We start from the raw sequence: 56532 nt of genomic DNA, 5'->3' as shown, positions 1-56532 counted from the left end.
GGAAAGCGGGAAACCGTCGGATAAAAGAGGGGCCCGTTCCGACGATTTCCCGAAGTCGGCTTCGCCGGCCGACCGCGACGCTAGACTGTCCCCGGCAACGCGCTCGACACGAGCACCGCCGCGGCCATCAGCACGCCGGCAAGCACGACCGCCTCGATCCGCAGCACCGTGCCGAACCGGCGCAACGCGATCGCAGGCACCGCCGCCGCCGGATCCTTCAGCGCGGCCAGTAGTTTCGACATCCCGAAGAACCGGTTGTGTCCGCCGAGCGCCGCCGCGATCAGCACGAGCGCGAGCTTGAGCAGCAGGATCTGTCCATACGTCGACGCGAGCAGGTTGTCCGGCGTGTCGACACCGCGCCACCCGTTGTATGCGCCGGTCGCGAACAGCACGGCCAGCGCAACCGTCGACACGTCGGACAGCGCCTGCACGAACGACGCGCCGGTCGTGCGTTCGTCCGCCGGCATCGCGACAAGCCGCGGCATCACGCCGAATGCCGTCACCAGCACGAGTCCGACCCACGCGCTGATCGCGAGCAGATGCAACCAGTCGACCCACACCGGCACGCTGAACAGCCCGGCGTCGACCGGATGCCCGCCGTTGCTGCGCGCCAGCGCGACGCACGCGAGCGCCGCCCACATCGCAAACGGAACGCGCTGATCGCCCGCCTGCCGCACGAACGACAGGATCGCGACCGCGAGCATGAACGCGGCGCCGGCCAGCCACGCATGGCCGAACCCCGTGCCGGCAAGCATCGCACGCACGGCCGGCCCCGCTTCGAGCAGCGGCGCTTCGCTCATCAACGCGCAGTGCGCCCAGAACGCGGTGACGCTCGCGAGCAGCGACACGACGGATGCACCGCGCAACGTCGCGACGAACCGCCGTGCGATGTCGCGCTGCCACGCCGACGCGCCGCACGCGAGCCACTGGCTGCCGAGCAGCGTGCCGACGACGACGGCGAACCCGGCGTTCTGGATCGCGACCGCCGCCAGCCGCAGCATGCCGACGAAGCCTTCGTTCACCCTTTCACCTTGAACGTATAGGTGCCCTTGGTGCGATGCGCGTCGGCCGTCATCGCCACCCACTGCACGGTGTACGCGCCCGGTGCGAGCTTCGGCATCGCGACGGTCATCGCGCGCGGTGCCGATGGGTCGACCCTCGCCTTCTCGTGTGCGACGGGACTGCCGTTCGCGTCCGACACCTTCACCGAACTGAACGCGGGTTCGAGATCTTCGTTGAAGGTGAGGCGCAACGTGTCGGGCGCGGTGTCGACCGTGCTGCCGGTCGCGGGCGTCGCGCTTTCGAGCTTGCCGTGCGCCAAGGCGGCAACCGGCGCGGCGGCGATCAGCGCGCCAGTCGCGACGCAACGGACGAACCGCGTGAGCCTCGTGATCTTCGTGTGCATGGTCTGCCCCGCCATCACGGCTTCTTCAATTCGACGACGGTCAACGCGCCGTCCACGTCCTCGGCGACGAAGTCGATCTTGTCGCCTGACTTGACCTGCGACAGCATCGCCGGATCCCTGACCTTGAACACCATCGTCATCGCCTCCATCCCGAGGTTCTCCAGCGGGCCGTGCTTGATCGTCAGCTTGCCCGCGGCCGTGTCGACCTTGCGGATCTCGCCGTGCGACATCTCGCGCCGTGCATCGGCGCCCTGCTTCGCGGTGCCGCTCATGTCCATGCCTGCCATGTCGCCGGCCGCGTACGACGCGGCCGAGAACATCAGCGCGCAACCCGTTGCAATCGAAACCAATGCCTTCTTCATCGTGCCTGCTCCATCCAGAGTGAGTGAAATCGAACCGGCGGCCATATCGTCGCGGCCGCCGCATGCTGCCTGCGGCTCAACCGTCCGTCAGTTCGCCGGTGTATTCGTACGCGACGGTGCCCTTCGGATGCCGGAACCAGCCCGGATCGCGGTAGTCGTTGCGGCCGAGCCCCTGCCGCACCTTCAGTACCGTGAACATGCCGCCCATTTCCAGCGGCCCGAACGGGCCGGTGCCCGTCATCATCGGCAGCGTGTTGTCGGGCAGCGGCATCTCCATGCCGCCCATCGCGCCGCCGGTGCTGCCCATCGCCATGTAGTCGGGCACGAGCTTGCCGATGCGCTTCGCGAGATCCTTCTGCGGCACGCCGATCAGGTTCGGCACCTGGTGGCCCATCGCATTCATCGTGTGATGCGACTTGTGGCAATGGAACGCCCAGTCGCCGGGACGATCGGCAGTGAACTCGATCGCGCGCATCTGGCCGACCGCGACGTCGGCCGTCACCTCCGGCCAGCGCGCCGCCGGCGGAATCCAGCCGCCGTCGGTGCCGGCGACCTCGAAGCTGTAGCCATGCAGGTGGATCGGATGATTCGTCATCGTCAGGTTGCCGAAACGAATCCGCACGCGATCGCCGGCGCGCACCGGCAGCGGGTCGATGCCCGGAAACACGCGCGAGTTGAAGGTCCACATGTTGAAGTCCGTCATCTCGTTCACGCGCGGCGTGTAGCTGCCGGGATCGATGTCGTACGCCGCGAGCAGGAACACGAAGTCGCGATCGACCGGCATCGTCGCGCGACTCCTCGGGTGCACGATGAACATGCCCATCATTCCCATCGCCATCTGCACCATCTCGTCGGCGTGCGGGTGATACATGAATGTACCGTGCGCCTCCAGCTGGAACTCGTAGACGAAGGTCTTGCCGGGCGGAATGTGCGGCTGCGTGAGGCCGCCGACGCCGTCCATCCCGTTCGGCAGCCGCAACCCGTGCCAGTGGATCGTCGTGTGCTCGGGCAGCCGGTTGGTCACGAAAATGCGGACCTTGTCGCCTTCGACCGCCTCGATGGTCGGGCCCGGCGACTGGCCGTTGTAGCCCCACAGGTTCGCGTTCATGCCGGGCGCCATCTCGCGCACGACGGGTTCGGCCGTCAGGTGGAACTCCTTCCAGCCGTTCTTCATCCGCCACGGCAGCGTCCAGCCGTTCAGCGTCGCGACCGGCGTGTACGGGCGGCCGTTGGACGGCACGAGCGGCGGTTGCGTGCCGGCTCGCGCCATCGTGGGCGCTTCGGGCAGCGACGCGGCGCCGGCCTTGCTGACCATCGCCGCACCGAGCAGCGCGGCACCCGAGCCGCTGAGAAATTGTCGACGGGACACCATGTCAATCCCCTTCGGAATGCGTGGCGGGCGCCGGTTGCGCCGCGGGAGAGGAAGCCGGCTGCGGCGCAGCGTCGGGCGGGGATGCGGCGGGAGCAGCCGCGGGCTGCATGGGCTGCATGGGCTGCATGGGCTGCATGGGCTGCATGGTCGGTAGCCGGCCGCCGACGGCCATCTGCAGATCGGTTTCGGCGAGCCAGTAGTCCTTCAACGCATCGATGTAACCATTGACCGCACCGGCCTGCTCGCGCGCATCGGTTAGCAGTTCGAACACGCTCGCGAGCATCCCGTTGTACCGCAGCAGCAATTCGTCGGCGATCGTCTTGCGCAGCGGCACGACTTCGTCGCGATAGTGTTTCGCGACGTCGTAGCTCGTCACGTACGCCGCGTACGATGCGCGCACGTCGGAGCGCGCGTCGATCGCCGTCTGCGCGAGCCGGTTCGCCGACTGCATGTAGATGGCCTCGGCCCGTGCGACCTTCGCGCCGCCCCAGTCGAACAGCGGGATCTCGACACTGATCTCGTAACCACGCTCGCGCCCCTTGTCGGTCTCGTAGTTGTTCACGTAGCCGAGATCGACCGCGTTGACGAAGCGCGTCGCCTTGCTGAGCCCGAGCGAGGCCGCGACGCCCTGCGTCTGCAGCTTCGCGGCCTGGATGTCGAGGCGGTTGCCCATCGCGTAGCGTTCCAGATCGGGCAGGTCGGGGCGCGCCTTCGGCAGGTCGGGCAGGCGCTCGGGCAACGCGTACCGCGCGCGCTCGCCCCACAGCCCCATCGCACGCGTGAGCTTCTCGCGCGCGGCCACGGCCTGGTGATCCGCCTTCGCCTGCTGTGCGACCGCATCCGCATGGAACGCCTGTTCGCGTGCGTAATCGAGCCGGCTGAAGTTGCCGGCCTGCCGCATGCGCAGCGCGAGCTCGGCGGCGGCGCTCGCGGCGTCGCGCACCTGCCGCGCATAGTTCGCGGCCTGTTCCGCGGCGACGGCCTCGACATATGCGCGTCGCGCGTCGGCCGCGACCTTCAGCATCGCATCGGCGGTTTCGAGCCTGGTCTGCTCGAAGCGGCGGCGTTCGATGTTCGTCGCGAGCGGCAGCGTCAGCAGCGCGAAGACATTGGCCGAGAACGTGCGGCCGAGGCCCAGCTCGCCGTCGCCGGCGCGCGTGCGGCTGAACGAGAAGCGCGGGTTCGGCAGCCGGCCGGCCTGCACGAGGTCGGCCTCCGACAGCCCGAGTTCGGCATACGACGCCTGCAGGCCGCGGTTGTTCAGCAGCGCGAGCTGCACCGCGTCGTCCATCGACAGCGGTTTCGCGAGCAGTTCCTTCGTCCGCGTGTCCACGGCTTCGCGGTCGGCGTCGGTCCTGACGATGACGGCGTCCTTCCCGATGCGCTCCGATGCGGCGGACGACACGGCGTCGAAGCCGCCGTTCCGCGAGAACGTCGTGCAGCCGGCGAGGAAGGCCAGCACGAGCGCGGCCGCGCCGATTCGCGGTGACATCGCAAGCCTCGTCATTGCGCGCCCCCGCCGTGTATCGAATGGGCTGCGCCGCCCGCCGCGCTTCCGGGCATCGCGTGTCCGGACTTCGCGCTTCCGGTCGCCCACCCCTTCGCGGGCCGTTCCATCACGTCCCGGTTCAGTTGTTTCCAGCCCGGGCCGGCATCGTCCCGATACGACGCGTAGCCGTCGAACGCGGACGTCACGGTGACGTCCGGCACCGGCGCGGCGGCATCGGCCGGATCGGGAAAGTTCGCTTGCGCGGGCGCGAGCGACGGCACGAGCGCCGCCGCGCCAAGCAGCGCCGCAATGATCAATCGCATGGGTGTTTCTCGTCGTGAGTCGCGCGGCGCACGTCGAATGCGCGCCGGCACGGTTTGCGGAGACCGGATGAACGGGAGCGACGCCGCGACGGCGCGCTCGGGACACAGGACGGCCGCAGCTTATCGCCACCGGCGTGACGACGACATGGTCGAAACATGACCGGATTTTCACGAAACGCCGGCGCTGCATCGCCGGCATGCCGGATGACAATTCCGTCATCCGCCGGTCATCTTTCGCGCACGCGCGGCGCCGTAAGCTCACGCGTTACACTGACCGGCTGGAATCACGAACGGCCTGCTCCACCATGCGGATACTGATAGTCGAAGACGAACCCAAGATGGCGTCGTACCTCCGCAAGGGGCTGACGGAGGCGAGCTACACGGTCGACGTGGCCGAGAACGGCAAGGACGGGCTGTTCCTCGCGCTGCACGAGGATTTCGATCTCGTCGTGCTCGACGTGATGCTGCCCGAGCTGGACGGCTTCGAGGTGCTCCGGCGGCTGCGCGCGCAGAAGCAGACGCCCGTGCTGCTGCTCACGGCCCGCGAGGCGGTCGAGGACAAGGTCGCCGGGCTCGAACTCGGCGCCGACGATTATCTGCTCAAGCCGTTCGCGTATGCGGAATTCCTCGCCCGCATCCGCTCGCTGCTGCGACGCGCGCCGCGCAGCGCGCGCGAGATCCTGCAGGTCGCCGATCTCGAGGTCGACCTGATCAAGCGCCGTGTACGGCGCGCCGAGCACCGCATCGACCTCACCGCGCAGGAGTTCGCGCTGCTGCAACTGCTCGCGGAACGCGAGGGCGAGGTGCTCACGCGCACCTTCATCACGTCGCAGATCTGGGACATGAATTTCGACAGCGACACGAACGTCGTCGATGCGGCGATCAAGCGCTTGCGTGCGAAGCTCGACAACGCGTACGAGAAGAAGCTGATCCATACGATTCGCGGCATGGGCTACGTGCTCGAGGATCGCGCGTGAGCGGCGGCCCCGCGCCGTATTCGCTGCTCCGGCGCCTGACCCTCGCGTTCGCCGCCGTCGCCGCGCTCGTGTTCGCGCTGACCGGCGCCTACCTGTATCGCTCGCTGTCCGCCGAGCTGATCCGGCGCGACGACATCGAGATCGCCGGCAAGCTCAACCAGTTCCTGCAGCTCGCGCACGCGAGCGGCTCGACGGCTGCGTTGCGCGCCGATCCGGCCGTGTTCCATGAAGTGCTGCTGTCGCATCCCGGCGTCTATCTCGGCATCTACGACGGCGCGAATCGCCCGCTCGTCGAACACACCGACGAAACCGGCAACACGCTCGCGTCGGTAATCGCGAAGCCGCAGCCGGCCGCCGTCGCGGGCGCCAGCCCGTTCACCTGCTCGCCGCCCGGCATCGGCACGTCGCGCTGCGTGCGTGCGCGCGCCACGCTGCCGTCGGGCGAAACCATCCAGGTCGCGCTGGCGCGTACGGCGACCGATCGCCAGTCGCTGCTGGAAAGCTATCGCGTGGACATCTGGCTCGCGGCCGCCCTCGGCGCGCTGCTGGTCGGCGCGCTCGGCTACGCGGTCGCATCGCGGGGGCTGCGTCCGGTCGAAAGCCTCGGCCGGCAGACGTCGCGCATCGAGGCGCACAACCTGNTGCGCGGGGCGGCCCGGTCGAACTGCATGAGCTCGCCACGTCGGTGAACCGGATGCTCGACCGGCTCGAGCGCGCGTTCGTGCGGCTGTCGCAGTTCTCGTCCGATCTCGCGCACGACATGCGCACGCCGCTCGCGAACGTGATCAGCTCGTCGCAGGTCACGCTGTCGCGCGCCCGCACCACCGACGAATACGAAGCGCTGATCGATTCGAACATCGAGGAATGCGAGCGACTGCAGCGGATGATCGAGAACATGCTGTTTCTCGCGCGCACCGACAATGCGCGGCAACACCTGAAGACCGCCGAACTCGACGCGGGCAACGAGCTGCGCCGGCTCGCGTCGTATTTCCAGGCGCTGGCCGACGAAGCCGGCGTGCATCTCGCCGTGCACGGCGACGCGCCGGTCATCGCGGACGCGATGCTGTTCCGGCGCGCCGTCAGCAACCTCGCGTCGAACGCGCTCCAACACGCGGAAGCCGGATCGACGATCGAGCTGGCCGTGTCGGCGCACGCCGGCGACACGGTCGTCGAAGTCACGAATCGCGGCGCGGCGATTCCGCCCGAGCAGATCGAGCGGATCTTCGAGCGCTTCTACCGGATCGATTCGTCGCGACACGGCGCCGCGCGCAATGCCGGGCTCGGGCTCGCGATCGTCAAGTCGATCGTCGAACTGCACCGCGGCAAGATCGAGGTCACGAGCCGCGACGGCCGCACGACCTTCGCGCTGTCCTTCCCGACCCATGCTCCGTGACATGGAGATGACGCCGCCGCGCACGCCGATTGCTTCCCGGTCCGACATGCCCGTTCGGGGCAACGCATCATTCCTTTCCGGATGAAAGGGTTTGACCGCACAAGCTTGCCGAAAGCCGCCGGCTCGGCTAGACTGCCCTTCGTCTTTGGGGAGTAGCCTGCTTTCCTGCCCCGGAAAGCGAACGCGTCAACACACTCGGCCTGCGGCCGTGGCGCGTTCGGCCGAATCGGTCTGGCGAGACCATGGACGCATCGCGCCGTTCCAGGTCGGACGTCGGCAGATGCGTCATGGTTCGTCCACGTCCGACCACGGAGCCCCCATGTTCCTCCTTGCCTTCCCTTCGCGTTTCATCCGTTTCACTACCGCGCGCAAGCCCGCCTGCGGAGGTGCCGCATGACGTTCATGCTCGTCGAACTGGCGTTCATGCTGATCGTCATCCTGATCGCCGCCGAGCTCTTCACCAATGCGCTCGAACATCTCGGCGAACGATTGAAGATTTCCGAAGGCGTCACCGGTTCGCTGTTCGCGGCCGTCGGCACCGCACTCCCCGAAACGATGGTGCCGCTGCTCGCGCTCGCGGGCGGCACGTCGAATGCGGCCGTGAACGAGGAGATCGGCGTCGGCGCGATTCTCGGCGCGCCGCTGATGCTCGCGACGCTGACCACCTTCCTGATGACGCTCGCCGTGATCCGCTCGCGCGGCCTGACCGGCACGATCGCGCCCGAACGAACCGGCTTCGTGCGCGACCTGAACTACTTCCTCGCCGCATTCGCGCTCGCCACCGTCGCGATGTTCGTCCCGCATCACGTGTGGGCGGTCCGCGCGCTGCTCGCCGCGATGCTGGTCGGCATCTACGTGCTGTATGTCGTGATGACGTTCCGCGCGTCGACGCAGCTCGTCGATGCCGGACACGGTACCGAAGCGCCGCATGCGATGTTCCTGTCGCGCGTCGGGCTGCCGACCAATCTCGCGACCATCGCGCTGCAACTCGCGCTCGGCGTCGCGCTGCTCGTCGGCGGCGCGAAGGGCTTCATTCACGGCGTCGAAGGCGTGTCGCACCTGCTCGGCATTTCCGCGCTGCTGCTGTCGCTGATCATCGTGCCGATCGCGACGGAGCTGCCGGAGAAGGTCAACAGCGTGCTGTGGATCCGCCGCCAGAAGGACACGCTCGCGTTCGGCAACATCACCGGCGCGATGGTGTTCCAGGGCACGCTGCTGCCGGCGATCGGCATCATGCTGACGCCGTGGGAGCCGCGCCCCGAAGTGCTGACGGGCGTGATCATCACGCTCGCGGCGGCGGCCTGGCTGCGCGTCAATGCGCGTGCGCGCGGGCTCGCGATCTGGGCATTGCTTGCGAACGGGGCCGGGTATGCCGGCTATCTGTTCGTGACGTTGACGCGCTGAATGCTCGGGATGCGCCGAGTGTGCTGAACCTGCCGGCTTCGTGCGGAAGCCCTGCGCGACTGAAACGCAAGCCGGCCCGCCCGCCCCGATACCCCCCCACCCCATCGAGAGAAACAACATGGAACTACACGCCACCGTCGGCGCGGCCACGTCCGACATCGACGACGATGAAACCTTCGCGAACATCTATTGCCACGACGCGGCGCAAAACTATTGCTTCTCGCTGCTGCGCTTTCCGGAGGAACCGACGATCGAGGTGATGGTGCTCGACCAGCTCACCGCGAACGTCAAGGATCTGACGGTGCGCCTCACGGGCGACACGCTCGACGTCGAACTCGACGAGCGTACCGCCGCGCGGCTCGACGGCCATACGCATTACGTGATCCATCTCACGCCGGGCGAACATGACCCCGTCGTGCTGCGCGCCGCGCTGAAGGAAATCTTCGACGGCAAGAACGGGTATCGCGACGACAGCGCCAGCGCGTAATCCGGTCGCCACGCTTCCCACATATTGAGCGCGCGACATCCCGTCAATAGGGACGGCGCGGACTTCTCGCGCGCGATCACGTATATCGCCGCGATGGCGCTCGCGGGCAGCCTGTCGCGCGGGCTGCTGGTCGGCAAGGTCGAGCGCATCGACGCGTGAGCGTCCCGCAGGCGGCCTGCGCTACGCCGCCAGCGCGTCCGTCTTGACGTTGAACGCGCGCAGCAAGTCCTCGCGGAACGCATCGACGATCGGCTTGCCGCTCGCGTTGCGCTTCATCGCCAGATGCAGCGGCACGTCGAAGCTGAACGTCGCGCGACCGACGGCCTTCACGAGCCCGCGCTGCTCGAACGGCTCCGCGTAATGCGCGGGCAGATAGCCGAGATGGCCGCCCGACAGGATCAGGATCGTCGCGGCCTCGATGCTGTCCGCGCTCGCGGTCACGCGCCGCTCCGGCAGCGGATACTGTTCCTCCGGCACCGGATACGTGCGCCACACCCAGTCGTGCGCCTGCAGGTCGTCCACCGACACCGGCTGCGACGCATGGAACAGCGGATGGCCGCGGCCGCAGTAGATCACCTGTTCCTCGGTAAACAACGGCGTGTAGTCGAGCCCCGGCACGCGATGCCAGAAATACCCGATCGCGCAATCGAGCCGGTTGTTGACGAGCCCTTCCTCGAGTGCCTGCGGCGACGCGACCTTCATCGAGAACGTGACGGCCTGGTCGCGCTTGCGGAACGCGCCGATCGCGTCGGCAACGCGTGCGTTCTCGACCAGCGGCGCCTGCCCGATCAGTCCGATCGACAGCGTGCCGACCAGCTTGCGGTCGATGTCGCGCACGCGCGCGACGAACTCCGACGTCGCCGCGACCAGCGTGCGCGCGGTGGCCGCGAAGCGTTCGCCCTTCGACGTCAGCCGAAAGCCGCCGCGGCCGCGGTCGCACAGCTTGAAGCCGACGCGCGCTTCCAGCGCGGAAAGCTGCGTGCTGATCGTCGACTGCCGCACGCCGAGCGAGGCCTCGGCGGCCGTGATGCCGCGCGCATCGACGACGGCCAGAAAGACCCGGATGAGCCGGAGATCGAGATCGGTGGTATTCGAAAACATGCGTCAAGCCGCTGCGCGTTCGCCGATGGAGTTGACCGGACGCGCGCCGTCATCGGCAGCGGCGCGCGCCATACCCGTCGTTCGTCCTCGCCCTGCGCTTACATCGGGAAGCCCATCGCCTTGATCCCGTTGATCCATGCGCGCTTCCAGCCGCCTTCGGCATCCGCGCCGTCGAACGCATGGAACGTGATCTTCGCGGCGACCCAGCGCATCGGCTCGGGCGGGATGTAGCTCGGGCCCTGATTCGCGATGTCGAGCGTGCGCTCGGGGCTGTCGCGATCGAACAGGATGTTCAACCCCATGAACGCGCCGAACCGGCTTGCCGCGACGCCGAAGCCCGTATAGCCGGCGACGAATACGGCCTTGTCGCCGAGATAGCGCTTCGCGAACACCGAGCCGCGCGAGCAATAGTCGATCGGCCCGCCCCATGCGTGCGAGAACCGCACGTCGCCCAGTTGCGGGAAGGTCCGGTAGAACGCCTGCGCGAGCCGCGTGTAGGTGTCGCGCTGGCCGTCCTGGTGCGGTTCGGGATCGCCGTCGAAGTGATAGCTGACCAGCCCGCCGAAGATGATGTTGTTGTGCTTCGTCAGCCGGAAATAGTTGAGCTGCGTACGCGTGTCGTACACGCCCTGGCGATTCTTCCAGCCGATCCGCGCGAGCTGTTCGTCGGTGAGCGGCTCGGTCGCGAGCACGTGGTCGCGCACCTGCATCACGCGGCGGTTGATGTCGGCGATGCCGACCTTCGCGGTGCCGCTGCCGAACACGACACGCGGCGCGCGCACGCTGCCCTTCGGCGTCTTCGCGTAGACCGTGCTGCCTTCGTCGGTCACGGTCGTGAGCGGCGTGTGCTCGTACAGCGTCACGCCGAGCCGCAGCGCCGCGCGCTTGAGCCCCCATGCGAGCTTCGCCGGATGCACGATGCCGCTGCGGTTGCGCGACCACAGCGCGCCCGCGAACAGCGGCGAATTCAGTTGCGCGAGCGTTTCGTCGCGGTCGAGCAGCACGACGTCGTGCCCGTATTCGCGATGCAGGTCGTAGTCGCCCGTCAGGCGCGCGAGGTGCCCGGGGTCCACCGCGACCGTCATCTCGCCGTTCCATTCGATGTCGGCGTCGATGTCGTAGCGCTTCAGCGTTTCCTCGAAACCGTCGAGGTTGTGATGGCCGAATGCCTCGAGCTGTGCGATGTCGTTCGGGAACACGCGTACCGCGTTCGGCAGGCCGTGCATCACCGACGTCGAGATGATCCCGCCCGCGCGACCCGACGCGCCGTGCGCGACCTTGCCGGCCTCGATCAGCACCACGTTCAGATGCGGCATCTGTTCCTTCGCCTGCACGGCCGCCCACAGCCCGGTGAAGCCGCCGCCGACGATCAACAGGTCGGCCGTCACGTCGCCGATGAGTTCCGGCTCCGCCGCCGGCGCGGCCGGATTGTCGAGCCAGTACGGGAACAGCTTCGTATGCTCGAGCGCCTCGGCGGCGCTCAGTGCGACCGGCGCGCGACGCGCGGCGTGCGCGTTGGCCGGTGCGGCGTGTGTTGCTTCGTTGCGTTCCATGTCCATGACCCCAGCCATCCCGCGTGATTCCGGCCCACGCATCCAGTGCGTGCGCGGCGTGCCGAATTCGCTGAATTCGCCGAATTCACCGACCGCGACGGTCGGCGCCGGCACCGCGAGCCGCGATGCGTCCCGCCAGCCGACACGCGACGCGCGTCGCGTACGGGCGCTCGACAACGTCACCGCCGGCAGGCGCGCGTCAGCCTGACGGCGACGCGCCGGCGGCGGCGGCGGCGGCGGCGGCTCACCTTACGACTTCTCGAGCAGCACGTAGAACTTCTTTGCGTCCTCGAGCGTCTCCCAGCGGCCCGCGAAGCCGGCCGGCAGCAGGTAGCCCTGGCCCGGCGCGAATTCCTTGCGGTTGCCTTCGACGTCGGTCAGCGCGATCCGGCCCTCGACGAGCCACACCGCTTCGTCCGCCGCGGTTGCCGGGAACTCCACCGCGCCAACCCTGCCCTCCCACCAGCCGATGAGGTAGTTGCCGCTCTTGCCTTCGGCCGCGCGCCAGTCGCTTTCGTCCATCCCGAAGTCGAGCTTCGTGAATTCGCCGATGCCTGCGCCGAGCGGCACGATGTCCTTGATCAGTTTGGTCATTGAATCGTTCGTCTCTCGATTGAAAAAAGCAGAGACAAAGTTACGCATTTACACTGCCCCGGTATGCCCCCCTTCGGGGGGGACAAGCCGCGTTTTCCGGGGCAAACAGGTCGGCAGGACACCCGCCGGTATTTCCCCCTAAAGACGGTTTCAGCTGCAACCGCTAGAATCGCGGCCGATTTTCACCGGGGAACCGCATGCTGCTCAACGTGAACCCCTTCCAGCGCGACACCGACCGCTTCAACGTGTCGTTCAAGGCCCTGGGCGAGCTGATCGAGACAGTCGGCACGCCGCACTTCGTGCCGCGCCTCACGCAATTGCTGAACGACGTCGTCCCGCTCGACGTCGCGCACGTCGAACGCTCGCGCGTCGACGGCTCGATGCCCACGGGCTATCGCTGCGAATGGATCGGCAGCAGCGGCATCGGCACCGAGACCGCCGACATCTCCGACGTGATGACGCTCTACTACGAGCGCTTTCTCGACAGCGATCCGCTGTTCGCGGGGCTGCGCGGCAAGACGGGCACGATGCTCGTCGTGCGCGACATCGCGGCGATTCCGCCCGGCGAATTCCGCCAACGGCTGTTCGACGACGTGCATATCGGCCACGAATGCGTGCTCGCGCGCGGCACCCGTTATGCGCAGCATTCGATCGCGCTGGAACGCGGCCGCGATCGCCCGCCGTTCACGCTCGCCGAAATGAACCGCTTTCGCAGCATCAGCGACGTGCTGTTCCCGCTGCTCGAGCTGCACGCGTCGACCACCGCCGCGCGACGCGTCGCGCATCCGACGCCCGACGTGCATCCGCTCGCGCAGTTCGATGCGCGGATCACGGCCGACGGCGTGAAGCTGTCGAAGCGCGAATACGAAACCTGCAAGCACCTGATCTCCGGCAAGACCGTGCCGGAAACCGCCGGCATTCTCGGCGTGCGCGTCGCGACGGCCGAGTCGTACGTGAAGCGCGCGTTCCGGAAGCTCGGCGTGCGCACGAAGCGCGAGCTCGCCGCGTGGGGCGCGGCCGCACCGGCGTTTCCTGCCGCCGCGACGCACGACGTCGCCGGCTGATCCGGCCGCGCGCAGGCGGTTGCACCCCGTCGATGCAGCGGCGCCACTCGCATCGAGCCTCGTCGATGTAAACGTTGCGACTTCGAAATCTTCCCGCTCACGTTCTCCTCTACCATCGGCCGATCGTTTTTCACCAGAAAGAGGAGACGGCCCCATGCACCGCGAACTGAACCAGCCGATGGGCGGCATCGCTCGAGATGCCCTGCGTGATGCCGGGCGTCGCCTACCGCTCATCCACTAATCCACCAATCCGCTGATCCGATCGACAGGAAAACCGTCATGTCCACCGCTGAGCTTGCCGCCTCCGCAGCGACGTTCGCGCTGCCCGCCGCGCACATCGCCGGCCAGCCCGTACACACGCATTCCGACCACGCCGGCGCGCCGATCTTCAATGCATCGACCGGCGAGACGATTGGCTGGCAGGCGTTCGCGACGACCGCGCACGTCGACGCCGCGGTCCGTGCCGCGCGCGATGCGTTCGCCGGCTGGCGCGATACGCCGCCCGCCGAGCGCGGCCGCCTGCTCGCGACGATCGCCGAGCGCGTCGAAACCAATCGCGCGCACCTCGCGGCGCTGCAGATGCGGGTCAGCGGCAAACCGCCGGTCGAAGCCGATGCCGACGTCGGCGACGTCGTCGCGACCTTCGCCTATTACGCGCAGCTATGCGAAAACCCGGCCCTGTTCGCGGCCGAACCGGTCGCGCTGCCGAGCGACGCCGTCGCGGCCGAGCGCTTCCACGACGCGGTCGGCGTCGCCGCGCTGATCATGCCGTGGAACTTCCCGATGGTCACGACCGCGTGGAAGCTCGCGCCCGCGCTCGCGGCCGGCTGCACGGTCGTGATGAAGCCGTCCGAGCTGACGTCGCCGGCCGAGCATGCGCTACTCGAGCTGATCGCCGAAGCCGGCGTGCCCGACGGCGTCGTCAACGTCGTGAACGGCGGCGCCGAAGTCGGTGCGGCGCTGACCGCCCATCCGCTGATCGACAAGATTTCGTTTACCGGCAGCACGGCGGCCGGCCGCCAGGTGATGCAGACGGCCGCCCAGGACATGAAGCGCGTGACGCTCGAACTCGGCGGCAAGTCGTCGCTGATCGTGCGCGACGACGCCGATCTCGATGCCGCGGTATCGCTCGCGGTGGCGGGCGCGTTCACGAACGCGGGCCAGATGTGCTCGGCCACCGCGCGCATCCTCGTGCACGACAGCGTCTACCGCAGCTTCATGGCCGCGTTCGAAACGGCCGTGCGCGCGCTCGTCGTCGCGCCGCCGGGCACCGGCCAGGTCGCGATGGGGCCGATGATTTCGGCCGCGCAGCGCACGCGCGTCGAGGCGCTGCTCGAACACGGCATCGTGGCGGGTGCGCATGTCGCGTTCAGCGGGCGCGTCGCCGACGCTTGCGGCGACGGCTTCTTCATGGCGCCGGTCGTGGTCGCGGAACCGGCCGCCGACAATCTGCTGTGGACCGACGAGGTGTTCGGCCCGATCGCGTGCGTGAAGTCGTTCCGCACCGACGACGAGGCGATCGCGCTCGCGAACGACACGCGCTACGGGCTCGTCGCGACCGTCGTGACGCGTGATGCGGAAGTCGCGAAGCAGTTCCAGGCACGCGTGCGTGCCGGGCTCGTATGGATCAACGCACCGCAGCTCATCTACCCGCAGGTGTGCTGGGGCGGCTTCGGGCTCAGCGGGATCGGTCGCGAACTCGGCGTGACGGGCCTGCGCAGCTACCAGGAACTGCGGCACTCGATGCGCGCGATCGATTGACCAGGGCTGTTCAGGATACCGGAAGGAATCGGGGGATACGCGACCGCTTCCTTGATCGATCGATGTCGCGCGACTGCCTGCGCAGTGAAGCCATCCGTCGGCCTCGCGATTGCGTTGGCCATCCCCCGTTCCGCTTCAGCTTTGTCTGCTAGCCGAACCTGTAAAGCTTCGCCGGATTGGTGACGAATATCCGTTGCTGCCAGTCGGCGCGGCCGATCCAGCCGGCAATGACGTCCAGCATGCTCGCATCATCCGGCTTGTCGGTCTTCTGCGTCGGATGAGGCCAATCGGTTCCCCATAGCATGCGTTCCGGCGCCATGTCGATCAGCGCCTTCGCGACCGGTTCGACATCGTCGTACGCTGGTGCCCCCGTCCTGCTGTCGACATAAGGGCCTGACAGGGTGACCCACGTATTGCCCTTTCCGACAAGACGTTGCGCGGCACGAAACGCGTCTGACGAAAGACCGCCGGGCTGCGGAACGTGCGCGATATGGTCGATCACAAGCGGACAAGGCAGCGCCGAAAGATGATGCTCCAGCGCGGGCAGCCGCGCCCCCTGAACGACCAGCTCGATATGCCAGCCGAGGTTCGCAATCCGTGCAGCGAGCGGTGCCAGCATGTCGAGCGTCGTCGCGCCCGGGTAGCTCAGGTTGAAACGGATCGCGCGGATACCGCCGCGATCGAGCGTCCGAAGTTCACTGTCGCTCACGGCGCTATCGACGACCGCAACGCCGCGTGCGCTGTCGCCGAATTGCCTGATGGCATCCAGCGTGCAGCGATTGTCCGTGCCGTACGTCGACGGCGTCACGACCACGTTCCGCGTCACACCGAGCCGCGCCTGCAGGCTGCGGCATTGCGCGACCGTCGCATTCGGCGGACGCAGCGTCGTGCCCGCCGCAACGGGAAACCGGTCGTCGTAGATGTGCATGTGACAGTCGATCGCGCCTGCCGGCAGCGTGAACGCCGGCCGCTCGATGCCGCTCGACCAGGTTTCGTCGGCACTGGCCGGCTTCGGCAATGCAGCCGAAGCCAGCGCGGCGCCGGCGAGCCGGAGGAACGCACGTCTCGCAATGCGCGGCATGGTCAGATGGTCTCCGTCTTGCCGACCAGCGTGCCGGCCGCGCCGTTGCGCGTGAGCAGCAGCAGCGTCGCGACGCTCACGAGCGTGAGGATGGCCAGCGGCATCAGCGCCAGCGCGTAGCTGCCCGTCGCCGACTTCACCCATCCGTAGACGTTCACCATCAGCCCGCCGCCGAGCAGGTTCGCGATCGCATTGACCGTTGCGAGCCCTGCCGCCACGGCGCTGTTGGACAGCATGTCGGTGGCGAGCGCCCAGAACGGCCCCTTGAACGAGTACGCACCGACCAGCACCGCGCACAGCATGCAGACCGTCGGCAGCAGCGAGCCGCTCAGCGACGTCGCGAACAGGCCCACGCCGATCAGCAGCATCGGCACGACCGTGTGCCAGCGACGTTCGCCGAGACGGTCGGAGCGTCGGCCCCAGTAAACCATCAGGACCGAGGCGACCGCGTACGGAACGGCGTTCAGCAGGCCGGTCTGCATGACGGACAGGCCGAACGACTTCAGCAGTTGCGGCTGCCACACGGACAGCGTGCTGCCCGCGGCAGACGCGCACGTGTCGACGAGTGCGAGGCACAACACGTAGCGGTTGCGGAACAGTTGCGTGAGCGGCAGCGACGGCACCTTCTTTCGCGCCTTGTGCCCGGCGGCAAGCGCGCCCTGCAGCCACGTCCGCTCTTCATCGTCAAGCCATCGGGCGTTTTCCGGCTTGTTCGTCAGCATGAACAGGCACGCGATGCCGAGCAGCACGGTCGGAACGCCTTCGAGGATGAACAGCCAATGCCACCCGCGCAGGCCCCAGAAGCCGTCCATCTGCAACAGCAGCGCGGAGATCGGCGAGCCGATGAAGCTCGCGGCGGGAATCGCCACCATGAACGTCGCGACGATACGCGCACGATACTGCACAGGAATCCAGTACGACAGATAGAGCAGCACGCCCGGGAAGAAGCCAGCCTCGGCGGCACCCAGCAGGAAACGAACGACATAGAACGTCGTCGCATTGTGCACGAGCGCGGTCGCCGCGGACACGATGCCCCATGTGATCATGATGCGGGCAATCCAGATCCGCGCGCCGTACTTCTGCAGCGCAAGGTTGCTCGGCACTTCGCAAAAGAAGTATGAAATGAAGAAAAGGCTGCTCCCGAAGCCGAAGACCTTCGCCGACATCCCGAGGTCCTGGTTCATCTGCAGCGACGCCATTCCGACGTTGCCGCGGTCGATGAAGGCAAGCAGGTAGCAGATCATCAAAAAGGGAATGAGTCGCCAGACGACCTTTCGTACGGTCCGGCGCTCGATCGCGGACGCTTCCATGAAACCGGTTTGCATGTCGTTGTCTCCGTTTATTGTGCGCCCAAGCGCGAACCCGTGAATCGTTGCCACGCGATGACTGCAATGACGCCGCAAGCCAGCACGACGGCCATTGCCGCGAATGTGTGTCGCACGCCGAGCGCCTCGGACGCGCTTCCGACGAGCAGATAGCCGAACGGCATCGTGCCGTTGTAGGCCATGCCGTACATCCCGACGAGCCCGCCGCGCACGTGTTCGGGACACTGGCGCTGGATGGTCGCGTTGGTCGACGTGGCGGCAAAAGTCAGGCTGAAGCCGAGCGCATAGAAGGCCGGAATCGATCCCGCCATATCGGTCGTCGCCGCGAGCACGGCCAGCGCGCCGACCGCGGTCCACGGCGCATAGGCGATGAAGCGACGCGACGCGCGCGGCCCGAGCGCCGACGACAGCAGCACCGCCGCGCTCAACGAGCCGGCGCCGGCGCATGCGAAGAACACGCCGGTAAAGCGTGCCGCGTCGTGGAAGCCCTTGTCCGCGAGCAGCGGCACGAGCGTCTGGTAGCTGCCGGCGAACAGGCCGATGCACGCGAGAATCGGCAGATAGCGGGCCGAGAACGCATCGGACAGCACATAGCCGACTGCGTCGCGCAGGCTGCTCTCCGCGCGCGACGGCCGGTTCACCGATGCGGTCCCGATCGAACGCACGCACGTCGCCATGAAGCACAGCGCGAGTGCATAGATCGCGAACGACGTCCTGGGCCCAAGCGTCGGATAGACGAATCCCGCGATGGTCGGGCCGACCATGCGCCCGACGTTGTAGACCATCGTGTTCATCGCAACTGCGTTGGAGGTGTGCGCCGCATCCCGCAGGCTCGTGAGCAACAGCACCTGGCGCGCGGGCGTTTCCACCGCGCTCGACACGCCAATCGCCAGCGCATGCGCGAGGATCAGCTTCACGCCGAGCAAGCCGAACATCGACAGCGTGAAGAGACTGGCCGTCAGCAGCAGCGACGTCATCAGCACGCACAACGTCGCGCGGCGCGCGTTGGCCGAGCTGATGCGCGAGCCGGCCACCGGCGCGACGATCAACTGCGGCCCGTACAGCAGGAAGTTGAGCAGCGCGAGAATCGCCGCCGAACCGGACAGGTGATAGATCAGCAGATTGAGCGTGACGTTCTGCGTCCAGCTGCCGAGCACGGACGCGACCTGCCCGCTCAGATAGCGCCGCAACGATGCCTCCGAGATCGCCGGAAACAACCGGCTCACCCACCCTGCTTGCGTTGCGACGCTCATGACAGTGCCTTCCCGCGCGTTTCAGGCGCAAACAGCACGACCACGGCCGCGGCGACGAATGCGACGATGGTCGTCGCCAGTCCGAGCACGAAACCGCCCGACGTCGACGCCAGCGCGCCGATGACCAACGGCGCGATGAAGCCCCCGAGCCGCCCGCCGTTGTATGCGAGCCCCATGAGGAACCCGCGCGATGCCGTATTGCCGATGATCTCCGCGAGGAACGGCCCCGCGCCCGCGAAGATGCCGTTCACGCTGAAGCCGGTCAGGAAGATCGCGATCATCAGCAGCAGCGGATCCGCCGAGAAGATGTACACGCCGACCGCCATCGCACCGACCAGCAGGTAAGCCAGAAACATCGGACGCCGGCCGATCCGGTCGACCCACGCCGAGAACAGCAGAAACCCCGTGATCGCGCCGAACTGCAGCGCAAGCACGAACTTCAGGCTATGCACGAAGTCCAGGTGCTTCACCGTGACGAGGAACGTCGGCGTCCAAGTGAATACGCCCCAGTAGAGGTACTGCAGAAAGAAGATGAAGCAGAACGCGGTAAGCAAGCCGCGCACGTTGAGCTTCTCGTTGCTTGCCGTGTCGCGCTGTCGTGCCTGCGCGTTCGCGTGCCTGCGTTCGAGCCAGATCGGCGATTCGGGCGTCTTGCGCGCGACCCAGAACAGGATGAAGACGGGCGACGCACCGATCAGGAACAACAGACGCCAGCCATCGCCGGCCAACCCGCCGTGCGCGCCGCTGACCAGGCCCGAGATCGTGATCGCGAGAATCGCGCCGATCGGCAAGCCCATCTGCATCAGCGCGCCGCCCTTGCCGCGCCGGCTCGCATGCCACGTCTCCGCGACGAGTGCGGCGCCGGCCGTCCAGGTGCCGCCCATGCCCAGCGCCCCGAAAAAGCGCAAGGCGGCAAACCAGTGTGCGTTGGGCGCGAATGCGATCAGGCCGGAGAACAGCGAGTAGATGGCCACGCAAAGCAGCGCGGTGCGCACGCGTCCGATCCGGTCCGACACGAAGCCGAACAGAATGCCGCCGACGATCTGCCCTGCCGCCGTGACGCTCGTGAAGATCCCGAGCTGCGCCTTGGTCAGCCCGAACTGCAACGCGAGCGTGGGCAGCAGCAGCGAAAGCAGGAACGAGTCGTAGCTCTCGAACGTCCAGCCCAGCCCGGCGAGCGAAAGCGAACGCCACTCGATGCCGGTAATGCTCCTGAACCCGTTGCCCGCGGTCGCGGGCTCCAGGTCCTGCGTCGCCACGGTTGCACTCGTCTTCATGTGTTGTCTCCTGGAATCGCGAGGCGATAGGTCGATGCGGCCGTCCGGCTGAACAGCGCAGCCTTTTCATCGGCGGACATCGCGGACGCGAGTCGTTTGAAGGCGTTCCAAAGCACGCGATAGCTGAACATCCCCTTGTCGACGGGAAAGTTGCTTTCGAACATGCAGCGATTCACGCCGAAGAGTTCGACGCAGGTTTCGACATACGGCAGCCAGGCCGCAGCCAGCACCTGCGACGACGGCGGCAGGTCGTGCGCGGCGAAGTCGAAACCAAACACGCTCATGCCCGCACCGCCCAGCTTCATGCGCGTGTTGGGCAGGCCGGCAAGACGCGCGAGTTGCCGCTTCCATTGCGCATGGACTTCCGCACGCCGCCCTGCATGCGGCCCCACCGCCAGCGGGCCGCCGAAATGGTCAATGACGACGGTGACGTCCTCGGCTGCGCGCGCGAGTTCGTACAGGTCGTCGAGTTGCGTGTGATAGACCCACGCGTCGAGCGACAGGCCGAAGCGGCCGAGCGCCCTCACGCCCTGGCGGAACGCCGGCGTCGACATCCGGTCGCACGGCGGCGTGATCGGGCTCGAACGCACGTCGGCGCTCGGATGCCACGCGAGCGGATTGCGGATGCCGCGCAGGCGTCCGCCGGACACCTGCAGCATCGTGTCGAGCACGGCATCGAGCTCGCCGCCCAGCGACAGGTCGGCGCCGCCGACAATCGCCTCGCAGCAGCGCGCGGTGCCGTATGCGCCGCTGTCGAACATCGCGGCGATGCCGTTCGCGAATTCCACTTCGCCGACCGGCTTCAGCGCATCCGGCCCGTGCTCGCGCAACATCGAGCGACACTGCACGTAGACCGTCGACACGACCCGATGCCCGTCGCGCACATCCGCGCCGAACTCGTCCGCGAGGTAGCGTCCGGTCTGGCGATCCCACAGGTGGTGATGCGCATCGACGATGGCCAGCGCCGGTTCGAGCACCGGCTCGTCGCGTAATGCGAGCCACTCGGGCCGGACGGGCAAATGGGGCGCGTGAACGGTCTGCATGACATTCGCCCTCAGAACTTCTGGCGCATGCCGATCACCACGCCCGTCTGGTTGTGGTCGGGCGCGACCGTGCCGTAGCCGTTCACCCCCAGCGCGGAGCCGCCCTTGTTGCGGGCGAAACCGGCCGTCGCGTAGATGTCGGTACGCTTCGACAGCAGATAGTCCGCGCAGAGCACGGCGAGCCACGGGTCGGCGCTGCTCGCATGCACATCCTGGTAATAGGCCGTCGCGGTGAGCACGAACGCCGGCGAGACCGTGTATTGCGCACCGGCCCAGTAGAGATTGGCCACGCTGGCTTCGGCGCCGTTTGCGACGCGGATCGGGTTCGCCGGCAGGAACGCATTCGACGCATGGAGATAGCGATAGCCGGCGAACCCCTTCACCGGCCCGAGCGCGTACGACGCAGCGGCCGTCGCGCGACGCTCGGTGCCCGTGTTCGTCGCGACGGTATTGCTGTTGCGCTGCTCGTAGGACACGCTTGCCGCGAACGGTCCTTGCGCGAAACTCAGTGCGCCGCTGAAGAAACGGCCGGTCAGCTGCGCCCCCGGCACTTCCGCGCCGTACCCGGTGTCGTAGCGCGTGCTGTACATCGCCTGCGCCGTCAGCGGACCGAACACGCCGGTGTACTTCGCCGAATTGTCGATGCGCGCAGCCGCGGCGTAATCGAGCGACAGCACCGAGTATCGCGACGACGCCCCCATCGGGTCGAACGCGACAGCCTGTTCGTAGAACAGCGAGTTCTGGCGGCCGAAGGTCAGTCGCTGACCTTGGTACGACAGCCCGACCCAGGCTTGCCGGCCGAACATTCGCGAGGTCGTGGCCGCATTCGCGCCCAGGCCCTTCGTCGACTGCGCGGTCGTGCCGTCATTGATGTTGAAGCCGCTTTCCAGCTGGAAAATGGCCTTCATGCCGCCGCCGATGTCTTCAACGCCCTTCAGTCCCCAGCGCGAACCGGACAGGTTGCCCGACGCTTCGCGTGTCTGCCCGCCGCCGGCACTCGTATTGTTGATGTGCTCGATGCCGACGTCGGCGATGCCGTACAGCGTGACGCTGCCCTGCGCATGCGCCGCGGCGCACGGCAGGCTCATGCTCGCGACGGCAACGGCGCCGAGCATGAGGCGGGATTTCTGGTTTGCATTCTGAATGGCCTTGTTCGACAACATGGAGTCTCCAAACTTGTTTTATGGGTAGGTTTGACGAAGTGAAATTCACGGCTCGCGGGCTGCCGACGCTTCGCCTGCGTCCGCGCCCGGATCGCCGAGCCATGCGATGGTCAACGCGCCGATCAGCAACACACCCGACACGGCGACGAGCGGCGCGGTGAAGCCGCCGGACCATTGCTTGAGCGCACCGATCATCGACGGCCCGACGAAGCCGCCCAGATTGCCCACCGACACGATCAGCGCGAGTCCACCCGCGGCGGCCCGGCCGGTGAGGAATCCTGACGGGATGGCCCAGTACGTCGCCTGGAACGCGAGGATGCCGCTCACGGTGAAGCACAGTGCGATCAGCTTGAAAACCGGCGCGTCGATGAACGTGCTCGCGCACAGCGCGATAGCGGCCACGGCCAGTGCGCCGGCGACATACGGGATGCGGTTGGACGAACGATTGGCGATACGCGCCCACCCGAGCATCACGCCGGCGCCGACCGCATAGGGAATGGCGGTCAGCCAGCCGACCACCGCGTGTTCGACGCCGAATTGCTTGATGATCTGCGGCATCCACAACCCGACGCCGAGCGAGCCCACGATCCCGCAGAAGTTGATGAACGCGAGCACGAACACGCGCCAGTTGGTCATTGCGTCGCGCAGGCTGCTGCCGTGCTTCGCGCCGATGTCGCGCTGTTCGTAGGCAAGGCGCTTCGCGAGCGACGCCTTCTCGTCGTCACTGAGCCACGCTGCCTTCTCGGGACGGTCGGCCAGCACGAACAGGCACGCGATGCCGAGCAACACCGCGGGCACGCCTTCGATCAGCAGCAGCCACTGCCAGCTGCGCAGGCCATGCAGGCCGCCGAGTTCGAGCAGCGTGCCGGAAACCGGCGAGCCGATCATGTTGGCGACGGGAATGCCGACGAGGAACGCGGCCGTCACCTTCGCGCGCCACTTGCCCGGGAACCAGTGCGTGAAATACAGGTAGATGCCGGGGGTGAATCCGGCCTCAGCGAGCCCGAGCAGGAAGCGCGCCGCCGCAAAGCTCTTCGGTCCGACGACAAACGCCGTCGCCATCGAGAACAGCCCCCACGTGATCATGATGCGCGCGATCCATACGCGCGCCCCGACCTTCTGCATGATCAGGTTGCTCGGAATCTCGAACAGAAAATAGCCGACGAAGAACAGGCCCGCACCGAAGCCGAACTGCTCGGACGTGAGGCCGAGATCCTTGTTCATGGTGAGCGCGGCAAACCCGACATTGGTTCTGTCGAGATAACTGATCACGTAGCAGATGAAGATGAACGGCAGAATCCGCCGGAACGCCTTGGCCAGCGTGCGTTCGCTGGCTGCGTAATCGGCGTCGGCAATGCGCTCCGCGCGTTGCGCGTCGGCGCGCCGTGCGTCGTCGCCGGCGCGCAGGGCATGCGAAATGGTCATGCTTGTCTCCTCCATCGCGCGGCTTGCGGCGCGATTTCTCGGCATACGGACCAGGAGCCGACCGAGCGGCATCCCGGCAAATGGATCTCAGTCTTGCTTCGTGGCCTGCCTGGGCAGCGGGCCGGCAATGGCCATTTCCGCCTTCAGGACGGAACCGGAAGTCGATTCGGTGATGAACAGCGTCTTCATGTCCGGGCCGCCGAAGCAGACGCTCGTGAGCGACGCCCCTTTCGGCCCGGTCAGGATCTCGACAGGCTCCGCGCAGTGATTGAGCACCCACACGCGGCCAAGCCCCGGATTGGCCACGAACAGACGGCCTTCGAGATCGACCGTGAGGCCGTCGGGCCCGCTCGGTCCGTATGACGTGAAGAACTGGCTGACCTTGCTGACCGAGCCATCCGCCTGAAGCGGTATGCGCCAGACGCTGTTGCCGCGCGTCATCGCAACGAACAGCACTTTCCCGTCAGGTGACAGGACGAGTCCGTTCGGACTCGGGCATGTGCCGAGCAGCATGTCGAGCTTTCCGTCGGGCGACAGCCGATAGACGCGGCCCGTCGGATCATGCAGCCCGGTCTGCCCCTGGTCGGTGAAATAGAGGTTGCCGGCCGAGTCGAACGTCAGGTCGTTCACGCCCTTGAAGCGCTCGGTGTTGCGGCGCTCGAGATAAGGACGGACTTCGCCGCGCTTGATGTCGAGCAGCATCAGGCCGTTCCGGTAGTCGGTGATGATCAGGTGCGATTCATCGAAACGCTTCATCCCGTTCGGTTCACCGTCGTATTGCACGACGAGGTCCCACTCGCCGGACGGCGAAATGCGGAAGACGCGGCCGTACGGAATGTCGGTGACGAACAGATAACCGTCCGGATCCCAGACCGGCCCCTCGAGAAAGGAATCCGTGACCATTCCGCCGCGATTCGCGCGCGCCCATTCCGTACGGACGTCGGGCTTGCGGAACTTCTCCGGCATGCGCGTGAAAACTGCAGCCTCGCGCACGTCGGGATTCGTGAGATAAAACATGCCCACCTCGATGTTCAGGTTTCAGACCGCGCTGTGCGCGCGCTCGTCGAGCGCCGCGAGGAGGTTGGCGGCAGCGCCCTTCCCCATGTTCACGTACGCGGCATCGCTCACGCCGCCGATGTGCGGCGACAGGATCAGGTTGGGAATCCGCTGGAACGGGTGCGGCGCCGTCATCGGCTCCACGCCGAAGCTGTCGAGCCCGGCCGAGTGCAGCTGGCCGCTGGCCAGCGCGTCGGCCAGCGCGGCTTCGTCGATCAATCCGCCACGCGCGGTATTGACCAGAATCGCCCCGCGCTTGAAGCGCGCGAGCGTGTCGCGGTTGAGCATCTGGCGGTTATCTGCCGTCAACGGGCAATGCATCGATACGACATCCGACTCGGCGTACAGCGTGTCGAGCGTCACCCGCTTCACGCCGGCCGGCGCTTCCGTCGCAAACGGATCGAACGCGATGACGTTCATGCCGAACGCCGCGCCGATCGCGGCCACGCGCCGGCCGATCGCGCCGAGGCCGACCAGGCCGAGCGTGCGCCCGTCGAGTTCGACGGACTTGTGGGTGGCCTTGTCCCAATGCCCGTCACGCATGCGGATATCGAGCTGCGGAACGGACTTCGCGCACGCGAGAATCAGCGCCCACGCGTGCTCCGCCACGGCGGCCGCGTTCGCGCCGACAGCGGCGCGCACCGCGATGCCGCGCGCGGCGGCCGCCTCCTGGTCGATGACATCGATGCCGCTGCCGTGCTTCGAAATCACCTGGAGGTTCTCGGCGGCGTCCATGATGCGGGCGTTGACCTTGCCGTACCGGACGACGATCGCGACCGGCTTGTGCGCGACGCACAGCGCCACGATGTCGTCTTCGGTCGGTTGCTTGCCCGCGAACACGACGTCGAACTGCGTCAGCATGTCGAGCGCTTGCGGTGCAAGATCAGCGGCGGTCACGAGGACCACGGGCTTATGCGAAGTGGTCTGCATTACAGTGCCTCGCCTTCGGCCAGCATGCCCGCGGCGCGCAGTTCCTTCTCGATCCAGCCCGGACGCACGTCACCCTTGTGGATGGCCGCGATGCGCGCCGTCTCGGCGTCGAGCTTCTTCTGCGCGAGTTCGACGATACGCGCGACGTCACCGCGCGGAATGACCACGACGCCGTCGGCATCGCCGACCACCAGGTCGCCCGGATTGACGGCCGTGCCGCCCACGGAGATCGGCGCGTTCACGAGTCCCGCGACGCTTTTGGTCGGGCCGCACGGATTGAGGCCGGCCGCGAAGATCGGATAGTCGCCGTTGGCAAGTTCGTGTGCGTCGCGCACCGCCCCGTCGATGACGATGCCGGCGATGCCGCTCGCCTTGGCCTGCGTCGCCATGATTTCGCCGAGCAGCGCGCACGAGATGTCGCCCTTGCCGTCGACGACGATGACGTCGCCGGGCTTCGCGACGGCAAGCGCCGCATGGAGCGCGAGGTTGTCGCCCGGACGCACTTCAACCGTGATCGCGGGACCGGCGACCTTCATCTTCGGCGACAGCGGACGCACGCGGCCATGCACCGTGCCCCGGCGGCCCGCCACGTCGGCGAGGATCGCCGCCTGATAAACCGCGGCCGCCTGGACGAGTTCGGGCGACACGCGTTCGATGTCGCGATTGATCGGAGAAGTGCTTGCGGATGTCTGGCTCATGATTCGACCTCGGGTTGTTCGTTGTACTCTGTACAACACTGGTGTACTCAATGAAATCACTATAACCAGACGAGCTGCCCGACGGCACTGGCGTTTACCCTTTTACGTGGTAAACCATCGTTTTACTGTGTACAATCTCTCGTGACGGATGACCGGAGAGGAAGAATGGGAAATGACGGGGTAGTTGCCGTGGAGAAAGCGCTTTCGCTGCTGGACTGCTTCAAGCCCGGCGCCGAATCACAATCGCTCGCGATGCTCTCGCAAGCGTCCGGCATGCACAAGACGACGGTCTATCGCCTCATGAACTCACTGGAGCGGATGGGGTATGTCGTGCGGTCGCAGGCGGGGAACTACTCGCTCGGGCATCGCGTACTGTATCTGGGCAAACTGTTCGAGCAGTCGTTCCATCTGTCGTCGGTAGTCGAGCCCGCATTGCATGCGCTGGCTGCGCTGACGAAGGAAAGCGCATCGTACTATGTTCTCGATAACGGTCAGCGGCTTTGCCTGTTCCGCGCGGAACCATCGGAAGGGCTCCGGGAAACGCGCGTCGCCGGGACGACCCTCCCGCTCGACGACACGGCCATCAGCCAGGTGATCCGTTACTGGGGACTCGGTGAATTGATCCATGACGCACCGCCCGCGCTGCCGCTCTTCACCGCCGGTGCGCGCGATGTTCATACCGCGGCGTTCGCGATCCCGATCTTCGGTGCCGGCGACAAGTTCATGGCAGCCCTCACGCTTTCAGGAGCGGCCTCGCGCCTCAGTGCCGCGCACGAGACCGGTGCACTCGATCGCGTACAAATCGAGGCGGCGGCCGATCTATCCCGGCGACTGGGTGCCAGCGCGGCCTTCTGCGAGACGTTCTACGGCGTGTGACGGGCTATCGAAGCCCGGCATGTCGGACCGCGCTATCGCAGCGCCGTCATGTCCTGGACTCCGACACGAACGGCCCTTGCAGCCGGCAGATCCGACCTCGGGCTGTCTGACTGACGCAAATTCCGGAAGCAGGGACTCGAAAGCGCACAGGATCGAAGCGTGAAATTCGCCAGCGTGACGTCGCTTTTTCGTTATCGTTATATCCGGTAAGATACATCGACATCTGCACCACCGGAGACACACCATGCCCCGCACGCCGACGTCTCGCGCCCCGCTGCACGTCGCACGCGCCCAAACGTTGACGCTGACACCGACGCGCAAGATCAGCGCGCTGCGGCCGTTACCGAGCGACGATCGTGCGCAGCAGGTCACCGATGTCGTCGACGCATACCGGCGGCTGCGCGGCAGCGTGATGCGCTTCATCCGCGTGTTCTCCGCCGCGAGCGACGATACGCTGTCCACGCTGAGCCTGCGCGACCTGCTCGCGATGCTCGAACATGACGCGCGCGCCGCCCGCTTCACGCGGCTGGCCGACCTCGATCGTGCGATCGGGCTGGCCCGCGGCCTCGAACGCACGCGCGACGACGTGTTCTCCGATGCCTTCAGCAACGACCCGGCCGCAATGCACGACGCGGTGGCCGCGCTCGAGCGCGCCGACGTGCTGCTGGTCGGGCTGTGCGTCGAACACGTGATCGAGCGTCACACGCCCGCATCGCGCTCCGAATCCGCTGCCCTCTGTTAAGCAGCGAATCGGGCGTTTCACCGGCATTTCCACCGTTATATTCCGTGGAATATTCTGCGAATCTTTCACGCATCCGTCTCCGGCCCGTCGGGTCCGGATCGAGGTCCACCACGCGGCCGCCGAGTTCGCGATCGAGGGCACGGCCGCCGGCACCGGGCAACCACGCAACCGCACAAGCGTCAGCGGCGCACCATCCTGGTCAGTGCGCCGATTTCGTCGGCGCAGGCCGCGTACGCGCGTTCCTCGATCTCGCGATAAAGCCGGATGATTTCCTCGCCGACCGGCGTGAGCACGCTGCCGCCGCCGCTCTGGCCGCCATGTTCGGACACCATCGCCGGCGACTTCAGCGACCGGTTCAGTTCGTCCATCAGCAACCACGCGCGCCGGTACGACATCTCCAGGCTGCGCGCCGCCGCCGAAATCGACCCGTGCTCGCGCACGGCCTCGAGCAGCGCGACCTTGCCCGGCCCGAGCGCGATCGTGCCGGCCTGCTGGATCCGCATTCTGAACCGCACCTCTGGCTTGGGGTGTGCCGCAGTCTTCATGTTGTTTGCCGGTTGAACGATGCGGGCAAGCATACACGATGGATGGCGCGGCGCAGGTTCGGATTTCCAGCACGCGCGCGACGATCACACGCTCGCCGACGGGCGTGTTGAACAGTTCATGCCAGGAAAACGTGACCGCATAGCCGTCGTGCGCATACGCGATGAACACCATGCGCTTGAAATCGCCCGGCATGTCGCTGCGCAGGCCGGCTGCTCCGATCCGATCCTTCAGCAGCCCACCGCGATACGGTCGAATCGCGCGCGCCGCCGGTTTGCGTCACGACAGCACGATGTGCTTGATGGCTTTCTTGAGGCTCTTGTAGCTGTCGACCGATTCCGCCTTCTGGTCCGTCACGAGCGTGCCGATCCGCGCGGGTTCGCAAAAACCGATCCGGCTGTTCGTGCCGAGCTTGCTGAAGTCGGCCAGGATCGCGACGTCCGCCGCGTTGGCCACCATCGCGCGCGCGACTTCCGTTTCCATCCGGTCGTAGTTCGTCGCGCCGCGCACATGGTCGACGCCGACCGGCGACAGCAGCGCGAGATCCGCGCGATAGCGGAAGATCTCGGCGACCGTCCCGTCACCCACCGTCGCGGCCGCGCGGCTGCCGATCATCCCGCCGAGCAGGATCGTCTCGTTCTTCGCCTGCCCGGGGTCGCTCGAGCGCATCTTCAGCGCGACGTCGATCGAGTTCGTGACGATCGTCAGGCCGGACAGCTTCGCCAGTTCCTCGGCCAGCAGCGTCGTGGTGGTGCCCGCGTCGATGAAGAGCGTCTGCGAGCCCGAGACGAGCCGCGCCGCGGCGCGCGCGATCGCCAGCTTCGCCTTCACGTGCGTCTGCGCACGCTCGGCGATCGGCGCTTCGTCACCCACCTGCACCGCGCCACCGTGCACGCGCTTCAGCTCCCCCATCGCCTCGAGATCGACGAGATCGCGACGCACGGTTTCCCGCGACACGTTCAGGTCGGCCATGATCCGGTCGGTCGAGACGCGCTGCATCTTCGATAACAGAAGCCGGATCCTCTGATATCGCTCTTCTTGCCACATGAAATGTCCTCGGAAATGAACGCCAATGGTATTCGAACCGCGTCTACGCGGCGCTCTCCTCCATCTTTTTGATGCCGACGAGGGTCTGCAGGGATTGACGGACCGCCTGGAATTCGCGGCTCGTCATCTTCGAGAACACCACGTGGATCCGGTCGTCGCCGGGCGCCGCGTCGTCCTGCTCGATGACGAACTGGACGATCCGCGCGTGGTCGATTCCCGGTATCGCCTGCAGCGACGTCAGCTTCACCGCGCCGCGGCTCGCGAGGATGCGCACGCCCCAGCGCTGCCGCGCGGCGAAGAAGCGCTTCTCGATCGGCTTCAGGCCAGCGAGGATCGTCAGCACGATCGCCGTCGCGGCGATCGCGGCCACGTACATGCCGCCGCCCACCGCGAGCCCGACCGCCGCCACCACCCACAGGCTCGCCGCCGTCGTCAGCCCGCGGATGATCTCGCCGCGCAGCATGATCGACCCGGCACCGAGAAAGCCGATGCCCGACACGACCTGCGCGGCGACCCGCGACGGATCGAGCGACACGTTCTTCGCGTTCTGGATGTCCGCGAAGCCGAACGCGGACACGACCATCACGAGCGCCGCGCCGACCGCCACCAGCATGTGGGTGCGCAACCCGGCCGCCCACGACAGCCGCTCGCGCTCGATGCCGATGATGCTGCCAAGCAATGCGGCCAGCAACAGGCGGGAAATGATTTCCATCTGACTGATCATGCGAGGTCTCCTTCCGTTAACCGACTTGATGAAACGCGGCCCGCCCGGACCGCCGCCCGAGTTCGTCTGCTTTCGAATTCCTGACGAATCACACACACCGCAAGTTGTATTTTTGTGTGAACTTGCGATTTTGTGCGTTCTAATATACGTTACGAAAAACGCCACAGCTAGACCCAAGTTCGTTCGTTTCATCCGATCAATACGATCCACTCGTCGGACCATTCACCCAACCCGATCCGGAACACTTGCTTAGGAGACCAACATGAAGAAGATGGCATGGATGATGGCTGCAACGCTGCTCGCGTCGATCGCGACGGCGCCCGTTCACGCATCCGAAGGCGACGTCTGCAAGAAGGTGACGCTCGGCGATGTCGGCTGGAGCGACATCGCGGCCACCACCGGCGTCGCGATGATGCTGCTCGACGGGCTCGGCTACGAAGCCAGCAAGACGATCGCGTCGCCGCCGATCGTGCTGGCCGGTGTGAAGAAGGCGCAGATCGACGCGTTCCTCGGCTACTGGGATCCGAGCATGACGTCGACGGTGAAGCCGTTCGTCGACGCCGGCGCCGTGCATCTGCTGCCGCAGCCGAACCTGGTCGGCGCACGCTACACGCTGGCCGTGCCGCAATACACGGCGGACAAGGGTCTCAAGAGCTTCGCCGACATCGCCAGGTTCCGCGACCAGCTCGACGGCAAGATCTACGGGATCGGCGCCGGCAACAACGGCAACGCGCTGATCCAGCGGATGATCGACAAGAACGAGTTCGGGCTCGGCGGCTTCAAGCTCGTCGAATCGAGCGAGGCCGGGATGCTGGTGCAGGTGACGCGCGCGGTGCAGGAACATCGAATGATCGTGTTCCTGGCGTGGGAGCCGCATCCGATGAACATCAACTACAAGATTTCGTACCTCGAGGGCGGCGACAGCGTGTTCGGCCCGAACTACGGGTCGGCGAAGGTCTACACGCTCGTCACGCCCGGCTATCTCGAACGCTGCCCGAACGTGGGCCGCCTGCTGACCAACCTGAAATTCACGACCGACGAAGAAAACCAGCTGATGGTGCCGATCATGAACCACGCGGATCCGGTCGCGGTCGCCAGGGAGTGGGCGAAGAAGAACCCGGGCGTGCTGTCGAAGTGGCTCGACGGCGTCACCACCATCGACGGGAAGAACGCGAAGGACGCGATCGACAAGCTGATCGGCGCATAAACGAGCAAGCGCGCAAGCAGACAGGCGCGCCCTACAACGCAAGGACTTTTACATGCACAAGAATCTCGCGCTGTTCGACCTCGATCACACGCTGCTGCCGCTCGACAGCGACCAGGCCTGGGGCCGCTTCATCACCCGGGTCGGTTCGCTGGAAAGCGACGAGCACGCGGCGCTGATCGACGAGCACTACGGCCACTATGCGGCCGGCACGCTCGACATGGACGCGTATCTCGCCGTCACGCTGGCGCCGCTCACCCGCTATCCGCGGGCACAGCTCGAACGCTGGCACGCGCAGTTCATGGACGAGGTGATCCGGCCGGCCATCACGCCGCAAGCGCGCGCGCTGGTCGACAACCATCGCGAGAACGGCGATCTCTGTTGCATCGTCACCGCAACCAACGTATTCGTGACGGGGTCGATCGCCGCCGAGTTTGGCGTCGAGCATCTGCTCGGTATCGAACTCGATACCGACGACGGCACGCCGGCCGGACAGTTCACCGGACGCAGCGTCGGCGTGCCGAGCTTTCGCGAAGGCAAAGTCGTGCGCACGAACGCATGGCTCGCTGCGCTCGGCTACACACCGTCGGATTTCGAGCGGACCTACTTCTACAGCGACTCGATCAATGACGTGCCGTTGCTGGAGGCCGTCACGCATCCGGTCGCGACCAATCCCGATGCACGGCTGTCGCAGGTTGCCGGCGCGCGCGGCTGGCCTGTCATCAAGTTGTTCTGATTCGGGCGAGGCGCTCCGATGGCGCGCCCGCCGTTCGGACGTCGCCCGCTTCGGCAACGTCCGTGCTGCCCGTCGCTCAAACCGTCAGAACTTGTGACGCAGGCCGATGCGCGTGACGAACTGCGTGTTCGCGCCCGCGCTGCCGATGAACGACGGCGACGAACCGATTTCCGCTTGCACCGGCACCACGCGGCCGTCGACCGTGTTGCTGCCCGACGCCTTCTGATAGGCCGCGCTCACGTACACGTCCGTGCGCTTCGACAGCACATAGTCGAGCGCGGCGTTGACCTGGTGCCATTTGCCTTCGACGTGGTCGTCGAGCTTCGAGAACGTGTAGCCGAGGCCCGCGCTCAGTGCCGGCGTGAACGCGTAGCGGCCGCCGATTTCATAGTTGTTCAGCTTCGACGATTCTCCCGACAGCGGTTCGAACCGCGTATGCGTCCAGTTCGCCCACACGAGGCCCGCCGCGATCGCATAGCGTGCGCCGACACCGAACGTCTCGAGGTCGCGCAGGCCGAGTGTGTTGAGGTTCGCGATGCTTACGCCGAACGCGGGCGATGCACCGTTCGGGAAGCGGACGTTCGTGTATGCGGCACCAATGCCGAACGGCCCTTGTGCATAGTTCGCACCGAAGCTGTACGCACTCGACGCGCCCTGTGCACCGGTCGTCGGCGGCGTGCCCGCGAACTGCGTCGAATTCGAGAAGCCGTACATCGCGCCGAACGTCAGCCCCGCAAAATTCGCGCTCTGGAACTTCACTGCGTTGTTGATGCGGCCCGACGTCAGTTGATCGAGGTCGTTGATGTGATAAGCGTAATTGCCGGCCGGCGTCTGGCTGCCCATCGTGTAGTTGCCGCCGATGTAGTCGGTCGAGAAGGAGTACTGGCGGCCAAAGGTCAGCGCGCCGACGCCGTTCTTCGACAACCCGACGAACGCCTGACGGCGGAAGATCGCACCATCCTGGCCGATCGTGCCGTCGCCGCTGCTGAAGCCGCTTTCCAGCAGGAACAGCGCCTTCAGCCCGCCGCCGAGATCCTCGGTGCCGCGGATGCCCCAGCGGCTGCCCGCCGCGACGCCTGCCGGCGTCACGGCCTTCGATATATCTTGCGGAATATATCGAGTTGTCATCGAACCGTAAACGATTATTCGGCTTCCTGGCGCCTTTCATCGACCCGTGCGCGCAGCTTCCGTGAGCCATGTCAATCCGACGCGAGAACTCAAAACGCGACGAGGCCCGTGCCGATATCCCGCATAATCGGGCGTTCAACGGCGCAGCCCGGGGAAGCATCGTCCGAGCGCAACAATTCGCAACAGGAACGGACGCGATCCGGCTCGCCGCACCGGGCGAATCCCAGCCCATCCCGCTGAACGCTGAAGACAGGACATCGACACATGGACCGAGCCGAGCACATCAGCATCGAACAGGCGGTCGAGCTTCCCGCCGACGAACTCGCCGGATGCGACTTCTCGTTCGAGATCGCGTGGGAGTTGAATGCGCCGTATCAGGATCTGCTGGATTTGCGCGCGCGGCCCGCGCGGCGCAAGGACTACGGCTTCGACCCGATCGGCTGGATGCGCGACGCGTCCGGCGCCATCGCGCTGTTCCGCGCGAGCGCGGGCGGACGTCTCGCGGGATTCGTCGCGATCAACGAAAGCCGGAACGGGATGGCCGAGATCGCGGAATTCGCGGTCGATCGCACGTGCCGGCGGCAAGGCATCGGCCAGCTCCTGCTGGCGGCCGCGGAAGCGTGGGCGCGCAGCCGCGGATTCCGCTTCATGCGGCTCGAAACGCAGGCGAACAACGTCGCGGCCTGCTGCACCTATGCACGTGCGGGCTTCGTCGCGGGCGGGCACGACCGCTTGCTGTACGCCGACGGCGCGAACGACGGCGAAGTCGCGCTGTTCTGGTACAAGGATCTGCGCGACGGGCAGACCGCGAAGAGCCGGACGGTGGATCCGGCATCGATGCGGCCGCGCGCCTGACGCGCGACGGTCGGCCGCCTCGACATCGGTCCTGCTTGCGCGCGACGCCGGGGCGGTGACGTCAGTCAGCTTCGCTCAAAGGAGCTTGACCATGAACACGCGTGCCGCCCCTTCCGGTTGCGACAGCAGCGTACCGCAGCGCCTGCGTGACGCTGAATCGACGCGAGACGATCCCGCGTCAGTTGTACCCGAGAATCGCGACCGACGCGACATCCGGCCGATCGATCGTGCCGCCGACGAGCGACGTCATCGGTTCCTGCATCGCCGCCTGATACGAGCTCACGTGCACCTCTTTCGGCGCGCCGGACTCGTCCCACACCGGCTCGTCGAATGCGTCGATGCCACTGAAAAACCTGGGTTGCGTTTGCATATGATTCATCTCCACTCCTCTTTTGATATGTCGTCAATGTTCTAACTTGCCTGTTTCAACGCCGCTACCGACACGGCCGGCACGGGCGCGCCGTCATGTACGGCCTCCGACCTGGCGAGCTGCGCGCGCGTGCGCCGCGTGATGTGAATCACCGCGAACACGACCGGTGCGATCAGCAGGCCTTCCGCCAGTTCGGGATCGACCGGCAGGTTCATCACGTGCAGCGCCTTGAACGCCGCGGTTGCGAGCGACAGCACGTAGTACGAAATAGCGGCCACCGACAGCCCTTCGACCGCATGCTGCAGATGAAGCTGGTTGCGCGCGGTGCGCTCCATGCCGGCCAGCAGGCGCGTCACGTCCTTTTCCTGCGCGAGATTCACGCGCGTGCGCAGCAAGTCGACTGCACGGGCAATCCGCGCGGCGATCTGCTCGTGACGCGCCCATACGCTGCGGCAGGTTTCCATCGCCGGCGCGAAGCGCCGCTCCATGAATTCCGCGATCGTCGGCATCCCCTCGATGCGCTCCTCGCGCAATTCGTGAATGCGCGCCAGCACGAGCTTTTCGTACGCACGCGATGCGCTGAAGCGACCGCCGGACCCCGACAGCGCCTCGACCCGCACGGCGAGATGCGTCAGCTTCACGAGCAGGGCCGCGTCGTCGCCAGCGGCGCCGCTCGCGTCCATCCGCTGCATCAGGGCATGCAACGCCGCATGGATCTCGTCGAGTTCGCGGCTCATCCGCCGCGCGACCGGCAGCGCGAGCAGCGCCATCATCCGGTACGTCTCGATTTCATACAGGCGCTGCAGCAGGCGGCCGCCCTGCTCCTCGCGGAAATCCTCGTCGACGACGAGAAAGCGCATGAAGCCGTCGTCGCGCACATGCCAGTCGCAGAACACCTTGCCGCCGCCGAGCACGTTGCTGCCGACGAGCGCGGGCCCGTCGATCCAGCGTCGCAAGTCGCCGCACACGAGCCGCGCGGCATCGCCCGACAGCAACTCCATGCGCACCGCGACGAAGCGGATGCCCGCAAGCCGCGCGAACCATGCGGCCGGGATGCCTTCGATTGCCAGATCGTCGAAATAGCCGGTGTCGCGGCGCGGCGCGACGAACGTGAAGGTCGAGAATTCGGTGTGGCGCTCCCACTTCAGATGCCAGCCGCACCGCGACTGCACCGCGTAGTGGGTCGCGCCTTCTTGCGGCGCAGCAATGCCGGTATCGCTGCACAGCGCATGCAGCAGCGTGTCGTGGATGTCGGGCTGGCCGTCCGTGTAGACCGCGTAATGCGTGAGCGACACGGCTTCGGCGAGCCTCAGGAACGGCCGGGCATGCAATTCCGCGGCCAGTGCGGCGCGCAACGGATGATCCATCATCGGTACACCACTCTTCCCTGTTCAGCGCTGCATGCCGGGCACGCCGGCGTGATGGCCGCACCGCATCGCATCGCACGATCCGGTCAGCTCGATTCCACTATGGCAGACACACAGCGACAATAAAAACGCATAATGCTGATCGTTACGTTCAGTTTTCCTGATACCTATGAAGATGCTCGATCACGACGTGCTGGCCACCGTCGTCGCCGTCGCGGAAACCGGCAACATGACCCGCGCCGCCGAGGCCGTGAACCGCTCGCAGTCGGCCGTGAGCATGCAGATCAAGAGCCTCGAGGACGCGATCGGGCGGCCGCTGTTCGTGCGCAAGCCGCGCAGCATCGTGCTGACGCGCGAAGGTGAGGTCCTGCTGGGATTCGCCAGACGAATGCTGGCGCTGCGCGACGAGGCATGGGCGGCCGTGGTGCGCCCGGAAGTGACCGGCAAGGTGGTGATCGGCGTGCCGGACGACTATGCGTCGTCACTGCTGCCGTCGGTGCTGAAGAAGTTCTCCGCGACCTATCCGAAGGTCGAGATCCAGGTGATCGGGCTGCCGAGCAGCGCACTCGCGCCGCTGCTGAAGGACGGCACCGTCGATCTCGTGTGCGGCACGCGCATCAAGGGACTGTCCGGCGACTTCATCCGCCACGAGCCGATGGCATGGGCCGCGATGACGAACGGGCCGCGCGTCTGGGAAGAACGGCCGCTGCCGATCGCGGTGTTCATGCCGGGCAGCGTCGCGCGCGAGAACGCGATCCGCAGCCTCGAACGCGCGAAGCTGCCGTTCCGCACGTCCTACGAAAGCCCGAGCCTGCTCGGACTGCTCAGCATGGTCGAGGCCGGCCTCGCCGTCGCGCCGCTCGCGCGCTGCGCGATTCCCGCGCAGTTGTCGATGCTCGGCCGCTCGCACGGGCTGCCCGATTTGCCGCCGCTCGAGCTGATCCTCGCGCGCAGCACGAAATCGAAGCGCCCGCCGTGCGACTTTCTTGCGGAACAATTGATGGAAGACCTGCAGCGGCAAACCGGCCAGACCGGCGACGCCTGAGTCGTCACGAACCACCCGGGCGCGGATGGCCGGCCGCGAGCAACGCCGCGTTGACGATGCCCGCCACCGTATCGACGAGCGCTTCCAGCGTGTCGCCGTGCACATGGCGTCCGGCCGGCGGAATGCATTCGTTGCGCCGGCCGCCCCACTGCGACCCGGCCGTCACCGACAACGTCGCGCCGAACCGGTTGCCGTGCCGCCGGCCGAAGATGCCGACGCGCTGTTCGCCCATATAGGCCTGCTCGGGAAGCAGCAGCCGGATTTCGACCGCAACCTGATCGGGATCGCCGGTGCGCGTGTTCGCGTCGACCGACGGTGCGAAACCCTTCGCGATGCGCAGCGTCACGTGCGAATCCCATGCGGCCAGCGGGTCGCCGGCCGCGTCGACGCGCTCGCTGTCGATCGACCACTGATGGCGTTCCGGCAACCGGATCGCCTGGCGCAGCAGCACGTCTGCCGCGCGAACCGTCACCCGCAACTGCCGGGCGAGCTGCCTGCCCGACGGCAGCGTCACCACGCGCACGCGACGGCTGGCGGGGCGCGCGGTGTGTACTTCTTCCGTAAGGTACATGGATCCTCCTTGTCGAAGGCCAGCGCCGCTTGCGACGCGGCGCACAAACGCCCGCGGCGGCGGTCCGGCGGTCCGGCGGACAACGCGGCGGCCGGCGCAACGGTGCCGAATCTACCAGCAACTACCAGCAACTACCAGCAATCAGCATTCCCGGGCCGGGCGAATCTGCGAGCCGACGTGAAAGCGCCACGCGACGGGACCGATCACGGTATCGGCCTGCTGCGCGATCAGCATGTGCAGCGTGAAGGCGAGATCCTCTGCCGCGATGTCGAAGTCCACGTGGATCACGCCGCGCACGGTGCGCGCGCTGACGACATGCCCGCCCGGCGGGGAATGCAGCAACGCCGCGAGCCGGGTGTGCGCGAGCGCGCCGGTTACCTTCCGAGCTTAGAAGGCGCGGTATCAATACCGTGCAAAAAAACGGCATCGAAGTGCAAAAAACGGCATGCCGGTGACCGGTGGAACCGGCCGGGTTGCGCTGCCGGCCCCATCAATGCTGACAGGAGCATCCGACGCTGGAAGAGGCCGGCGTACATTGAAGTGCGCGGGAAGCCGGGCGGCCGCATCGCCTTCGACCAGGCCGTTCCGTTGACTCGGCTGGCAGGATACGTGGCGATATGCTGAGGCTTTCCGTTTCTGCACGCAGCCATGTCCTCCCAGCCTGTCGATCTCAGTCATGCCCTACCGTACGAAACGGCGTATTTCGACAACCGGCTCGCGGTCGATCGAAGCGATCTGAACATCGCTGCATTGCTTGGCGTGGACGGAGACGTTTCCGACGAAGTGCTTGTTTCGTTATGCGGAGCGCCAGCCGGATCGGAGATTCAAGCCTATCTCGACAGCACCGGCAGATTGACTTTCAGCGTTACCCATTCCGCGTTGATCCGATCCGAAAATCGCATTTCCGTGTTCCGGGAATCGGACACATCCCTACTCGAACTCAAGCCAATCGATCTGGCCGATAGCGCTATCGGCGGGCTGGGAGCGGCCATGCCATGGCGGATCGTCAGGGCGTGCGATACGTTGGGGATAGCCCGCATCGCGCCCCCCCATCCTCGCCGCCGGTTCCCGCAAACACGCGGCCAACGCGCGCACCGGCTCGACCGCGACGTTCTCGGCACGCTGTCGAGCCATAGCCGAACGGCTCGATCGGCTGCACCGGCGGCAGCCGCACGAGGCGGCCCGCGGCGATGTCGTGCGACGCATCCCGACGACAGACGTGCTGATGCTTTCAAAATGAAAGGCGATGGCGGGAATCCGATGTGATGCGAAACGAACGGAAACTGGAAGGATCAGTATGGCTGATGAAAGGCTGCGGCGCGGCACCGTGCCCCGGTGGCCGCGCGCCACGGCGTCAAACCGCGTATTCGGCGGTGGCGCTGCGTACCACGGTCACGATGCGGGCGGGCGGGATGTTGGCCCAGACGATCCGGCTGCCGCAGGCAACCAATCCCGGATCGCCGAGCGGATGGCGATCGGGCGGGCGCAGGTCATAGGTGAACTGGACCATCACGCCGTCGAGCGACAACACGCGCCGGCACTGCCCGATGATCGCCGTCACGTCCGGACGCGGCAGCGTGCGCAGCGGCAGGCACGACACGATCGCGTCGACCCGCGCGTCGGGCGGCAGCAGCCGCTCGAGCTGCCGCGCATCGCCCGACACGATCGTGATGCCCGGAAAGCGCCGTCGCAGATGCTGCACGAACGCCGGCGACCGCTCGACCACGACCAGGCGGCGCGGCGCAACGCCGCGTTCGAGCAACGCGGCGGTGATCGCACCGGTGCCGCCGCCGAGTTCGACGACCAGCCCTTCGCCATCCGGCACCATTTCGGCCATCTTGCGCGCCAGATGCCGCGAACTCGGGCACAACGCGCCCACCGCGGCCGGGCGGCCGACCCACTCGCGCACGAACAGTGCCGAGACACGCAACGCGTTCGGCCAGATCATCGGCCCGCCTTGCGCGGTTGCGCATTCAGCTTCGGCATGCCGGTGACTGCATGGCACGGGGTTACGACGACACGGGGCTCTATCACGTGCATCCTCCTGGACAAACCGGTCTGCCGCGCAACAGCGACAATCAATCGATTCTAGGAAATACCAACTTAAGGCGACGTGAAGATTGTCCCTGATTGCGCCGGCCGCCGCCGGATGCAAGCTCGGCGATCGACGCGCTCATGGGACGGTCGCATGCGGCGGGGCTCCGCCCTTCGACACCGGTCAATTCGAATCCTGTGCCCGTTGGCCGATGCGGCCGCGGGCCCGACACTCGCGCCGCCGCCTCACCGCAGGTTGGTTCGCGCCAGTTCGACGATCTCGTCGCCGCGACCGCTCAGGATCGCGCGCAGCATGAACAGGCTGAAGCCCTTCGCATGCGCGATTTCGATCTTCGGCGGCATCGCGAGCTCGTACTTCGACGTGACGACGTCGACGAGCGCCGGGCCGTCATGCGCGAACGCGGTCCGCAGCGCCTGTTCGACGTTCTCGAAATGCTCGACGCGCACGCTGAAGATCCCCGCGCCCTTCGCGATCGCCGCGAAGTCGGTCGGGCGTCGGCGGCTGCCACCTTCGCCGATGACGGGACGAGCATACGCGATCGTGCAAAACGGCGCCGTGACGACGAACGTGCGTCGCGCCCGCGCGCTACACCGGCAGCGCATGCGTCGACAGAATCTCCTTGAGCACCATGAACGAGCGCACCTGCCGCACACCGGGCAGGTACAGCAGCTGGTCGGCGTGCAAGCGGTTGAAGCTCTCGTTGTCGCGCGTGCGGACCAGCATGAAATAGTCGAATTCGCCGGTCACCACATGACACTCGACGCACCCTGACACTTTCTGCGCGGCCTTCTCGAATTCGGCGAACGCCTCCGGCGTCGAGCGATCGAGCACGAAGCCGATCACGACCAGCATCCCGGCACCCAGCGGCTTCGGGTCGAGCAACGCGACGATGCCGCGGATCAACCCCATCTCCTTGAGCCGCTCGACGCGCCGCAGACACGCCGGCGCGCTCAGCTTCACCTTCGCGGCGAGGCTCACGTTCGAGATCGACGCATCCTGCTGCAACTGGCGCAGGATCGCGCGATCGATGCGATCGAGCGCGGGTGCGGTGTCGGCCGGCGCCACGTTGCCGCGATCTAATTTCATTGCGTCTCCTTTCAATTTTGCGATCCAAAATTATCTGATGCGTGTTCGTTTCATCGAAAACGTAGGTCTTGAATATTTATTTCGCAAGCTCATTTCGCGCGGTCCTGCCTATCATTTTTGCATCGGGACACGGTACGCCGGCCGCGCCGACCGATTCGAATTCCCGCCCACCGTCCTTCGGAGCCTGTCGATGAACCTGCAACGCTTTCCCCGTTATCCGCTGACGTTCGGCCCGACGCCGATCCAGCCGCTCAAGCGCCTGAGCGCGCACCTCGGCGGCAAGGTCGAGCTGTATGCGAAGCGCGAGGACTGCAACAGCGGCCTGGCGTTCGGCGGCAACAAGATGCGCAAGCTCGAATACCTCGTCCCCGACGCGCTCGCGCAGGGTGCCGACACGCTCGTGTCGATCGGCGGCGTGCAGTCGAACCAGACCCGCCAGGTCGCGGCCGTCGCCGCGCATCTCGGGATGAAGTGCGTGCTCGTTCAGGAGCACTGGGTCAACTACGAGGATCCGGTGTACGACCGCGTCGGCAACATCCAGCTGTCGCGGATGATGGGTGCCGACGTGCGGCTCGTCGCCGACGGCTTCGACATCGGCATTCGCCGCAGCTGGGAAGAAGCGATGGAGAGCGTGCGGCAGGCGGGCGGCAAGCCGTATCCGATTCCCGCCGGCTGTTCCGAGCATCCGCTCGGCGGGCTCGGCTTCGTCGGCTTCGCGGAAGAAGTGCGCGAGCAGGAAGCGCAGCTTGGCTTCACGTTCGATTACGTCGTGGTCTGCTCGGTGACGGGCAGCACGCAGGCGGGGATGGTCGTCGGCTTCGCGGCCGACGGACGCGCGGATCGCGTGATCGGCATCGACGCGTCGGCGACGCCCGAGCGCACGCACGAACAGATCACGCGCATCGCGCGGCACACGGCCGAGCTGGTCGGGCTGGGCCGCGATGTCGACGAGCAGGACGTGGTGCTCGACACGCGTTATGCCGGGCCGGAATACGGGCTGCCGAACGACGGCACGCTGGAGGCGATTCGTCTGTGTGCGCGGCTGGAAGGGATGCTGACCGATCCCGTCTATGAAGGGAAATCGATGCACGGGATGATCGACAAGGTGCGGCGCGGGGAATTCGAGCCGGGATCGAAGGTGCTGTACGCGCATCTCGGCGGGGTGCCGGCGTTGAGCGCGTATGGCGAGATGTTCCGCAACGGGTGACGGGGGCGGGTGGAGACATGATGCGACCATGCCCGCGCGCATCGCGCCTCCGTCGAGCCCACGTGATATGACGCATCGTCAGTCGCGCAATCCGGCCACGTACCGGATGAAATCGGCAAATGCGCGACGGTACCGTTCCGCACGCAAGTAACACGCTTCGTCAACGCCATCGCGCGATACGTCTTTCAGCGCACGCATCACAGCCACGCAATCGCTCGGCGCCGGCATCGGGTCGCGTGGCCCGGGTAATCCATGATCGTCGAGAAAGTCGGCGCATTTGCGCTGATAACAGAACAGCAGCACCGGTACGCCGTACACATGCCCCGTAATCGCCCCATGCAACTTCGACGTCACGATACACGATGCCGAGGCCAGGACATCGACGATCGATTCGATCGAATCCGCATAGCGGACATCATCGATTTCCACTGTCTGCGGCGTATAGCGCTTACGTATCGCATCGGCCACCCGTGCACCGGCATCGTCCAGCGCGACGAAACGCACGCGGTCGAAGCAGCCGCTCAGATCAGCGTCGCGCACGATGGCCGCCGCATGCTCGACGTATCCCATCAGATGCACGGCAACGACCAGCGTGCGCAGGCCGTCAATCCGAGCGGGTCGATAAAGCGCCGGCAACGCGAACGCGAGATCACCAAGCAGCACTGCGGGGGACCTCACCGCGGAACCGCGCAGCTCCTCCAGCGACGCCGCATCGCGCACCGCGAGCCCGCCGAGCCGGGTGGCCAGGCCGAGGAATTGCCCGCGCCGCCCGCTATCGTCGAACGGTCCCACGGAGATACCAAGTGCGGCAACCGGCTTGCGCATCAGCGCCGCTCCGTTGACGATCAGGCGCGCAAATGCCAGCGACGCATGCGCACCGAACAGCGAGCCGCCCCCGAATGCGGCAACGTCGGCCCGCAACAATGCCACGCAATAGGTCGCGAAGCGCGCGATCGTGCCAACTCGGCCGCCCCGTCCGAAGCCGCACGAGAGTGGCTTCCACCGCCACGCTGCGCTCAGCTCGCGTCGCACCGGCGCGCCGACTAGCATCGGCTGCACGTCGCCCGCACCCGCGGCCATCCGCTGCAGGACGTAACCGAACAGGTCGTCGCCGAAATTGCGGCGGCCGTAAAAGCCGAAAAAGGCGATTCGTACCGTGCGCCGCCTCAGGCGAGCGCGTTCGTCGTGATGCACGATGACAGTCGATTCGTTCATGGCGTTTCCTCCCGCCATCCGCGCCGCACGGGCACGCGTAGCGCGCGACGCCCGCCTGTCGCGTCGTACAGCGCGTCGAATTCCCGCAGGAAACGCGCGACGCCAAAATGCGCAAATGCCCGCGCACGGGCTGCGTTACCCATGCGCCGACGCAGCGGCGCATCGTGCAGGAGCCGTTCCGTGTAATGCTGCAATTCGGCATCGCTGTTGACGAGAAAGCCCGTCACGCCATGCTCGACGATGTCGCGATTGCCGACGATACGACTCGCCACGGCCGGCAGCCCCATGGCCTGCGCCTCGATCAGCGCAATCGGCATGCCTTCCCATAGCGACGGCAAAACGTACACATCGCTGCGTGCCAGTGCATCACGCATGGCATCCGGGCCGATCCAGCCAGTCTGTTCGACGGGGGTGTCGGCCAGCCACCGTCGAACCTGATCGGGAGCGCCGTCGCCAAGCCATACGCACCGTACGTCATGCCGACCGGCGAGCGATCGTGCAAGCTGCGCGAATCGCCATGGCGCCTTCTGATAAACGACGCGACCGGACGTGCAGACCACGGGGGGCGTGTATGCCGGAACGTCGTCCGCGCCAACGAAACGGCTCAGATCGATCGCATTGTCGACAACGAGCACGCGCTTTTTCGACAGGAGCATCGCCGCGTAGCGCGCCTCGCTGCGCGAGCACGCAACCAGCGGGCCGCCGATTGCGTGCAGGATCCGTTCGATCCCGATCAGCATCCGTGCCCGCCGGTCCGAAATGTCCCGCCGCAGAAACGCGAAGCCGTGCGGCGAGTACAAGGTCCGATCGGCACATCCGAGCAGACGCGCGGCCATCCGGCCGAGTGCGCCGGCCTTCGATGAATGAAGATGAATCACATCGGCACGCAGGCGCCGCAGACAAGCGGCGACCCGGAACAGCGCGAGCACGTCGCGCGGCCCGATCGATGTCGACATCGACAGCACACGACGCTCGACACGGGAATCGAACCACGTATCGAGTACGTCTGACGACGGCGTATCTGGCCGCACCGAATGCACGACGAACACCTGATCGCCGGCCGCGGCCTGCGCATTCGCGAGCAGTGCGATGCAATGAAGCACGCCACCGCCGAGCGCCTCCGTCATATGCACAATTTTTCGGGGAGAAGCTTTCATGGGTCAGGCCTTCAATTTATCGATAGATCGCATCGAGAGCCGGCAGCGCGCGGTACGGCAGGAACGGAGACGCACCGCGTCCGGCTTCATCAAGCATGTTGTTGAACCGGCCCGCCATGGCGACAAGACCGATGAGGAGGAGACACACGACAAGTGCCTGCGACATGCGGCCGCTTGCGGGCCGGTACTGGCGCAGCATCATTACAGCCATCAGGAACGTGAGCAGCAGCTGGAAACGGATGCCGGCGTAGCTGATCCGCGTAAGGCCGTAGAACGCCACCTCCAGCATGACGAGCAGCCAGAAACCCGCGCGTGGCACGACGAAGTCGGCGCGAAAACGCCAGAGCGTGGCCAACATGCCCGTCTGCAGCAGCACGAACAGCAAGCCCGACGACGCATTCGGCGCAGCCATGCTCGAATACAGATCGGTCTTGTCGCCGAGGTAGGCCGGCATCGCGAGCGCCGCCACGAACGCGCACAGCACACCGAACATGAGCACTGGCCCCTGCCTGCGGCGCGTCGCAGCGGGGAACAGGACGAACAGCAGGATCGACGAGTAATGCACGCCGGTTCCCAGCACCGCGAAGGCGAGGTAGCGCCACGGCCGCTCGTGCGCCGGCACGCGCGTCGCAAGCAGAAAAAGCGCAGCCGCAAGCCCGAACCGCATCACGTTCATCGACAGTTCGTAGAACATGCCGGGCACGATCAGCAGCCCGCCGAACCACGCGCCGTAACGTGCGCCGCCGAGCGCCCACATCAGGGTCAGCGCAATCAGCAATGAGATGCCGTTGACGACGAAACGCGGATCGGGCCAGACGGACCAGAGCAACCCGGTCAGCGCCTGGAAGATCGGCTCCGAGCCATAGCCGACGCCCGTTTCCAGTCCGGAAAACGCGGCGTAGTACGCGGCAGTGTCGGTACCTGCGTGTCCGCGCAGCACGACGAGCGCGATCATCGGCAATGCAGCGGCCAGCAGCACCGCCCGGCTCGTGCCACCATAGGTCGTGCACAGCGCGACACCGAAATAGAAGATCGCGAGCGGAACGATGTAATGGATCATCGGACGCTCCACACCGGCAATGCGCGCCCGTTCATGCGAACCGTCCCGACAAAGCACACCTCCGCAGATACTTCGCGAAGCTAAGCACCGTATAGGCGCACCATTCGCCACCGCCGATTGCGCCGATTCGACGGAAATGCCAATAGTTGTGCTGCTCGCCCTGCTGGATCTTCCACAGCTGGCCGCTCAGGCCGCCTGCGCCGAATTGCGCCTTGTACACATGCGACAGTGGCGTGTCGAACAGATAAGCGGCGCCGCGCTCGACCAGCACGAGCTGCAACAGCATGAAATAGTCTTCGGCGTGACGCTTGCGCTCGTCGAAACGGGCGGCGACCTCGGCGCGCACCATCACGCTCGACGGCGTGAAGCGGTTCGAGAACAGTACGGCGCGTCGCGACACCGGCTCGGGCGCGGGCGGCACCATGTGTGCGTCGGGCAATGCTGCGTCGGCAGCGAGCTGCATCACCGGATGGCCAGTGATCGCCACGTCCGGATGGGCATCCATCCAGCCGCACTGGCTTTCGATCTTGTTGGGATGCCACGTATCGTCGGCATCGAGGAATGCGACGAAGCGCTGCGTCGCGATACGCCATCCAGCGTTGCGCGCCGCACCCGGTCCACCGTTGCGCGGCAATGCAAGCACACGAATCCAGTCGCCGCCATATCGCAGCCGCAATGCTTCGATGCAGACGAGCGTGTCGTCGGGGCTCGCATCGTCAACGAGGATCAGCTCGGCAGGCCGCCATGTCTGCCTGTAAACCGAGGCCACCGCCCGCTCGAGCGTCTCGACGCTGCAATGGCACGGCACGATCACGCTGACGGGCACAACCGATGGACGCACGGCTTCGGCAAACGCTGCCGTTGCAACTGGAACGCCGCGCTCCGCCGCTGGTGCATTCCCTGATCCGTCCTGGATGTGCGGGTGCGGCACCGAAGTCACACAGCGCTGCCCCATTGCCAGCGCCAGCACACACCAGAGCACTTCGCCCGCGATCGCCGCGACCACCGCACCGGCCAATCCCCATCCCGGCATCAACCCTGCGCCAAGCCCCATGCCGACTGCGAGCGCGACGAACGCGCACCGATTCCGGACCGCGATGAAATCGCGTGTCGTCATCACCGACGATGCACTGGTCGTCACGAATCGAAGCGGCGCGCAGAGGGCCATCCACTGCACGAGCGGGATTGCGTCGCGATAGCGCTCTCCGAACGCGAGCGGCACGACAACAGGCGCCGCCACGGCAAGCACCGCGCCTGCCGCCAGGCCTGCGAGCGCCATCCATCGATTGCCCGCATGAAACGCGCGCCGCAGTCGGGCCGGGTCCGTCATCGCCCAGCGGTGCAGGCGCGGCATCAACAGTTTCTGGAACAGCACGGCCGGCAGCAGGTAAACCGCGGCCAGCGTCGTGACAACGACGTTGTACGTGCCTACATCTCGCGGCCCGAGCACGACGCCCGCAACGATCAGGCCGCCCTGCGCATAGGTGAAATACAGCAGGCTTGCGACGCCGAACGGTAACGCCTGCCACGCGACCTGTGCGATGCCGGGTGTCGGTTCGACCGGCCCGCCCGTCTCCGCCCCATCACCATGGCCGTCAAGCACGGCCTGCCCGTTTCGCAGCACGCGCATCGACCGCCACGCGCCGACCGTCATGCATATGGCAATCGCACCAAATGCGACGGCGACGAACGCCGCGCCCGCATGCAGCCACGCGGCCAGCACCGCGACGACGAGCCGTGCCGCGTGCTGGACGAGCTGCCATGCGCTCACCCGCGCGAACTTGCCTTCGAGCTGGTAACGCGCGCCACACAGCTCGATGGCGCTCTGGCCAAGCAAGGCCGGCAGCATCCACAACAACAGGTTTGCCGTGTCGTGCTCGTGCACGCCCAGGCTCGCCCAGGCGGCGACCGCAGCAGCGGTAACAACTGCACTGATGCAGATGAAGTGCAGCGATGCCGGCACCCAGCGCGCTGCGCGCCCCCCTTCCATCCCGTACACACGCAGCCAGAACGCGGGCACACCGAACCCGACCGCCGGCGCGGCAACCGTCACGACGGCCAGCGCCGTCGAGAAATGACCATACGCTTCGACATCCCACGTGCGGGCGAGCACGGCTTGTACCGCGAAGGCCAACATCGCTGCCCCGCCCGCGCTCAGCACGAGCAGCACGAGTGCCGTCGCATCGCGTCTCGTTGCGCCCCTCACGACCGCACCTCCTGAACGCGTTTGCCGGCGCGGTCCTTCGACGCGCCATACCGATAGGTCGCGTACTTCATGCCGTAGCGAAACCGGCCAGCGTGAGGATCGATGCCGTTATGGATCACCCCGTCCAGTTCGACGCCCACCTGACGCAGGCGGCGCGCCGCCTCCTGCAGTTCGCCACGCTCGGTGCGCCCCGCGCGCGCAACCATGTAAACATTGCCGGCGGCAAACGGCGCCAGCAGTGTCGCGTCGGTTACCAGCAACAGCGGCGGACTGTCGATCACGACGACGTCGTAGCGGCTCGCCAGCTCGGCCATGACCGCCGGCAGCGCCCCGGCATTGAGCAGGTCCGCCGCATTGTGGCGACCCACGCCGGATGCCATGAAATCGAGATTCGCATGCTTCGTCGCACGTATCGCGTCGTCGGGCGATGCATCGCCGGCGAGCACGTCGGAAAAACCGGCCCGCGCGGCACCGAACATCGCATCGAGCCGGCCGCGCCGCAGGTCGCCGTCCACGAGCAGCACGCGCTGGCCCACCGCCGCGACCACCAGCGCGAGATTGGCCGACACGAACGACTTGCCGACGCCGGGCGTGGGACCCGTGACCAGCACGACGTTATTGCCCGACGTGCGCATCGCAAACTGCAAGGTGGCGCGCAGGCTGCGCAAAGCCTCGATCGCCGGATCGCCGGGATCGCTGCTCGCGAGCGGCTGCAGATCGGTGCCGCGCATCGTGCGCCCACCGCGCTTCCCGCTCACGCGCGGCACGGCGGCCGCAACCCGCAGCCCGGTCGCATCCTCGAGTTCGGTCGGATCGGACGGCGCCCGGCACAGCAACCCTCGCCCGTAGGCCGCCGCCATCGCCATCAGCATGCCGAGCATGCATGCACCCGCGATGCCGAGTATTCGCCGGAAGCGGACCGGCCGCTGCGGCTCCTCGGCCAGATCCAGTACGCGAACGTTGCCGATGCGGCTTGCACGCAGCAGCTTCAGTTGTTCGATGTTGTCGAGCAGGCCGACGTAAAGCTGGCTGTTCACCTTCACGTCGCGCTCCAGACGCACGAGTTCGCCTTGCCGCTTCGGCAGTTGCGCGATCCGGGTAGCGATTTCGCTCGCCTGCGCGCCGAGCACCGCGATCTGTCGGTCGAGCGACACGATGGATTCATGCTCCGCCGTGAAGCGGCCCAACAGTTCGGCGCGCTTCTGGCGCAACTGCACGAGTTGCGTCTCGTTGTCGGCCGCTGCCTGCAGGATCGCCTGCGCGTCGCCCGCGACGTCGACCGATCCCAGCTTGCTGCGCAGGGCCGCGAGTTGCGCCTCGGAATCGTCGAGCGTGCGCCGCAGCTCCGGGAGCTGCCGTTCAAGAAAGTCGAGCGATCGCGCGGCCTCGGCAGCCTTGCGCGCGGCGTTCTGCTCGACGTAGAACCCGGCAATTTCGTTGAGCGTCGCCGTGATCCGGTGTGCGTCGGTCCCCCGCAGTCGGACACCCAGTACATTCGAATCCTTGCCGACTTCAGTCACGCCCAGCGCGTCCTGCAACCGGACAGTCGCGTCGAGCCGCGCGTATCGGACAAGGTCGAAACGTGTGCCCGGCGGCGCCCGGAGCATATCGATCTTCAAGATGACCGGCCCGCTCGCACTGTCGAACCGCATGCGCTGCCCAATCTCGCCCGTTACACGCCCGGCAAGCCCCGGTCCCGACAATGCATAGCGTTCGCCTGACAGCACGACAAGGTCGTACCGATCGCCTTCGAACCGGGTCGGCACGTCGAACACGTCGATCTCGACATGCACGTCGCCCCACGCGTAACCGCCCCATCCGGACGATTCCGCCAACTCGCCAGCGCCCCCCATTCTCGCCAGCGCATCTCCGATCAGCGGGAAACGCACGGGCCGCGCATCGATGAACAGGCGCTGCCGGTCGACGGCCCGCGCGACGACGAAGCGCGATCCGAGCACGCGCTTTTCCGTCTCGGCGGACGTCTTGATACCGAACATCGACGATAGATCGCCGAATGCCGAGCGCGCCATCGAATCTGTGCTGCTGTCCTCCACCTGAACGAGGATGTCGGCCTGATAGACAGGCGCCGACAGCAAAGCCCATCCGACACCAGTGATCGCGAACGACGCGAAGACCACGGCCATCATCCGGCGATGGATCAGGAACGTATCAAACAACGCGGCGAAGTCGAAGGTTCCTGCCTGTTCGGAGGTTCTCGTCATTGCCATCCTCCCGCGCGCCGCCGGCCCGCGTAGCCGAGATGGGCGATCCAGTCGGCCAGGCCCGTCGCGAGCAGCGCGTAGCACGCGTCGAAACGCTCCCGCGACTCGCCGACCGGGTCGAACACGTCGACGCTGTCGAAGGCCCGGACGAGAAACACCTTGCCGCGCGCGAACGGATGACGCGCTTCGAGCTCGCGCCGTTGCGCGGCGGTCATCACGAGAATCAGGTCAGCGTCCCGGCACATCGCGTCCGACAGGCGCACCGCGCGATGGCCGGACAGATCGATGCCGTGCGACCGCAGCACCGCAATGGCTTCCGGCGCAGCCGGCTCGCCAACTGGCGCATCGAGGCCGGCCGACGTCACTGACACCTGCGGCAACAAGCGGGCGAACAGGCCAGCGGCCATCGGGCTGCGGCAAAGATTGCCGCTGCAGACAAAGAGAACACGGGAGATCATGAGTATCGAATGCTTAGGGGTATCGGGAAATGCGCACGGCGGTGCCGTACGTCATTTCGTGACCAATCCGGCCGTCAGGCCGGCATTGATGGCGGGCAGCAGCAGGTTCAACACGCGGCTCGCGCGCACCAGGCCGTTCGCGTCGACATAGACGACGTCTTTCGGCTGCAAGTCGAATTCCTTTGCGACGAGCATCGAGACCGGCGACGTACCGTCGAGGTGGAACACCTGTGGCTGCCGGTCGAGCGAACCGCGAATCACGTACATCTGCGCGGCGTCGGCGGAACCGGGATTGAGGCCACCGGCCTGCACCAGTGCATCGGCCAGCGTGATGCGCCCGTTGCGATCCGGCGTCGCAGTCACCGACTTGCCGACCTCGCCGATCACGTAGACGAAGCTGTCGTTGCGCGATGCAACGCGCAGCAGATCGCCCGGCTTCAACGCAATGCGCGCGGCGCCGGTCTGCCCGCCCCTCTGTTGCGTCAGATCGAGCGCGTATGACGTGCCCCCGCGCACCAGCTCGATCCGGCTGCGGTCGGCCGAATCGTTCAACCCGCCCGCACGACCGATCGCTTCGTAAACCGTCGTCGGCACATCGTTCAGCGGCAGGACGCCCGGATTGCGCACCTCGCCCTCGACAAACACCTGGCGCGACCGGAACGACGCAACGCCGAGCGTGATTTGTGGCTCGCGAAAGTAGCGAGACAACGCCGCCGCGATGCGATCGCGCGCCTGTTCCGGTCGCAGCCCGGCGACTTCGATCCGGCCTGCGTACGGAAAGGAGAGCGCGCCGTCCTGATCGACAACGAAACCGGCGGCCGGATCTGCGTCACGCGTGGTGGCGGGTTGCTGCGCCCCTTGCGCTGCGGCTAGTTCGGGGTGGTTCCAGACGACGATACGCAACACGTCGCCGGGACCGATCGTGTAAGGCGCCGCCGTTCCGGCAAGCGCGCGCGACACATCGAGCGACGCCTGTACCGCATGGCCGCGCATTTGCCGAACGCGACCGAGATCGAGTTCGACGATCGGGATATGCCGATCAGTCCGCGCGCCATTGCTGTCCGCGTCGACATAGACCGCCTGCGGATTTCGCGCATCGGCCGGGCCCGCCATCCGCATGCCGGGCGCATAGGCGCACCCGGTCAACGCCACACACATCAGCCAAGCGGCTGCGCGACGAGGCATCGGCAGAAGACGGGCAACGGTCACGAAACGATCCGGCCCGGAAATGTGTTCATCAATACGCATTGGTGTGTGCTTTCCCGTGAAACAGCGTCGCCAGCACGATGCGTACATCGAACGCAAGGGACCAGTTCCGCAAGTAATACAAATCGTGTTCGATCCGTCGCTGCATCTTTTCGATGCGGTCGGTCTCGCCCCGCAGCCCGTTGACTTGCGCCCAACCGGTAATACCGGGCTTAACGCGGTAGCGCTGGATGTACCCGTCTACCCGGTATTGATAGAAGCGGTCGTGCTCCACCGCATGCGGCCGCGGCCCAACCACCGACATGTCGCCCTTCAACACGTTGAAGAACTGCGGCAACTCGTCGAGGCTCGTCCGCCGCAGCAGCGCGCCGAGGCGCGTGATACGCGGATCGCCTCGCGTCGCCTGTCGTACTTCGCCCGGTACATCGGCGTCGTGCGCGCGCATCGTCCTGAATTTGTAGATCGTGAAGATGCGCCCGTACGCGCCCCTGCGCTGCTGCCGGAACAACACGGGGCCGGGCGACGAGCACTTCACCGCGATCGCGATGGCCCCCATCACCGGCGCGATCGCGATCAGCGCCAGGCCCGCGAAAACGCGATCGAATACGGCCTTGCTCGCAAGCGCCTGCGCCGACAACGGCGACGCCACGAGATCGAGCGCCTGGCCGCGAATCGTCTGGCGTGGATGAAGCGGCGTGATGCCCGCCAAGTCCGGCATGAACCGGATGTCCACGAGATCCGTGTCGAACGCGCGGACGATTGCGCCGATGCGATCGGCTTCCGACAGCGGCAGCACGATCCAGATCTCCCCGACTTGCGCGCGACGCACGCAATCGACGAAGGTGCCAAGGTCGCGGTGAATTTCTGCATCGCACGCACCGACCACCGGTGTATCGGACAGATCGAAGATCGCGGCCACCGGCAACGATGCGATCGCGTCGCCTTCGCCGTGGTGGCCCGCCAGCACCAGACAGCGTTCTCGATATCCGACGAGCGCGACCGGTTTGCGCCGCGCGTTCCGTGCCACTGCGCAAACGCAGAGCCAGCGCCGCAACGCCTGCGATGTGCTCAGCGCAACCGCCGACAACGCGAACCAGCCCAACACCCAGCCGCACGCCACGCCGGATTGCCAGTCAAGCGACGCGACGGAAATCACGCCGACACACAGAACGGCGGCAGCACCTGCCGGTGCAAGCCATACCCGACGCCACGACATACGGCGGCCAGGATCGCCATACAGGCCCATCAGCGGAAACAGGACCAGCGCACATGCAATCGAAATGGCGATCAACACGGAATCCGACCGGGTGTGCGACACATCGCCGAACGCGTTCCTGGCCACCCACGCGGTAGCGACGAGCAGCCCGGCATCCGCCAGCCGAAACCAGGAGACCTTCCCGCGTATCGCGGGTGTGTAACTTGCATGGTCGAAAAAGCGCATGACACGTGATCGGCCGTCTGTCGCAAGCGCATCACGGCGAGACGAAAGCATGCACTCACGCCGCCCCGTCGCACCGGTATGACTCGACTCGTGGCCTTATCCTATTATTTCGTAATCCATAACGCCGCCTGTTGTACAAAGCGCTTCAACAACGTCACAGACTGTTAATTATCGAGTTTCAATGACGCGATTCAGTGATGTCAAAAAACGTATCGCGTCCTGCTCATCGTTGATTCATTTCAGATAAAAACGATGCATGTAGGGATACTGCCATCGCAACCCATTGATTTGAATCGGACATGTCCTAAACAAATTGGTATAGGGGAGAGACTTGTCCTATTTAAAGATGAATGACATTTCTCGCCCAAACAATAGACGCCCGCCGGTACACCGATTGGCCATCCGCCTCCATGCGTGCCGGGGACGTCCGCAATCGCTGACCCTACCCGGGCAGGCATCGTGCGCACTGGTGTGCGCGATGGATAAGCGGAAGGAAAGCGAAGCGTGGATTCGAACCGGGGTAAAAGGTGCCGTATGCCCATCTCGGCGGCCTGCCTGCGTTGAGCGCTTGCTCGGAGAGCTTCCGCAACGGATGGCGCGAACCCGATATCGGCGACAGTCGGTGGACACAACACACGCCAACACAAGAATCATGCAAGACTGATTCATTTCACAGATGCGCTAGTACTTGTTCAATATTCACGCCAGAAACCATTTCGTAATATCCCCCGGCAATTCCAATCGACCGGCTCCAATACCCGAGACCGGTCCTTATTTTCCTATCCGGGGTGGGATATTCGTATCGTTCGTCGCGTTCAGGTGCCCGAATTCGCTCGCAAATCGGCAACCGTCTCCAGCATGCATGCAAGTGCGCCGCGCGCCATCGTTGCTGCGCCCTCTCGCGGTAACGCGCACAACGGCGCTCACGCGTGGCGAGCAATGGCCGATCGAAGCCGGATCGGCTGTGTCGTCGCCGCGCTGCTGCTCCCCGGCTACGCCGCCTCGCAGGTACCCAACGCCGGGCAATCGATGCGCGACATCGAAACCGCCCGACCGTCGCTGCCCGCCGCCACCGCCCCGCAGATCGATCTCGCGCCTGCCGAACCCGAACCTGCCGCGAGCGATGAAACGGGCCCGCGCGTCGCGGTCAGCGCGTTCGCGATCGAAGGCAATGCGGCCATTCCCGCCAAGCGACTTGACGCGCTACTCGTCGATCTCGTCGGCCGCGAGCTGAGCTTCGGCGATCTGCAACAGGCCGCGGCGCGCATCACGACGTACTACCGCGAACACGGTTACGTGCTCGCCCGCGCCTATCTTCCCCGCCAGGACATCGAACACGGTGTCGTGCGCATCGCCGTCGTCGAAGGCCGCTACGGGCAGCTCGAACTGCACAACCGCACACGCGTACTGGATCGCGCGCTGCGTCAGCCGCTTGCGTCGCTGCAACCCGGCGAGATCGCGCACGGCGGCCGTCTCGAGCGCAGCCTCACGCTACTGAACGAGATGCCCGGCGTCGATGCGAAGGGCACGCTGCGGCCCGGCGCCGAACCCGGCACGACCGATCTCGTGGTCGACGCCGAACCCGGGCGCTTCGCGACCGGCTCGATCGAACTCGACAACTTCGGCGATCCGCTCACCGGCCGCTACCGCGCGACCGGCAGCGTCGACGTCAACGCGCCGCTGCGCCTGGGCGACCGCTTCTCGCTGCGCGGGCTGACGAGCAACACGAACCAGCGCTACTACCGCGCGGCGTACCAGGTGCCGGTCGGCCCCGCGTCGACCCGCATCGGCGTCGCGTATTCCGACATGAACTACCGGATCGGCGGCAGCCTCAAGGAACTGGGCTACCACGGCGGCGCCGACGTCCGTTCCGCGTTCGTCACGCAGCCGCTGCTGCGCGGCAGGCGCACGAGCCTCGACGCACAGGTCGTCTACGAGAACAAGCACCTGCGCGATGTGTACGGCGTGTTCGACGTGGTGGGCGACAAGACCGTCGATCTGTGGTCGTTCGGGGTCAGCGGCAACAATCAGGACGATTTCGGCGGCGGCGGCCGCACCGGCTTTTCCGCGACCGTCGGCATCGGCCATCTTGGCGGCAACGATCCGCTCGACATGGACTACTACGTCCATACGCTGGGCCAGTTCGCGAAACTGAATGTCAGCGCGCTGCGCCTGCAGGCACTCGGTTCGCGGTTCCAGCTCTACACGCAATTCAGTGCGCAACTGTCGTCGCGCAATCTCGACGCATCGGAAAAATTCAGCCTCGGCGGCCCGTACGGCGTACGCGCGTTCGCGCTCGGCGCCGGTAGCGGCGACCAGGGCTGGCAGGCAACGGCCGAGCTGCGCTATCTCGCCGCGCCCGGCTGGCAACTGAGCGCGTTCGCCGACACGGGCCGCATCCAGCTCAGCAAGCAGCGCTGGTCGCGCGATCGCAACACCGTGCAATTGTCGTCGCTCGGTATCGGCGCGACCTGGTTCGGCTCGCGCCATCAAGTCAACGTCACCGCCGCGCTGCCGGTCGGCTACGCCGATCCGGTCGCGTCGGCCACGCGGTCGCCGAGCGTCTGGGTTCAAGCCGCCCAGTACTTCTGAGCGGCAATCGACGAGCGGCCCACCTGACAGGGCGGGGCCGCAAGTAGCACGGGCGGCTTGGCCGCCCGCACCACCGGAAGCGTGCATGTCACGTCTTTCCGCCCTTCTCCGCTTTGTTAGGTATACGTATCAATACAAAGCAATCGCCTTGTCATTTTCCAGAGGAAAAAATCTCATGAACAAGACCTACGCACTGGTCTGGAACCAGACCCAGGGATGCTGGAGCGCCGTCGGGGAAACCGCGCGCCGGCGCGCCAAGCCCGGCAGCGCCAAGCGCGTCGCCGCCGCTCTCTCCCTGCTCGGCATCGTCAGCCTGCCCGCCTTCGCGCTGCCCACCGGCGAGAACATCACCGCCGGCAAGGCCGACATCATTCGTGAAAACGACGGCAAGTCGATGCTCGTCAACCAGCACTCCGACAAACTCATCACCAACTGGAACGACTTCAGCATCGCCGGCAACGAGCGCGTGTCGTTCCATCAGCCCGGCAGGCAGTCGATCGCGCTGAACCGCGTCGTCGGCAACAACGGCAGCCAGATTCAAGGCCAGCTCGATGCCAACGGCAAGGTCTTCCTCGTCAACCCCAACGGCGTGCTGTTCGGCTCCGGCGCACAGATCAACGTCGGCGGCCTCGTCGCCTCCACCCAGAACATCGCCGACGCCGATTTCCTCGCCGGCAACTATCGCTTCTCGGGTAACTCCACCGCGTCGATCGTCAACGACGGCCACATCACCGCCGCCGACGGCGGCAGCGTCGCGCTGCTCGGCGCACGCGTGTCCAACAACGGCGTGATCCAGGCCAGGATGGGCCGTGTCGCGCTCGGCGCCGGCAATGCGTTCAAGGTCAACTTCGACGGCAACGACCTGCTCAGCCTGCAGGTCGA

General features: G+C 66.3%; 54 protein-coding genes, 2 pseudogenes and 1 riboswitch. Of the genes and pseudogenes, 17 read left to right on the top strand and 39 right to left on the bottom strand.

Going from position 1 to position 56532, the window contains the following annotated elements; all coding sequences use genetic code 11:
- Positions 1 to 80 precede the first annotated feature (80 nt).
- The 6 genes from ACTJKF_RS27435 to ACTJKF_RS27410 form a co-directional block, all read right to left on the bottom strand.
- On the bottom strand, positions 81 to 1022 hold the full coding sequence (locus tag ACTJKF_RS27435; RefSeq protein WP_440627798.1) for a CopD family protein: 942 nt from the start codon (positions 1020 to 1022) through the stop codon (positions 81 to 83).
- Positions 1019 to 1405 (bottom strand): copper homeostasis periplasmic binding protein CopC, encoded by a 387-nt coding sequence (gene copC / locus ACTJKF_RS27430; RefSeq protein WP_440627796.1) that lies wholly within the window; start codon positions 1403 to 1405, stop codon positions 1019 to 1021. The genes ACTJKF_RS27435 and copC overlap by 4 nt, the downstream gene beginning before the upstream one ends.
- Positions 1406 to 1419: 14 nt before the next feature.
- Positions 1420 to 1767 carry a copper-binding protein gene (locus ACTJKF_RS27425; RefSeq protein WP_440627795.1) on the bottom strand — a complete coding sequence of 116 codons (348 nt, stop codon included), beginning with the start codon at positions 1765 to 1767 and terminating at the stop codon, positions 1420 to 1422.
- Positions 1768 to 1843: 76 nt separating this feature from the next.
- Entirely contained in the window at positions 1844 to 3139 is a 1296-nt protein-coding gene (locus ACTJKF_RS27420; RefSeq protein WP_440627793.1) for a multicopper oxidase family protein, read from the bottom strand.
- Position 3140: 1 nt separating this feature from the next.
- A complete protein-coding gene (locus ACTJKF_RS27415) occupies positions 3141 to 4646 on the bottom strand; it encodes a TolC family protein (protein WP_440627791.1) in 1506 nt (501 codons plus the stop codon).
- Positions 4643 to 4951 (bottom strand): hypothetical protein, encoded by a 309-nt coding sequence (locus ACTJKF_RS27410; protein ID WP_440627789.1) that lies wholly within the window; start codon positions 4949 to 4951, stop codon positions 4643 to 4645. The genes ACTJKF_RS27415 and ACTJKF_RS27410 overlap by 4 nt, the downstream gene beginning before the upstream one ends.
- A 305-nt stretch (positions 4952 to 5256) precedes the next feature.
- Between ACTJKF_RS27410 and ACTJKF_RS27405 the strand changes: the two genes are divergently transcribed.
- From ACTJKF_RS27405 to ACTJKF_RS27385, 5 genes and pseudogenes are all read left to right on the top strand, one after another.
- On the top strand, positions 5257 to 5928 hold the full coding sequence (locus tag ACTJKF_RS27405; RefSeq protein WP_440627787.1) for a heavy metal response regulator transcription factor: 672 nt from the start codon (positions 5257 to 5259) through the stop codon (positions 5926 to 5928).
- Positions 5925 to 7321 (top strand): annotated as a pseudogene (locus ACTJKF_RS27400) (heavy metal sensor histidine kinase). The gene ACTJKF_RS27405 and the pseudogene ACTJKF_RS27400 overlap by 4 nt, the downstream one beginning before the upstream one ends.
- 135 nt (positions 7322 to 7456) lie before the next feature.
- Positions 7457 to 7593: riboswitch (yybP-ykoY riboswitch) on the top strand.
- 121 nt (positions 7594 to 7714) lie between these two features.
- Positions 7715 to 8725, top strand: coding sequence for a sodium:calcium antiporter (locus ACTJKF_RS27395; protein ID WP_440627785.1), 1011 nt, complete (start codon positions 7715 to 7717; stop codon positions 8723 to 8725).
- Positions 8726 to 8843: 118 nt separating this feature from the next.
- On the top strand, positions 8844 to 9212 hold the full coding sequence (locus ACTJKF_RS27390) for a hypothetical protein (RefSeq protein ID WP_440627783.1): 369 nt from the start codon (positions 8844 to 8846) through the stop codon (positions 9210 to 9212).
- Positions 9213 to 9236: 24 nt separating this feature from the next.
- The gene (locus ACTJKF_RS27385; RefSeq protein ID WP_440627816.1) at positions 9237 to 9371 is read left to right on the top strand and encodes a hypothetical protein; all 135 of its coding nucleotides are present in this window, start codon (positions 9237 to 9239) and stop codon (positions 9369 to 9371) included.
- Positions 9372 to 9392: 21 nt separating this feature from the next.
- Here the strand turns inward: ACTJKF_RS27385 and ACTJKF_RS27380 are convergent, their stop codons facing one another.
- From ACTJKF_RS27380 to ACTJKF_RS27370, 3 genes are all read right to left on the bottom strand, one after another.
- Positions 9393 to 10313, bottom strand: a complete 921-nt coding sequence (locus ACTJKF_RS27380) for a LysR family transcriptional regulator (protein ID WP_440627781.1) — start codon at positions 10311 to 10313, stop codon at positions 9393 to 9395.
- Positions 10314 to 10411: 98 nt separating this feature from the next.
- A complete protein-coding gene (locus ACTJKF_RS27375; RefSeq protein ID WP_440627814.1) occupies positions 10412 to 11872 on the bottom strand; it encodes an NAD(P)/FAD-dependent oxidoreductase in 1461 nt (486 codons plus the stop codon).
- Positions 11873 to 12115: 243 nt separating this feature from the next.
- A complete protein-coding gene (locus ACTJKF_RS27370) occupies positions 12116 to 12460 on the bottom strand; it encodes a cupin domain-containing protein (protein ID WP_440627779.1) in 345 nt (114 codons plus the stop codon).
- A gap of 197 nt (positions 12461 to 12657) precedes the next feature.
- Between ACTJKF_RS27370 and ACTJKF_RS27365 the strand changes: the two genes are divergently transcribed.
- Entirely contained in the window at positions 12658 to 13524 is an 867-nt protein-coding gene (locus ACTJKF_RS27365; protein WP_440627777.1) for a helix-turn-helix transcriptional regulator, read from the top strand.
- Positions 13525 to 13803: 279 nt separating this feature from the next.
- Positions 13804 to 15285, top strand: coding sequence for an aldehyde dehydrogenase family protein (locus ACTJKF_RS27360; RefSeq protein WP_440627775.1), 1482 nt, complete (start codon positions 13804 to 13806; stop codon positions 15283 to 15285).
- A 148-nt stretch (positions 15286 to 15433) separates the two neighbouring features.
- Here the strand turns inward: ACTJKF_RS27360 and ACTJKF_RS27355 are convergent, their stop codons facing one another.
- From ACTJKF_RS27355 to ACTJKF_RS27310, 10 genes are all read right to left on the bottom strand, one after another.
- Complete coding sequence (locus ACTJKF_RS27355) at positions 15434 to 16366, bottom strand: amidohydrolase family protein (RefSeq protein ID WP_440627813.1); 933 nt, start codon at positions 16364 to 16366, stop codon at positions 15434 to 15436.
- 2 nt (positions 16367 to 16368) lie between these two features.
- A complete protein-coding gene (locus tag ACTJKF_RS27350; protein WP_440627773.1) occupies positions 16369 to 17691 on the bottom strand; it encodes an MFS transporter in 1323 nt (440 codons plus the stop codon).
- Between the two features lie 14 nt (positions 17692 to 17705).
- The gene (locus ACTJKF_RS27345; protein ID WP_440627771.1) at positions 17706 to 18944 is read right to left on the bottom strand and encodes an MFS transporter; all 1239 of its coding nucleotides are present in this window, start codon (positions 18942 to 18944) and stop codon (positions 17706 to 17708) included.
- Positions 18941 to 20221: an MFS transporter gene (locus ACTJKF_RS27340; protein ID WP_440627769.1), complete on the bottom strand. Its 1281-nt coding sequence runs from the start codon at positions 20219 to 20221 to the stop codon at positions 18941 to 18943. Before ACTJKF_RS27340 ends, ACTJKF_RS27345 begins: the two co-directional genes overlap by 4 nt.
- Positions 20218 to 21264 carry an amidohydrolase family protein gene (locus ACTJKF_RS27335; RefSeq protein ID WP_440627767.1) on the bottom strand — a complete coding sequence of 349 codons (1047 nt, stop codon included), beginning with the start codon at positions 21262 to 21264 and terminating at the stop codon, positions 20218 to 20220. Before ACTJKF_RS27335 ends, ACTJKF_RS27340 begins: the two co-directional genes overlap by 4 nt.
- Positions 21265 to 21275: 11 nt before the next feature.
- Positions 21276 to 22427: a porin gene (locus tag ACTJKF_RS27330; RefSeq protein ID WP_440627765.1), complete on the bottom strand. Its 1152-nt coding sequence runs from the start codon at positions 22425 to 22427 to the stop codon at positions 21276 to 21278.
- Between the two features lie 45 nt (positions 22428 to 22472).
- A complete protein-coding gene (locus tag ACTJKF_RS27325) occupies positions 22473 to 23852 on the bottom strand; it encodes an MFS transporter (protein ID WP_440627763.1) in 1380 nt (459 codons plus the stop codon).
- 87 nt (positions 23853 to 23939) lie between these two features.
- A complete protein-coding gene (locus tag ACTJKF_RS27320; RefSeq protein WP_440627761.1) occupies positions 23940 to 24869 on the bottom strand; it encodes an SMP-30/gluconolactonase/LRE family protein in 930 nt (309 codons plus the stop codon).
- 21 nt (positions 24870 to 24890) lie between these two features.
- Positions 24891 to 25838, bottom strand: coding sequence for an NAD(P)-dependent oxidoreductase (locus ACTJKF_RS27315; RefSeq protein WP_440627759.1), 948 nt, complete (start codon positions 25836 to 25838; stop codon positions 24891 to 24893).
- Positions 25838 to 26536: an RraA family protein gene (locus ACTJKF_RS27310; protein ID WP_440627757.1), complete on the bottom strand. Its 699-nt coding sequence runs from the start codon at positions 26534 to 26536 to the stop codon at positions 25838 to 25840. The genes ACTJKF_RS27315 and ACTJKF_RS27310 overlap by 1 nt, the downstream gene beginning before the upstream one ends.
- 165 nt (positions 26537 to 26701) lie before the next feature.
- Here ACTJKF_RS27310 and ACTJKF_RS27305 point away from each other — a divergent pair, with 165 nt between their 5' ends.
- Both ACTJKF_RS27305 and ACTJKF_RS27300 read left to right on the top strand, forming a co-directional pair.
- On the top strand, positions 26702 to 27412 hold the full coding sequence (locus tag ACTJKF_RS27305) for an IclR family transcriptional regulator (RefSeq protein ID WP_440627755.1): 711 nt from the start codon (positions 26702 to 26704) through the stop codon (positions 27410 to 27412).
- A gap of 244 nt (positions 27413 to 27656) precedes the next feature.
- Positions 27657 to 28154 (top strand): hypothetical protein, encoded by a 498-nt coding sequence (locus ACTJKF_RS27300; RefSeq protein ID WP_440627753.1) that lies wholly within the window; start codon positions 27657 to 27659, stop codon positions 28152 to 28154.
- 179 nt (positions 28155 to 28333) lie between these two features.
- On the opposite strand, the gene ACTJKF_RS27295 is transcribed toward ACTJKF_RS27300, so the two are convergent.
- The 4 genes and pseudogenes from ACTJKF_RS27295 to ACTJKF_RS27280 all read right to left on the bottom strand — a co-directional run bounded on the left by ACTJKF_RS27295 (position 28334) and on the right by ACTJKF_RS27280 (position 30468).
- On the bottom strand, positions 28334 to 28657 hold the full coding sequence (locus tag ACTJKF_RS27295; protein WP_440627751.1) for a winged helix-turn-helix domain-containing protein: 324 nt from the start codon (positions 28655 to 28657) through the stop codon (positions 28334 to 28336).
- A 118-nt stretch (positions 28658 to 28775) separates the two neighbouring features.
- A pseudogene (locus ACTJKF_RS27290) lies at positions 28776 to 28961 on the bottom strand (molybdopterin-dependent oxidoreductase); the annotation flags it as partial.
- A gap of 15 nt (positions 28962 to 28976) precedes the next feature.
- Positions 28977 to 29744, bottom strand: a complete 768-nt coding sequence (locus tag ACTJKF_RS27285; protein ID WP_440627749.1) for a DeoR/GlpR family DNA-binding transcription regulator — start codon at positions 29742 to 29744, stop codon at positions 28977 to 28979.
- A 43-nt stretch (positions 29745 to 29787) separates the two neighbouring features.
- Entirely contained in the window at positions 29788 to 30468 is a 681-nt protein-coding gene (locus tag ACTJKF_RS27280; RefSeq protein ID WP_440627747.1) for an MgtC/SapB family protein, read from the bottom strand.
- A 262-nt stretch (positions 30469 to 30730) separates the two neighbouring features.
- Here ACTJKF_RS27280 and ACTJKF_RS27275 point away from each other — a divergent pair, with 262 nt between their 5' ends.
- Positions 30731 to 31675, top strand: a complete 945-nt coding sequence (locus tag ACTJKF_RS27275; protein ID WP_440627745.1) for a choline ABC transporter substrate-binding protein — start codon at positions 30731 to 30733, stop codon at positions 31673 to 31675.
- A 52-nt stretch (positions 31676 to 31727) separates the two neighbouring features.
- The gene (locus ACTJKF_RS27270; RefSeq protein ID WP_440627743.1) at positions 31728 to 32408 is read left to right on the top strand and encodes an HAD family hydrolase; all 681 of its coding nucleotides are present in this window, start codon (positions 31728 to 31730) and stop codon (positions 32406 to 32408) included.
- A gap of 84 nt (positions 32409 to 32492) precedes the next feature.
- On the opposite strand, the gene ACTJKF_RS27265 is transcribed toward ACTJKF_RS27270, so the two are convergent.
- Positions 32493 to 33536: a porin gene (locus ACTJKF_RS27265; protein WP_440627741.1), complete on the bottom strand. Its 1044-nt coding sequence runs from the start codon at positions 33534 to 33536 to the stop codon at positions 32493 to 32495.
- Between the two features lie 264 nt (positions 33537 to 33800).
- Here ACTJKF_RS27265 and ACTJKF_RS27260 point away from each other — a divergent pair, with 264 nt between their 5' ends.
- Complete coding sequence (locus ACTJKF_RS27260) at positions 33801 to 34391, top strand: GNAT family N-acetyltransferase (RefSeq protein ID WP_440627739.1); 591 nt, start codon at positions 33801 to 33803, stop codon at positions 34389 to 34391.
- A 178-nt stretch (positions 34392 to 34569) separates the two neighbouring features.
- Here ACTJKF_RS27260 and ACTJKF_RS27255 read toward each other — a convergent pair whose 3' ends face one another.
- Together ACTJKF_RS27255 and ACTJKF_RS27250 are read right to left on the bottom strand one after the other, a co-directional pair.
- A complete protein-coding gene (locus ACTJKF_RS27255; protein WP_440627737.1) occupies positions 34570 to 34770 on the bottom strand; it encodes a hypothetical protein in 201 nt (66 codons plus the stop codon).
- Positions 34771 to 34802: 32 nt separating this feature from the next.
- Positions 34803 to 36131, bottom strand: a complete 1329-nt coding sequence (locus tag ACTJKF_RS27250; protein WP_440627735.1) for a DUF3422 family protein — start codon at positions 36129 to 36131, stop codon at positions 34803 to 34805.
- Positions 36132 to 36297: 166 nt separating this feature from the next.
- Here ACTJKF_RS27250 and ACTJKF_RS27245 point away from each other — a divergent pair, with 166 nt between their 5' ends.
- Positions 36298 to 37173: a LysR family transcriptional regulator gene (locus ACTJKF_RS27245; protein ID WP_044848057.1), complete on the top strand. Its 876-nt coding sequence runs from the start codon at positions 36298 to 36300 to the stop codon at positions 37171 to 37173.
- Positions 37174 to 37177: 4 nt separating this feature from the next.
- On the opposite strand, the gene ACTJKF_RS27240 is transcribed toward ACTJKF_RS27245, so the two are convergent.
- The gene (locus tag ACTJKF_RS27240) at positions 37178 to 37744 is read right to left on the bottom strand and encodes a hypothetical protein (RefSeq protein ID WP_440627733.1); all 567 of its coding nucleotides are present in this window, start codon (positions 37742 to 37744) and stop codon (positions 37178 to 37180) included.
- A gap of 141 nt (positions 37745 to 37885) precedes the next feature.
- A complete protein-coding gene (locus ACTJKF_RS27235; protein ID WP_440627731.1) occupies positions 37886 to 38086 on the bottom strand; it encodes a hypothetical protein in 201 nt (66 codons plus the stop codon).
- 306 nt (positions 38087 to 38392) lie between these two features.
- Between ACTJKF_RS27235 and ACTJKF_RS27230 the strand changes: the two genes are divergently transcribed.
- Positions 38393 to 39010: a hypothetical protein gene (locus ACTJKF_RS27230; RefSeq protein WP_440627729.1), complete on the top strand. Its 618-nt coding sequence runs from the start codon at positions 38393 to 38395 to the stop codon at positions 39008 to 39010.
- An 88-nt stretch (positions 39011 to 39098) separates the two neighbouring features.
- On the opposite strand, the gene ACTJKF_RS27225 is transcribed toward ACTJKF_RS27230, so the two are convergent.
- From ACTJKF_RS27225 to ACTJKF_RS27215, 3 genes are all read right to left on the bottom strand, one after another.
- Positions 39099 to 39692 (bottom strand): class I SAM-dependent methyltransferase, encoded by a 594-nt coding sequence (locus tag ACTJKF_RS27225; protein ID WP_440627727.1) that lies wholly within the window; start codon positions 39690 to 39692, stop codon positions 39099 to 39101.
- A 332-nt stretch (positions 39693 to 40024) separates the two neighbouring features.
- Positions 40025 to 40402 (bottom strand): thiamine pyrophosphate-dependent enzyme, encoded by a 378-nt coding sequence (locus tag ACTJKF_RS27220; RefSeq protein WP_440627725.1) that lies wholly within the window; start codon positions 40400 to 40402, stop codon positions 40025 to 40027.
- Positions 40386 to 40886 carry an Lrp/AsnC family transcriptional regulator gene (locus ACTJKF_RS27215; RefSeq protein ID WP_440627723.1) on the bottom strand — a complete coding sequence of 167 codons (501 nt, stop codon included), beginning with the start codon at positions 40884 to 40886 and terminating at the stop codon, positions 40386 to 40388. The genes ACTJKF_RS27220 and ACTJKF_RS27215 overlap by 17 nt, the downstream gene beginning before the upstream one ends.
- A 190-nt stretch (positions 40887 to 41076) precedes the next feature.
- On the opposite strand from ACTJKF_RS27215, the gene ACTJKF_RS27210 reads away from it, so the two are divergent.
- Positions 41077 to 42093: a 1-aminocyclopropane-1-carboxylate deaminase gene (locus tag ACTJKF_RS27210; RefSeq protein WP_440627721.1), complete on the top strand. Its 1017-nt coding sequence runs from the start codon at positions 41077 to 41079 to the stop codon at positions 42091 to 42093.
- Between the two features lie 78 nt (positions 42094 to 42171).
- Here ACTJKF_RS27210 and ACTJKF_RS27205 read toward each other — a convergent pair whose 3' ends face one another.
- From ACTJKF_RS27205 to ACTJKF_RS27170, 8 genes are read right to left on the bottom strand one after another with little or no spacing between them, the layout of a single operon-like run.
- Complete coding sequence (locus ACTJKF_RS27205; RefSeq protein WP_440627719.1) at positions 42172 to 43308, bottom strand: polysaccharide pyruvyl transferase family protein; 1137 nt, start codon at positions 43306 to 43308, stop codon at positions 42172 to 42174.
- The gene (locus ACTJKF_RS27200; protein WP_440627811.1) at positions 43305 to 44435 is read right to left on the bottom strand and encodes a glycosyltransferase; all 1131 of its coding nucleotides are present in this window, start codon (positions 44433 to 44435) and stop codon (positions 43305 to 43307) included. The genes ACTJKF_RS27205 and ACTJKF_RS27200 overlap by 4 nt, the downstream gene beginning before the upstream one ends.
- A 46-nt stretch (positions 44436 to 44481) precedes the next feature.
- Positions 44482 to 45525: an EpsG family protein gene (locus tag ACTJKF_RS27195; protein ID WP_440627809.1), complete on the bottom strand. Its 1044-nt coding sequence runs from the start codon at positions 45523 to 45525 to the stop codon at positions 44482 to 44484.
- 31 nt (positions 45526 to 45556) lie between these two features.
- Entirely contained in the window at positions 45557 to 47731 is a 2175-nt protein-coding gene (locus tag ACTJKF_RS27190) for a glycosyltransferase (protein ID WP_440627717.1), read from the bottom strand.
- Complete coding sequence (locus tag ACTJKF_RS27185) at positions 47728 to 50037, bottom strand: polysaccharide biosynthesis tyrosine autokinase (protein WP_440627716.1); 2310 nt, start codon at positions 50035 to 50037, stop codon at positions 47728 to 47730. Before ACTJKF_RS27185 ends, ACTJKF_RS27190 begins: the two co-directional genes overlap by 4 nt.
- On the bottom strand, positions 49950 to 50411 hold the full coding sequence (locus ACTJKF_RS27180) for a low molecular weight protein-tyrosine-phosphatase (protein WP_440627714.1): 462 nt from the start codon (positions 50409 to 50411) through the stop codon (positions 49950 to 49952). Before ACTJKF_RS27180 ends, ACTJKF_RS27185 begins: the two co-directional genes overlap by 88 nt.
- A 51-nt stretch (positions 50412 to 50462) precedes the next feature.
- Positions 50463 to 51659, bottom strand: a complete 1197-nt coding sequence (locus ACTJKF_RS27175) for a polysaccharide biosynthesis/export family protein (protein ID WP_440627712.1) — start codon at positions 51657 to 51659, stop codon at positions 50463 to 50465.
- Positions 51649 to 53058 (bottom strand): undecaprenyl-phosphate glucose phosphotransferase, encoded by a 1410-nt coding sequence (locus tag ACTJKF_RS27170; RefSeq protein WP_440627710.1) that lies wholly within the window; start codon positions 53056 to 53058, stop codon positions 51649 to 51651. Before ACTJKF_RS27170 ends, ACTJKF_RS27175 begins: the two co-directional genes overlap by 11 nt.
- Positions 53059 to 53997: 939 nt before the next feature.
- On the opposite strand from ACTJKF_RS27170, the gene ACTJKF_RS27165 reads away from it, so the two are divergent.
- The gene (locus ACTJKF_RS27165) at positions 53998 to 55650 is read left to right on the top strand and encodes a ShlB/FhaC/HecB family hemolysin secretion/activation protein (protein ID WP_440627708.1); all 1653 of its coding nucleotides are present in this window, start codon (positions 53998 to 54000) and stop codon (positions 55648 to 55650) included.
- 175 nt (positions 55651 to 55825) lie between these two features.
- Positions 55826 to 56532: two-partner secretion domain-containing protein (locus ACTJKF_RS27160; protein WP_440627807.1), on the top strand; the 707-nt coding region annotated here is incomplete at its 3' end.

It is taken from the genome of Burkholderia sp. 22313, from assembly GCF_052045245.1.
Lineage (GTDB): Bacteria > Pseudomonadota > Gammaproteobacteria > Burkholderiales > Burkholderiaceae > Burkholderia.
Note: the sequence above shows the minus strand (reverse complement) of the source record. Positions and strands in the feature narration are given on the sequence as shown.

Coding starts and splice junctions, on each gene's coding strand:
- ACTJKF_RS27350 (WP_440627773.1), bottom strand. CDS start 17,691: ATGCAAACCGGTTTCATGGAAGCGTCCGCGATCGAGCGCCGGACCGTA.
- ACTJKF_RS27425 (WP_440627795.1), bottom strand. CDS start 1,767: ATGAAGAAGGCATTGGTTTCGATTGCAACGGGTTGCGCGCTGATGTTC.
- ACTJKF_RS27345 (WP_440627771.1), bottom strand. CDS start 18,944: ATGAGCGTCGCAACGCAAGCAGGGTGGGTGAGCCGGTTGTTTCCGGCG.
- ACTJKF_RS27340 (WP_440627769.1), bottom strand. CDS start 20,221: ATGAAGACGAGTGCAACCGTGGCGACGCAGGACCTGGAGCCCGCGACC.
- ACTJKF_RS27370 (WP_440627779.1), bottom strand. CDS start 12,460: ATGACCAAACTGATCAAGGACATCGTGCCGCTCGGCGCAGGCATCGGC.
- ACTJKF_RS27165 (WP_440627708.1), top strand. CDS start 53,998: ATGGCCGATCGAAGCCGGATCGGCTGTGTCGTCGCCGCGCTGCTGCTC.
- ACTJKF_RS27415 (WP_440627791.1), bottom strand. CDS start 4,646: ATGACGAGGCTTGCGATGTCACCGCGAATCGGCGCGGCCGCGCTCGTG.
- ACTJKF_RS27320 (WP_440627761.1), bottom strand. CDS start 24,869: ATGTTTTATCTCACGAATCCCGACGTGCGCGAGGCTGCAGTTTTCACG.
- ACTJKF_RS27395 (WP_440627785.1), top strand. CDS start 7,715: ATGACGTTCATGCTCGTCGAACTGGCGTTCATGCTGATCGTCATCCTG.
- ACTJKF_RS27380 (WP_440627781.1), bottom strand. CDS start 10,313: ATGTTTTCGAATACCACCGATCTCGATCTCCGGCTCATCCGGGTCTTT.
- copC (WP_440627796.1), bottom strand. CDS start 1,405: ATGCACACGAAGATCACGAGGCTCACGCGGTTCGTCCGTTGCGTCGCG.
- ACTJKF_RS27250 (WP_440627735.1), bottom strand. CDS start 36,131: ATGATGGATCATCCGTTGCGCGCCGCACTGGCCGCGGAATTGCATGCC.
- ACTJKF_RS27220 (WP_440627725.1), bottom strand. CDS start 40,402: ATGCGCTGCCGGTGTAGCGCGCGGGCGCGACGCACGTTCGTCGTCACG.
- ACTJKF_RS27240 (WP_440627733.1), bottom strand. CDS start 37,744: ATGTACCTTACGGAAGAAGTACACACCGCGCGCCCCGCCAGCCGTCGC.
- ACTJKF_RS27355 (WP_440627813.1), bottom strand. CDS start 16,366: ATGCCGCGCATTGCGAGACGTGCGTTCCTCCGGCTCGCCGGCGCCGCG.
- ACTJKF_RS27255 (WP_440627737.1), bottom strand. CDS start 34,770: ATGAATCATATGCAAACGCAACCCAGGTTTTTCAGTGGCATCGACGCA.
- ACTJKF_RS27195 (WP_440627809.1), bottom strand. CDS start 45,525: ATGATCCATTACATCGTTCCGCTCGCGATCTTCTATTTCGGTGTCGCG.
- ACTJKF_RS27310 (WP_440627757.1), bottom strand. CDS start 26,536: ATGAGCCAGACATCCGCAAGCACTTCTCCGATCAATCGCGACATCGAA.
- ACTJKF_RS27300 (WP_440627753.1), top strand. CDS start 27,657: ATGCCCCGCACGCCGACGTCTCGCGCCCCGCTGCACGTCGCACGCGCC.
- ACTJKF_RS27215 (WP_440627723.1), bottom strand. CDS start 40,886: ATGAAATTAGATCGCGGCAACGTGGCGCCGGCCGACACCGCACCCGCG.
- ACTJKF_RS27260 (WP_440627739.1), top strand. CDS start 33,801: ATGGACCGAGCCGAGCACATCAGCATCGAACAGGCGGTCGAGCTTCCC.
- ACTJKF_RS27275 (WP_440627745.1), top strand. CDS start 30,731: ATGAAGAAGATGGCATGGATGATGGCTGCAACGCTGCTCGCGTCGATC.
- ACTJKF_RS27205 (WP_440627719.1), bottom strand. CDS start 43,308: ATGAACGAATCGACTGTCATCGTGCATCACGACGAACGCGCTCGCCTG.
- ACTJKF_RS27375 (WP_440627814.1), bottom strand. CDS start 11,872: ATGGACATGGAACGCAACGAAGCAACACACGCCGCACCGGCCAACGCG.
- ACTJKF_RS27200 (WP_440627811.1), bottom strand. CDS start 44,435: ATGACGGAGGCGCTCGGCGGTGGCGTGCTTCATTGCATCGCACTGCTC.
- ACTJKF_RS27280 (WP_440627747.1), bottom strand. CDS start 30,468: ATGATCAGTCAGATGGAAATCATTTCCCGCCTGTTGCTGGCCGCATTG.
- ACTJKF_RS27230 (WP_440627729.1), top strand. CDS start 38,393: ATGTCCTCCCAGCCTGTCGATCTCAGTCATGCCCTACCGTACGAAACG.
- ACTJKF_RS27405 (WP_440627787.1), top strand. CDS start 5,257: ATGCGGATACTGATAGTCGAAGACGAACCCAAGATGGCGTCGTACCTC.
- ACTJKF_RS27180 (WP_440627714.1), bottom strand. CDS start 50,411: ATGATCTCCCGTGTTCTCTTTGTCTGCAGCGGCAATCTTTGCCGCAGC.
- ACTJKF_RS27270 (WP_440627743.1), top strand. CDS start 31,728: ATGCACAAGAATCTCGCGCTGTTCGACCTCGATCACACGCTGCTGCCG.
- ACTJKF_RS27325 (WP_440627763.1), bottom strand. CDS start 23,852: ATGACCATTTCGCATGCCCTGCGCGCCGGCGACGACGCACGGCGCGCC.
- ACTJKF_RS27225 (WP_440627727.1), bottom strand. CDS start 39,692: ATGATCTGGCCGAACGCGTTGCGTGTCTCGGCACTGTTCGTGCGCGAG.
- ACTJKF_RS27315 (WP_440627759.1), bottom strand. CDS start 25,838: ATGCAGACCACTTCGCATAAGCCCGTGGTCCTCGTGACCGCCGCTGAT.
- ACTJKF_RS27175 (WP_440627712.1), bottom strand. CDS start 51,659: ATGCGTATTGATGAACACATTTCCGGGCCGGATCGTTTCGTGACCGTT.
- ACTJKF_RS27305 (WP_440627755.1), top strand. CDS start 26,702: ATGGGAAATGACGGGGTAGTTGCCGTGGAGAAAGCGCTTTCGCTGCTG.
- ACTJKF_RS27210 (WP_440627721.1), top strand. CDS start 41,077: ATGAACCTGCAACGCTTTCCCCGTTATCCGCTGACGTTCGGCCCGACG.
- ACTJKF_RS27360 (WP_440627775.1), top strand. CDS start 13,804: ATGTCCACCGCTGAGCTTGCCGCCTCCGCAGCGACGTTCGCGCTGCCC.
- ACTJKF_RS27265 (WP_440627741.1), bottom strand. CDS start 33,536: ATGACAACTCGATATATTCCGCAAGATATATCGAAGGCCGTGACGCCG.
- ACTJKF_RS27365 (WP_440627777.1), top strand. CDS start 12,658: ATGCTGCTCAACGTGAACCCCTTCCAGCGCGACACCGACCGCTTCAAC.
- ACTJKF_RS27335 (WP_440627767.1), bottom strand. CDS start 21,264: ATGCAGACCGTTCACGCGCCCCATTTGCCCGTCCGGCCCGAGTGGCTC.
- ACTJKF_RS27285 (WP_440627749.1), bottom strand. CDS start 29,744: ATGTGGCAAGAAGAGCGATATCAGAGGATCCGGCTTCTGTTATCGAAG.
- ACTJKF_RS27170 (WP_440627710.1), bottom strand. CDS start 53,058: ATGCGCTTTTTCGACCATGCAAGTTACACACCCGCGATACGCGGGAAG.
- ACTJKF_RS27420 (WP_440627793.1), bottom strand. CDS start 3,139: ATGGTGTCCCGTCGACAATTTCTCAGCGGCTCGGGTGCCGCGCTGCTC.
- ACTJKF_RS27245 (WP_044848057.1), top strand. CDS start 36,298: ATGAAGATGCTCGATCACGACGTGCTGGCCACCGTCGTCGCCGTCGCG.
- ACTJKF_RS27410 (WP_440627789.1), bottom strand. CDS start 4,951: ATGCGATTGATCATTGCGGCGCTGCTTGGCGCGGCGGCGCTCGTGCCG.
- ACTJKF_RS27330 (WP_440627765.1), bottom strand. CDS start 22,427: ATGTTGTCGAACAAGGCCATTCAGAATGCAAACCAGAAATCCCGCCTC.
- ACTJKF_RS27295 (WP_440627751.1), bottom strand. CDS start 28,657: ATGCGGATCCAGCAGGCCGGCACGATCGCGCTCGGGCCGGGCAAGGTC.
- ACTJKF_RS27390 (WP_440627783.1), top strand. CDS start 8,844: ATGGAACTACACGCCACCGTCGGCGCGGCCACGTCCGACATCGACGAC.